Origin of the sequence: Chryseosolibacter histidinae (genome assembly GCF_018598225.1) — a bacterium.
Classification (GTDB): Bacteria; Bacteroidota; Bacteroidia; order Cytophagales; family Cyclobacteriaceae; genus Chryseosolibacter; species Chryseosolibacter histidini.
Window position 1 is genome coordinate 1 of the sequence record NZ_JAHESF010000045.1, and the last position, 55,754, is coordinate 55,754.

Genomic DNA, 55,754 nt, shown 5'->3' on the forward strand with positions numbered 1-55,754 from the left:
TTTTCAATGCGCGGTTCTCCCCGTGCACGGCATCCGTGAGCTTGCGCGACAGGTCACCGTTTGCCACGGCTGTGGTCACCTCGGCGATGTTCCGCACCTGCGAGGTGAGGTTGGAGGCCATCTTGTTCACGGAGTCGGTGAGGTCTTTCCAGGTGCCACCCACGCCCTGTACATCGGCCTGTCCGCCGAGCTTACCTTCGGAGCCTACTTCACGGGCCACGCGGGTTACTTCAGAGCCAAATGAGTTGAGCTGGTCCACCATGGTATTGATGGTGTTCTTCAATTCGAGGATCTCGCCGCGCACATCCACCGTGATCTTGCGCGACAGGTCTCCGTTTGCCACGGCGGTAGTTACTTCTGCAATGTTTCGCACCTGGTTCGTGAGGTTGGAGGCCATCTGGTTCACCGAGTCGGTGAGGCCTTTCCAAACACCACCCACGCCGATCACCGTTGCCTGTCCGCCGAGCTTACCTTCGGAGCCCACTTCCACGGCCACCCTGGTCACTTCAGAGGCGAACGAGTTGAGCTGGTCCACCATGGTATTGATGGTGTTCTTCAATTCAAGGATCTCGCCTTTTACATCCACCGTGATCTTGCGCGAAAGGTCTCCATTGGCCACGGCTGTTGTCACTTCGGCGATGTTACGCACCTGCGAGGTAAGGTTACCGGCCATTTTGTTTACAGAGTCGGTAAGGTCTTTCCAGGTGCCGCCAACACCAGGTACATCGGCCTGCCCGCCCAGCATCCCTTCGGAGCCTACTTCGCGGGCCACGCGGGTTACTTCAGAGGCGAATGAGTTGAGCTGGTCCACCATGGTATTGATGGTATCTTTCAGTTCGAGGATCTCGCCTTTCACATCCATGGTGATCTTGCGCGAGAGGTCTCCTTTTGCCACGGCAGTTGTTACCTGAGCAATGTTCCGTACCTGGCCGGTGAGGTTGGAGGCCATCTGGTTTACGGAATCGGTAAGGTCTTTCCATACACCGCCCACACCTTTTACAGTAGCCTGTCCACCGAGCTTACCTTCAGAGCCTACTTCCCTGGCCACGCGGGTCACTTCAGAGGCAAATGAGTTAAGCTGGTCCACCATGGTGTTGATGGTATCTTTCAGTTCGAGGATCTCGCCTTTTACATCCACGGTGATCTTGCGCGACAGGTCGCCCCGCGCCATGGCGGTTGTTACCTGGGCGATATTGCGCACCTGGCCGGTGAGGTTGGAGGCCATCTGGTTCACAGAATCAGTAAGGTCTTTCCATACACCACCCACGCCTTTTACAGTAGCCTGTCCACCGAGCTTACCTTCGGAGCCTACTTCGCGGGCCACCCGTGTTACTTCGGCAGAGAATGAGTTGAGCTGGTCCACCATGGTGTTGATGGTGTTCTTCAGCTCGAGGATCTCGCCTTTTACGTCTACGGTGATCTTCTTGGATAAGTCGCCTTTTGCCACCGCGGTTGTTACCTCTGCGATGTTACGTACCTGGCCGGTAAGGTTGGAGGCCATCTGGTTTACAGAGTCGGTGAGGTCTTTCCAGGTTCCGGCCACACCTTTCACCTGCGCCTGTCCGCCGAGCTTACCTTCGGTACCCACTTCGAGCGCCACCCGGGTTACTTCAGAAGAGAATGAGTTGAGCTGGTCCACCATGGTGTTGATGGTATTCTTCAGCTCGAGGATCTCGCCTTTTACGTCTACGGTGATCTTCTTTGACAAGTCGCCTTTTGCCACCGCGGTTGTTACCTCCGCGATGTTACGTACCTGGGCCGTCAGGTTGCTACCCATCTGGTTTACGGAGTCCGTAAGGTCTTTCCATACACCGGCCACACCTTTTACTTTCGCCTGGCCACCGAGCTTACCTTCGGAGCCCACCTCACGTGCCACCCGCGTTACTTCCATGGAGAACAGGTTCAGCTGCTTCACCATGTCGTTCACCTCCTTGGCGATCTGTGCAAACTCTCCCTGCAGGGTATGAGCACCAATTTCAAGGGGCATCTCCTGCGAAAGGTTTCCTTTGGCCACGGAGCTGATCACGCGCGCAATCTCGATGGTAGGGTGCACGAGATCGGAAATAAGTCCGTTGATGGAATCGACACCGGTGCCCCATGAGCCTTTTGAGCTGGGCACTTCGATGCGCTGGTTCAGCTTACCCTGCTTGCCGATGATCTGGCCCGCCCGTGTAAACTCCCCCATCATCTTTTCGTTGAGGGTGATAATTTCGTTAAGGGTGTCGCAGATCTTTCCGCTCAGGCCCACCTGGTCGAAAGGCATCCGAACGGAGAAATTCCCTGCCTTGACTTCGGTCAGTACCCGGAGCAATTCACGGTTGTCGAGCATGCCCGACAAGTCGTAAGGACTTACCTGAACACTGGGATATACAACATTTGGTTTCTTCTTTTTTACGGTGGGTTTTTCCGGCGCAATGGTTGCTGCTTTATGAGAGCCATTGCCGCTTCCTACTTTTTCTACAACAGAGGATGAGCGACCAGTTTTTTTTCTCATAGTGGGTAGATTGTACTTTTTAAAAATAAGAAGATTAGTGTTAAGGTAAATGTGTTCCTGCCGGTTAAAAGAATGCCGTGGAGCTTTTGGTGAAAAAAGTCTACAGGATGTCTAAGAACCACAGAAAAAAAGCAGGTAAAAAAATCATGCCAACGCCTGCTACCGAATACGTCTGTGTTGAAATCATTTTCAAAAACACTGCACCATAACAGAGGCGAAGCACGGATGGTTTCATTCACTGATTTGGTAGCTGATCTTTGGAGGTTGGTTTCAGGTTTAAAGTTTAAAGTTTGAAGTTTAAGGTTTCAGGTTTAAAGTTGTCGGGTGGCCGGTCAGACTGATGTAAATTTCCTTATTCGGTGCTTGATTCAGAAATTTGAAACTTACACGAAATTGCGTGGCGATGGGCCGGTGGAGGTGAGGGTTGACAAAGCGGATGCCTGTGATGGGGCAAGCAACTGCAGTGAAGCGGTTATTATTCTGATTTTTTATTAATATTGGATTAAAATAATCTCAATAGCTATGGCAAAAGGACAAGATGCCCGGAAGGAAACCAAGAAAAAACCCGCCAAGACCTTGAAGGAAAAAAGAGCTGAGAAGCGCGACAAGAAGGCCGGCAAGAATTGATTTTCTTCGAATATTTCAGCGTACCGGAGTGTGCGCTGAAATATTACCTCAAAAGAAAACCCGGGCATGCCGGGTTTTAATTTTTTTATGAAGGTCTTGTATGGTTTACATTCCAAGTGACTGGTTCTCGGTCGATGCCAGCTCCAGTATCCGCTCGTATTCTCCTGCTGAAAGATCGTTGAAGAAATAGTGAACAGGATCTACCTGCACGCCGTTGATGTGCACTTCGTAGTGCAGGTGAGGGGCGGTAGACATACCTGTGTTGCCTACATAACCCACAAGGTCGCCGCGTTTGATATTTTGCCCGGGCCGTACGGCAAACTCGTGCATGTGCGCATAGCGTGAGCGATATCCGAAGCCGTGATCGATCTCCACCATTTTCCCGTATCCGCTGAACTTCACATCAACAACCACAACCTTGCCATCTGCCGTAGCATAGATGGGTGTGCCGATGGGGGCGGCGAAATCGATGCCCGAGTGCATTTTCTTTACTTTGTAAATGGGGTGTACCCTGAAGCCGAAGCCTGACGCCAGCGCGATGAGCTGTTTATTGGCGATGGGCTGGATGGCGGGAATGGCCGCGAAAAGTTTCTCTTTGTTCTCCGCCAGCTGCACTACTTCGTCCTGCGATTTGGATTCGATGTAGAGCTTTCTTCTGAGCTTATCCACCTTTTCGTGCAGGCCCACCACGAGGTCGGTATGGGTGATGCCTTTTTTGCGGATGTCGGCATAACGGTCAGCACCGCCTACCCCGGCATCGCGCACCGATTTTTCAATGGGCTGGGCGCCCAGCACAACCCTGTAGATGTTATCATCGCGGTGCTCGACATTGTTGAGGATCGTACTCAACATTTCCACATCTTTATTGAGCTTGTCGTAATAGAACTCGAGCTCTTTCACTTCATTTTTCAGGATCAGCTCCTTGGGAGATTCGAAATAACTGCTGTAGAGGAACAGGAGACCGATGGCCATGATCAGCGTCAATGACAGTATACCAAGCCCATTGAGGATCACATCACTTTTCCTGGTCCTGATCCGCTCGTACTTACAGGTTTCGGTGTCGTAGTAGTACTTGATTCTTGCCATAGGATGTCACTTAAAAAAATTATGCGTTTTGAGGCCTGAAGGCCTGGATCACATTTTCGTTACACACTATATAAGGCCCCTCCAGCAAATCGATACAGTAGGGGATGGCTGGAAAAACGGCATCCAGACATTGCCTGATAGCTTTGGGCTTGCCAGGTAAATTTACTATTAATGTTTTATTCCTGATCCCCGCAGTCTGCCTCGAAAGTATGGCTGTAGGCACGTATGTAAGACTTTTTGCTCTCATGAGCTCTCCGAAACCAGGTAACATCTTGTCGCATACCGCCTCTGTGGCCTCCGGAGTGACATCTCTCTTTGCCGGGCCCGTGCCACCTGATGTAATGATCAGGCAACACCCTTTTTGGTCTGCCATACTGATCATTGTTTCCTCAATGAGGTGCTGCTCATCAGGTATCACGGCATATTCCTTCTCCCAGGCACTTTTGAGATACTCCGTTATGGTCGCTGCAATTGTTATACCCGGTGTATCTTCATAGATACCTTTGCTGGCCCTGTCTGAAACGTTGATGATGCCTATTCTTATTACCATGCCTTGCCTATTAATGCCGTAAACGGATTGCGGGTAACAGTATACCGGAAACCGTTATGGTTTTTTACTTATTGAAGGGCCTGAATTGTATTTTTTCTGAACGTCCTTTTTTAAATACCTGTCTGCCTTTGTTTATTCCTTTCCTCAATTCTTTCTGCGCATCCACAGGCAACATCACAATTTCTTTGCATTCCACAGAGCAACATCCGTTGTATTGCGCGGCACATTCGCTGCATTGAATGAAGAGCAGGTGGCATCCGTCATTCTTGCAATTGGTGTGGTCATCGCAGGGTTTGCCGCACTGATGGCACACTGCGATGATGTCATTCGTGATGCGTTCTCCCAAACGTTCGTCGAACACGAAGTTTTTCCCGATGAACTTATTTTCAATGCCTTCTGCTTTCACCTCCTGTGCATATTTGATAATGCCACCGTTGAGTTGAAAAACATTTTCAAATCCCAGGTGCTTCATCCATGCGCTTGCTTTTTCGCAACGGATGCCCCCTGTGCAGTACATCAGCAGTTTTTTGTCTTTCTGTGTTTTCATCAGGTCTTCAACCACCTGAAGCTCTTCTCTGAACGTATCAACATCAGGACATATTGCGCCTTTAAAATGGCCCACCTCGCTTTCGTAGTGATTGCGCATGTCCACAATGATGGTGTCAGGATCGTCTGCCAGCCTGTTGAACTCTGCTGCGTTGACGTGGGTTCCGGTATCGGTCACGTCGAAGGAGCTGTCGTCGAGACCATCGGCCACGATCTTTTTTCGCACCAGGATCTTCAGCTTGAAAAACGACCGTCCGTCGTCCTGTACGGCGATGTTCAGTCGCACGCCGTTAAGAAAACCAATGCTATATAAATGATCGCGGAAAATATCCTTATTCTGCTCCGGCACGCTGATCTGCGCGTTAATGCCTTCTGCGGCCACGTAGATGCGGCCCAGCACCCCCAGTTTATCAAAGTTCAAATAAAGCTCGTCCCGGAAGGTTTCAGGCGATGCAATGTGATGGTATTTGTAAAAGGAAATGGTGACCCTTTTTTCTTCGGCCGACCGCATCTTCTCCTTGAGAACGCGGCCTTCAATACGGTTGTGCAATGGCATAAAGCGCTGATTAATTGCAGGTTAATCGAGTTCTTTAACGTGTAAAAGCCTCCAAGATACGAAATAGATATGAGATGGGAGTCCCGATAGCTATCGGGATGAGATCTGAGACCCCGCTACCGGCCGCCGGTTTTACTGGCGCGCTCGTAATTGTCCCCGCAGTAGCTTGTTATACTCTGGACAGGTAAGCATGCCGTGCTCGTCGCAGTAGGGGCAGGTCTTGTATTCATCGCCGAAGGCACCTTTGCGGATGATGACGTGGTCGCCTTTGCATACAGGGCAGCTCACTTTTCCGGAAGGCCCGCAGTCGATGTCGTAATTAGCAGAGAGCACATCGCCGGCTTTCTGCGCTTCTTTGGTTCTCTCTTTTACAAATTCCGTTTCAGCCAGCTTGAGGTATTCGGTAGCCTCCTGATAATGTTGTCCTGTGGTTCCCTTCAGCTGAATGTACTTGTTCAGCCAGTCGATGCTCTGCTTGTATTTGTTGAGGTGATAAGAGTTCTTGCCGAAGTAGAAGGTGAGATCTGACGGAACGCTTTTAATGTTCTCCAGCACGTACCTGAATTTTTCATCGGCGAGTGTGTACTCCGAATGATCCATGAAGTAGACACCGGAATCGAGGTGACGCATCAGCTCCGAACGTTTGCGTTGCTCCTCCTGCCGCAGGTATTCACGGGTGCGCTCATCCTGTTGCTGTGCCACGGCGGACAACGTACCCGCCAGGCTTACAATGATCATCAAAAATGTCTGTACGGTCTTCATGCAAATCGTTCTTTCGGTATGTTCAGCCATGCCAGCGCAGCACCATGGAATATATCACTTACCGTGCCGGCATCGAGGTTCATCTCTTCAATAAATTTTCCAACTTCCAGATCGCCCAGGGGAAACGGATAGTCCGTTCCGAGGGTAATGTGTTTCGATCCCACCAGCTTCAGCACATACTCCAGCATCAGCGGGTCGTGGGTGATGCTGTCTACCCAGAATTTCTTCAGGTAGGTTTTGGGACTCACGTTGTTGTCAATGGCTACCAGGTCGGGGCGGCAGTCAAATCCATGCTGTATTCTGCCCAGGGTTGGAAGAAATGATCCTCCTGCGTGGGCAAAATTTACTCTTAATCCGGGAAGTCTTTCAAATATTCCGCCAAAAATCATCGAGCAAATGGCACGCGATGTTTCCGCCGGCATGCTTACCAGCCACGGCAGCCAGTACCGCTGCATCTGCTTTTCGCCCATCATGTTCCAGGGATGCACCAATACGGCCATTCCCAGACGCTCACAGGCCTCGAAAACGGGAAAGAACCTTTCTTCATTCAGGTTCAGATCGTTGATATTAGAGCCAATTTGAACGCCCTGAAGACCTATTTCCCTGCACCGCTCGAGCTCCTGTATGGCAAGCTCGCTGTCTTGCATAGGCAGGGTGCCCAGCCCGAGGTAGTGCCTGGGATATTTCGCCACCAGGTCGGCAATATGGTCGTTGAGGAATTTTGAAAGCTCCAGGCAGTCCAGCGGCCGTGCCCAGTAAGAGAACATCACAGGAATGGTACACACCACCTGCACCTGTGTGTTGAACTTCTCATATTCCCTGATGCGCAACTCCGCATTCCACGAATTCTCCTTGATCTCGCGGAAGAACTGGTTGCCGCGCATCATCTTGGCAAACCCCTTCCGGTGATGCTGCAGGTAGATGAAGTCACCGTACCCGAACTTCTCGCTCCAGTTGGGTAATTTTTTGGGAATAATATGGGTATGGGAATCGATTTTCAGCACTGCCAGGAAATCAATCCCGCAATATCGAAGTTTTTCAGGAGCAAGCAAATCCCGAAAATAGCCAGCTTTATAAGAACTTTTATTTGTAAATAACGGCCGTGGAAAATGAGCAAAACCAGTTTTTAGAAGAATTCAGCTCAGGTGATATCCTTCGGTTTTTTCTCGAGCTGTCGTCAGAGGTTGTCTGGGTAAGGAATTTCAGCACCGGTAAAATTTCATTGTTCGCCTCCGCCAACATCAGAAATAAGTACGCGATACCTGACGGTGATCTTCCGGGTTTCTGGGAAGAGAATCTCCATGCCGATGACCGTGAATATGCAGTGCAGAGCTTCAGGCAGGCATCGCTGAAAAAAGATGTATCCTATTTTGAGCATGAGTACAGGTTTCACGGGGCAAACAGGGAGGTTTATTATATCCGCGATAAGATGAAGTTGATCCGTAACGATCATGGCGTGGTGACCACGGCCATCGGCATCTGGAGCGATATAACCCATGAACGCGCGCGGGAGCATGCACTGGAACAGGCGTTCAAGGATGAATATATTTTGAATAAAGAGCTTGCGGCACGCAAGGACCAACTGTTGCGTACAGAAGAGGAGCTGCGCCAGATCAATCAGCAGCTTTCCAGCAGCCTCGAGGATCTTTCAGAGCGCGAGTTTATTCTGAACCAGTCGCAGCACCTCGCAAAAATAGGGCGGTGGGAATACGATTTTGGCGCCAAACGTCTATTGTGGTCTGATGAGGTTTACAGCATTTATGGCGTCAGCAAGTCCATCGATCTGAATGATTTCGAGCAGGTTCTAAGATTGTATGAAGAGCGCAGCAGGGATATCGTAAACCACACGCTTGAACAAATGTTGTCGGGGCAGGGATTGCCCTTCGACATTACGACGCAGATCGTTACACCGCTCGGTTATAAGAAATGGGTGCGCATCACGGGTTATCCGGGTTTTGAAAAACAGCAGCTGACACGCGTGATCGGGCTGAGCTACGATATTACTTTTTTTAAAGAGGCGGAGTCGCGGCTGCGGGCCGGCGAAGAGAAATTCTCGAAGGCATTCAATAACAATCCTGATCCGATGGTGATCATCCGTGAAGAGGACCTGGTGGTGGTCGATGTCAATGAAAAGGCTTTTCGTGTGCTGGGTTATACGCGGCAGGAAGTGGTAGGCAACGTGTTTTTTGAATTTGATTTTTTTGTTGATCCCGCAGATCGTATAAACTCGCTGAGCGACCATTATACCTCGGGCAATGAGCTCGAATGTCTATGGCGGAAGAAGGGAGGGCAGGTGATACAGGTGCAGATCTCGAGCAGCCGTGTGGAGATCGAGGGAAGAAAGTATTTTATTTCCGTTATTAAAGACATATCAGACCGCAAGGCCGCCGAAGAGAAATTCAGGAAAGCTTTTGATCTCAGTCCTGATCTCAAGGTTATTGTGCGGGCCGCAGACCTGGTTGTTGTCGATGTTAACAGTAAGCTGACGGTGGTAACGGGATACAGCAAAGAAGAAGTGCTTGGCAGATCCATACAGGACCTGGACTGGAACGGTGAGCCCGGTGATCTCCCGACTGAAATTTTCAACGGGCAGGGTGCGCTGGATTACGACGTCGTGCTAAAACGCAAAAACGGTGAGTTGTTCAATGCCACCGTGGCTTCGAGCCAGTTCTGGATTTCAGGGGAGAAGCACATCATTACCATTATCCGCGACATCACAGAAAAAAAATCGGCTGAAGAAAAGATCCGCATCAGCGAGGCTAACCTGAAGGCTACCATTAACAACACAAGCGTGATGGTGTGGTCTGTAGACAGGGAGTTCAGGTACATTATGATGAACGAACCTTTTAAAACACATATTCAAACCATGTATGGCTACCCGGTTTCTTCCGGAGACAGGGTTATGATCGAAAGTACCGACGAGACCATGCTTGCGCTTCAGCACCAGTGGTCGCAACGTTATAAGCGGGCTTTGAGCGGAGAAACGTTCAGGCTGGGCGAAGAGCGATTTGACCGCTGGCTGGATTATTCTCTCAGTCCCATCATTGAGAATGGAAAAGTGATCGGCGTTTCTGTCTTCGCGGAAGATGTCACGGAACGGATCATGCAGGAAAAGGAGCTGGCTCAGGCCAACAAAACCATTGCGGAATACAAGCTGATCGCATTACGCTCGGTGATGAACCCGCATTTCGTTTTTAATGCGCTCAACTCCATCCAGTTCTTCATAGCCAAGAATGACCGGCTGAACGCGATCAATTATCTGTCTACCTTTTCGAAGCTCATCAGGGGTGTTTTGAACACTTCCATCAACAACAAGATCAAACTCAGCGAGGAGCTGGAGCTGCTGAGGCATTATACCGATCTCGAGCTGGTGCGTTTTGATAACAGGTTCGAGTTCAGGCTTACGGTCGACCCTTCGCTTGATCCGGACAGCATCGAGATCCCTTCCCTGCTGATCCAACCTTATGTGGAAAATGCGATCCTGCACGGACTTTACAACAAGACCACTACAGGCACTTTAAAGATATCGGTATACGGCGTAGACGACGAGGCTATTGTCTTCGAGATCGAAGACGATGGCATTGGCCGGAAGGCAGCGCGTGAAATACGGCAGCAAAACTTTCCAGGCCACCGGTCTTTGGGCTCTGCGCTTACGGAGGAGCGGTTGAACCTGATCAATAAAAAAAATGAGATCTCGCTTGAAATTGAAGACCTGTTTGATGCGGGCCGGCCTTGTGGTACAAAAGTGAAAATCTGGGTCAGGATGTAATAAAATGATCGTTTTGAGAAAATTAAATTTAATCGGGTCAATTTAATTTGCTGCATGCTGAAAGGTGTGATCATCGACGATGAATCGAAGAGCCGCGAAAGTCTGCAGATACTGTTGCAGGATTTCTGCAAGAATGTAGAGATCAAAGCGCTATGCCAGAACGTTTCAGAGGGTCTCCAGGCCATCAGCGAGCACAGGCCAGACGTGGTATTTCTCGATATTCAGATGCAGCGTGAAACAGGTTTCGATCTGCTGAACCGTTTGAAGAATATTGATTTTGAAGTGATATTCACTACCGCATATTCTGAATATGCTATCAAGGCATTTAAATTTTCGGCCATTGATTACCTGCTGAAACCCATCGATATCGAGGAGCTCGCCAGGGCGTTGGAAAAGGTAGAGAAGAAGGTTAATGGAAACATGTCGTTACGGCTCGAACAGCTCATTCAGAACCTGAAACCCGCCGTTTCGCCGCAATATAAGCTTGCGCTTCCCGCCAGCGATGGACTTGTTTTTGTAAAGATCGATGACATACTCTACTGCGAGGCAAGCAGTAATTACACGAACATCCACACCGGCGACGGAAAGAAACACATTGTGAGCCGTACGCTGAAGGAGTATGACGACCTGTTGGGCGACCATAATTTTTTTCGCATCCATAACTCTTACCTGATCAATATGAACGCTATCAAAAAGTACGTCAGGGGCGATGGTGGTTATGTGATCATGAACAATGACGTATCGCTTGACGTCTCAAAACGTAAGAAAGAAGCGTTCCTGGGCCGGCTGGGTCATTGAGCCACTATCAGGTCCCGCTATCACGCTTAAACTTCCCGTCCGTTCAATACTTCCTGCCAGTCACTCATCCATTCTGGAGTACTTTCCAAAAGCGCAGTATCCTTGTGCCAAGATTTTGGAACATGGATGATCGCAGGGATGATATATTTTCTTCTGTTCTTTCAATAGAGGCCATTACACAAAAATTGCCATCGCTTTTTGCCGATTCGATCATCCTCAACCTGGATTTCAAGATCACCCACATTCCGCAGCGATTGACCGATGCGCTTGGATTTGAGGCACAGCAGTTAAACGGAAAAAGTATCAACGTGCTTTCTTATCAGCGCGATCTGGTATCGCTACTGCGATCATCGCTTTTATCAGGTTTTTTTGAATACCAGGTTGTTACCCTGGGCAACAGCATGAGCGAGCCGGTGCGCGTTGAGATCGCTGGCTTTTATCTCGGGTTGATCAGCGACATCAACGGTTTTATCATCCTCCAGGTGAGAAGTGCAGCGCGTGCGGTTACCCGGCAGGAGTGTATAGGTGTTGCCCGTGACGGCTGGCCCAGCGGCCCGGTTACTCAATAATTCATACCGTGTAATCATTTGCGATTTAAAGGCATGGCGGCGGCCCGTACGTTTGATGCCAGAAACCGAATCCTTTCTATTCATGAAGAAGACCATATTAGTTGTAGACGATTTTGCTAGCATACGTGACTTTGTATGCGAGACGCTGCAGAAAAAAGGTTATGATACACTGGGTGCATCTGACGGTAACAATGCTTATAAGCTGCTCACAAGCCGCCCGGACATCGACCTTGTGTTAACCGATTACAACATGCCCGACTGCACGGGATTCGAGTTGTTGAAAAGGATCAAATCCACGCCAGCCGTTGCTCAGGTGCCGGTCATTTTCCTGACCACTGAAAGTAGTCCTGAGAAAATGAAGGCGGCCAAGGAAGCCGGCCTGAGCGCATGGATCAAAAAGCCGTATCGCGCAGACAGCTTTTTTACCCAGATAGACAACGTGATCAACAATGGATAACAATCAGAAAAGGTTTATAGCGGATGCGCTTGACCTGCTGAACGACCTTGACGAAGGGCTCATGCAGCTTGAAACCAATCCGAAGGCATCGGCGCCGCTGGAGCAGGTTTTCAGGACAATGCATACGATCAAGGGCGGTGCCAACATGTTTGGCTTTGCGCCGATCGGTGAAATGGCGCATCAGCTTGAGGCCCTTTTCGACCTGGTTCGCCAGGGTAAAATGCAGGTGACCGATGCGCTCATCAGCGTAACCCTGCAGGCCTTTGATAAAGTACGCGACCTGCTGAAGGAGAAAGAAGAGAGCAAGATCAACAATGCTGCCGCACTGAAGGATCACCTGAACGCGGCGGCGGAGCTCGTGGTGCAGCATGCGCAGGCAGATGCGGGTATGGAGGCCGTTGGCACCACCCGGAAAGACGAGCTTGCCACGTACTTTATCCGGGTTACGCCTACGGTACCGGTAACCGGTGATGGCAATCATCAACTGGTCTTTATCATGCTCGACCTGGAGGCGCTCGGCACAGCCCATACCAGGGCCTTTCAAAAAGAGAACAACGAGATCCTGCACTGGCATCAGTTCCTTGCCACCACTACATCTCCCGCAGAGATCGAGAGCTTCTTCCTGTTTGTAGACCATGAATGTAAATACGAGGTCACGCGGCTGTCGCCCGGTAATATTCTTGAGGACGAGGCTTTTCTGCAGTGTACCACGGCATTCAATGAGAACAGGATCTCCTGGCAGGAGCTGATGGATGCAGCGGGCGCATCGGCCGAAAAGCTTAAAGCAAGAGAAACAGAAGAACTCGGGATCGATGATCAGAACGCTTCTGTCGCGAAAAAGAAAAGTGTGAATGACGCGATCATCAAAGTAAGCAAGCGAAAGATCGATGATCTGCTCAACTGGATCAGCGAGCTTATTATCCTGCAGGCGCAACTGGTGAACGTATCTGAAGCCAGCAATAATGTGGCGCTGAATGGCGTATCCGAGCAGCTCGAGATGATCACCAACCGGCTGCGTGACACATCGCTCGAGATCGGGCTTGTGCCGATCGAAACGCTGGTAACAAAGTTCAAACGCCTGGTGCGCGACCTGTCTAAATCGCTGAATAAGAAAGTCAATTTCCTCAGTGAGGGCGCAGACACCGAGATGGACAAGGATGTTATCGAAATGATGGCCGAGCCGATGATCCACCTCATCCGCAATGCGATCGATCATGGCATCGGTTTGCCTGGCGAACGCAAGGCTTCGGGCAAAAGCGAGTATGGAACCGTTAAGCTCAAGGCTTTTAATTCAAGCACGTACGTGAACATCATCATCAGCGATGATGGGAAGGGAATCGATAAGGATGCGGTGTTACGCAAGGCCATCGAAAAAGGGTTGACATCTGCCGATGCCCAGCTCACGGACGAAGAGATCCTGAACCTGATCTTTCACCCCGGGTTGTCTACCGCGGCGAAAGTATCGGATGTATCAGGACGGGGCGTGGGAATGGATGCAGTGAAGCAGAAGATCTACGAGCTTCGTGGCAGCATATCCATTAAAAGCGAAAAGGGCAAGGGCACTTCCTTTCATATCAAACTTCCGTTATCAAGGTCGATCATCGAAGGCATGCTGGTAAGTGTTGCGGAGACACGGTATGTGGTGCCGTTGAATGCCATCGAGCGCATTGACCGCATTCCTTATGAAGCGCTTGACAGACAGGACAAGGTGAATAAAACCGTGGTTGTGAACGAGCAGCCGCTGCCTGTGCTCTCGATCCGGAAACAATTTCACCATGAAGAGAATCCGCCCAAGACCACGGATATCATTTCGGTGCTGGTGAACGGTATGCGTAAAGGAATCGCGGTAGACCGGATTGAGGGAAAAATGCAAACCGTGCTCAAGCCACTGGGCGACGCATATCAAAAACAGGATTTTATATCGGGCAGCACAATACTGGGCAATGGAAAGCTCGCACTTGTGCTTGACCCCTCACGTCTATTCAGCTTTAATCACATGTAACAATGAAAAGGGAAAATGAATCGCAGGCCTATCTGACCTTTGCCCTGGGCGCGGAGAAATTCGCCATCACGGTGGAGAGTGTCCAGGAGATCGTAGAGCTTGATCAGGTCACCAAAGTTCCGAACGCGCCGGAGTACATGCTGGGCATCATCAATCTGCGTGGCAAAGTGCTGCCGTTGCTCGATACACGGCTCAAGCTGGGGCTCCCCAAAACGGAGATCACCAAAAAAAGCAGGATCATGGTGCTTGACATCGAAGCAGGCGACGACAAAAATGTTCAGATCGGCGCGTTGGTCGACGTCGCTAAAGAGGTGATCCAGCTTCAGCCGGAAGAGATCCAGGAGGCGCCGGATTTCGAGAACTACAAAACGCAGGCGCCGATCACCGGCCTTGTGAACAACCAGGGCGACATCACCATGATCATGGATATTGCCCGGATCTTCAACACCTCTGAGATCCTCCACCTGGAGCAATCAGTTATTTAATTAGTATTTAACCCTACTCCCCACATTAGCAATGAAAAATTTAACCATACGCGCCAAGCTCATAGCATCCTTTACCGTGCTGCTGATACTGATGGGTATTATCTTTTTGATATCCTACATGCGCATCAGCGATATGAACGATAAGCTTAATGAGATCACGGATATCAGTGCCGTGCAGCTGCAGCTCATCGGCGACATAGAAGTAAACCTTACGGAGATCAGCCGTGATCAGAAGAAACTCATTCAGGCTGAAGACGAGCAAAGCATGAACGTGCTGAAACGTTCCATCGAGAGTTTTACAACAGAATTGAATGCTTCCATCGCTGAGCTGGAAAAAGTAAGCGACGAGGCGACCCTGGTAAAGATCAAAGAGCTTAAGGCCAGGATCGGCGATTTTTTGAATGCCAATCAGAACGTGGTGCAACTGGCGCTGGAGAACTCGGAGATCAAGGCAACGATCCTGTCGGGCAATGAGGCAAATGTTGAGTTCACCAAGGTCAAATCCACACTTGACGAGCTGGCTGCAAAGTTATCATCAGGCGGCGCAAAAGACCTGCTGGATAAAGTTTACCAGATGAGAGGTCTGGTGGTAGACCTGAAGAACACCGAAAGTGCTTTGATAGCGGCAGAGACGGAAGAAGCCAATAAAGCCGTTATTCAAAAGGCCGGAGAGATCGAGAACAGGATCGAGCTGCTGAGCACTACTATCGGCGGCAGCCTGACGGGCGAGAGCAAGGCGCTGTTTGACCGGTACCAGATGCAATACAGCAACTTCTACAACCTGCATTTGCAGGTTAGAGACCTGGGGCAACGCAATACCAATACAAAGGCGGAAGCGCTCTCTGAAGGTGAGGTTGAAAAGCTTGACGATGCGTCTGACGCGGTGCTGAATGAGATCGAGGCCAGCATCGAAGGCAAGCTTGCCCAGGACAGGATCATCACCGATGATATGTATGCAAGCGCTATCCGCACCATGGTCATTATCATTATTGCAGGTGTTGTGATCGGGTTCCTGGTTGCGGTCTGGTTGCTGCGGGATATTACGGCATCGCTGAACGTTGCCAAGAACACGATCCGCAAAGTTGCAAAAGGAGACTTCTCCGCCGATGTGGGCATAGAGAAGCAGGACGAGATCGGCGATATGCTCAGGGAGCTTCAGTTCATGCTTGAAAAACTGAGGAGCAGCGTGGAAGTTGCCAAGCTGGTATCGCAGGGTGACCTTACCATCGATTTCCAGGCGATCAAGAACAAAGGCGGTGACCTTGACGATGCACTGGAGGCAATGGTGAAAAACCTCCGTGAGATCGCAGCCACGATCTTCAACGGCGCCGAGAATGTTTCTTCCGCCAGCCAGCAGGTTGCGGCCGCCTCGCAGCAGATGTCGCAAGGTGCCCAGGAACAGGCCAGTGCCTCCGAGGAAGTTTCTTCTTCCATGGAGCAAATGGTAGCCAATATCCAGCAGAACACTGATAACTCACGCGAAACAGAGAAAATCGCCAACAAGGCGGCCAAAGACATACAGGTAAGCAGTGAATCGGTTTCTGAAACCGTGGATGCTATCACCAATATCGCTGAAAAGATCGCGATCATAGAAGAGATCGCCTCCAAAACGGATCTGCTTGCGCTGAACGCTGCCGTGGAAGCCGCGCGCGCAGGCGAGCACGGAAAAGGATTCGCCGTGGTGGCGGCTGAAGTTCGCAAGCTGGCGGAGCGCAGCCAGAAGGCAGCATCGGAGATCACAGAAATATCGGCCAAAACGGTAAAAGCGGCGCAACAATCCAAAGAGTTGCTGCTGAATACACTGCCGGATATCAACAAGACGGCGCAGCTGGTGCAGGAGATCGCGGCCGCAAGCGTTGAGCAGAATACCGGCGCAGAGCAGGTGAACGGTGCCATCCAACAGCTTTCTCAGGTTACACAAGGCAATGCCTCTGCCGCAGAAGAGATGTCGTCTAACGCGGAAGAGCTCAACGGACAGGCTGAAGAGCTTAAAGCTGCCGTCAGCTACTTCAAGCTGGAGAACGGTGTTATCGCCAAATCGAAATCAGGAAGATCGTCTTCCATCCGCAAGCAGGCAAAACCGGCATCGAAAGTGCCCGCCCTCCATACACACTCCAATGGTAACGGAAAGGGCGTTGATCTGAACCTGGAAGATGGTCCTTCGGATAGTGAATTCACTGAGTTCTGATACAGGATGTGCTAAGAAAGTTGGTTTAAGGGTCAGAAAGTGTTCCTGTGAAGAGAAGGTTGGGGGAGAGGTCACAGGACACTTTCTTAAAACAGAAAGTAACATGAGAGCAGCAATATATGTGACTTTGATTTTCGCCGCATGCGCTTCGGCAGGCCATGCGCAAAACAATAACAGGGATGCCAGAAAGATCACCGTAAATGAGTTCTTAGAAATAATTTCCGCTCACCCCGATATTGCGAAAGACGCTGCACGCACGGATGCCGCACAGGCAGAAGTCGACGTGGCGAAAATTATGCCTGATCCTTCCCTGACGTTGGGAAATCTTTCAGGTGATATAAGCGGGATCAATATGCCGCACCAGTGGTTCGTAGGACTGGATTATACCATTGAGGCTGGCGGCAAGCGCAGGCACCGGGTGCTCTATGCGAAAGCGCTGGTAGACCAGGCCAAAGCGCAGCATGAGCTGTTTGCCGCTGAATTTAAACGTGATGGCCTTTTGCTGTATCAGCGTTGCTGGATGCTGGAGAGACAACTTGACGAGCTGGAGCAATATGATAGTTTGCTGAGCGTCACCCGTGTTGATGACAGCCTGCAGGTATTCAAGCGCAGGATCGATAAAAGTGAAAATGGGCTGAAGCTGGATGCGCTTCGCCGGCGTTACAATGAAAGCCTCGAACGACTGAATGACCTTGTGGCGCATGTGGTTGGCAACGGTTGGGTACTGCCTTTCGAAGCGGTGTGGACTGAAAGTGACGGGCCGCTCGTGAAGATGGGAGAAGAGCACCCGGTAATGAAGCTGAATAGAGTTGAGACAAGACTTGCCGCCGAGGAATTGCTCGTGTCGGAAAGCAATCGTGTGCCGGATATCTCGTTTTCACTGGGCAATAGTTTTATCACACGGGCTACAAACCCTGAAGCACCGTCGCCCCGGTACAATGCTATTACGGCAACGCTTTCTATTCCCTTGAAATTATCTAACATCCGGGGTGCGGAAAAGAAACGTGATAGCTACAAGATGGAGCAGGCCGCTCATGACGAGGCCTCTGCGGCGGAAATGCTGCAGCAGGAATTTGAGGTAGCTACCGACGATGTCGATCATATCAGCAGGGAGCTGAGAAGCATTGCCGGACTGATTGCCATGGAAAGACAATTTATAAAAACTATACCGGCAAACGAGGCCCTGATGCTCATGAATGAGTGGCGGCAGCTGAATGCTTATTGCGCCTTGCGCTGGGAAAAATTCGATCAGCTGGCGCAGAAGAAAGCGGAGCTTTACTTTTTGACCGGCGGTCGTTTGAATAATACACATTCATTAACAGGTTCCCCCAGGTAAGATGACCGAGCAAACCAATACATCCATCGAATCGTCCCTTTTTATAAAAATGGATGACGAGAGCTTTTTGCGGCTGAGCTCTTATGTTACACGGGAATACGGGATCAAGCTTCCTAAGAGCAAGCTGTCGATGCTGGAGAGCAGGCTGAACAAAAAAGTGAAGAGCCTCGGTATGACAAGTTATAAGCAGTTCCTGGAATACCTTTTCAGCGAAGAAGGAAAACAGGCGGAGCTGTTTCATGTGATCGACCTCATTACTACCAATAAAACGGATTTCTTTCGCGAACCTGATCACTTTAAATTCCTGTCAGGTAATTTCTTGCCTGATTGGGTGCAGCACGAGCAAGGGCGGCAACTGCGGATATGGTCTGCCGGGTGCTCTACGGGCGAGGAGCCCTATACATTGCTGATGGTGATGGAAGAATTCAGGCGGCGGTATCCACAGTTGAATTACAGCATCCACGCGAGCGACGTTTCCATGCGCGTGATCCAATCTGCTTTTCAGGGCATTTTCACCATGGATAAAATTGGCGTTGTGCCCCCTGAGATGAAGCGGAATTATTTTTTGAGAAGCAAACTTCAGCCTGACCTTGTAAGGGTGAAACCTGAATACAGGAAAAAGATATCGTATAAACGTATCAATCTGGTGGACGAGTCTTTTGGGTTGAACTGCTTTGATTACGACATCATTTTTTGCCGTAACGTGCTGATCTATTTTGATAAGGCAACGCAGGAGCGGATCATCCGGAAATTCGCGTCGCATCTCAGCCGGGGCGGCCTGCTTTTTATCGGGCATAGCGAGTCGATGATGGGAATGGACGTTCCGTTCAGGCAACTCAAGCCCACCATCTACCAGCTGCAATAAATATCAGTGCTGCTTTTCACCTGGGCATGAACGCATAACCGGAGCGACGAATGAAGAAGGCGATTAAGGTGCTGATCATTGACGATTCTGCATTGGTTCGGCAGACGCTTGCGGAGATCGTGGGTAACGATCCGCAGCTTGAGGTGATCGGTAAAGCTGCAGATCCATTTTTTGCGGCGCGTCACATACGCAATGAGGTGCCTGATGTGATCACGCTTGACATTGAAATGCCGCGCATGGATGGCCTGACGTTTCTCAGAACGTTGATGGCCCGGTATCCGGTGCCGGTGGTGATCATCTCCAGCCTGACACAACATGGCAGCCACCTGGCGTTGCGTGCCCTTGAGCTGGGTGCCATTGAAATTGTAGCGAAATCCGAGATCAAAAATACGCGCGAGCATCTCGAAGAAACCCGGATCCGTATTGTGGATGCGATCAAGGCAGCCTATATGGCCCCGGTGAGGCGCAATAGCCTCGCCGTTGCTCCCGAAGCGCAGAAAACGGTGTCAAAGCCCATACGGCGCAATGGTAAATTGCCTGCCTACAAGACCACCGACAAAGTGATCGCTGTTGGCGCATCTACGGGCGGCACCGAGGCGCTCCGGTATTTTCTGCAGCAGATGCCTGCCGATGCACCCGGGATCCTCATCACCCAACACATGCCTGCCGGATTCACCAAGTCATTTGCCGACCAGGTAAATACCCTGTGTGAGATCACCGTGAAGGAGGCACTCGATGGCGAACGGGTCATGCGCGGTCATGCCTACATCGCTCCCGGCGGAAGGCACATGGAGCTTGTCAGAAGCGGCGCCAAATATTTTATCAAAATACGCGATGGCGCGCTGGTGAACCGTCACAGGCCATCGGTGGATGTGCTTTTCAATTCTGTTGCCCACCACGCAGGACAGAACGCGCTCGGGATCATCATGACAGGCATGGGGCGTGATGGCGCCGAGGGGCTCTTGAAAATGAAAGAAGCCGGTGCCCGAACCATTGCACAGGACGAAAAATCAAGCGTGGTATTCGGTATGCCCAAGGAAGCGATCCGGATAGGAGGGGCAGACCAGGTGCTGCACCTCTATGATATGCCCATGAAGGTGCGGGCATTTTTTTAAGTGGATATCTCATGCGGTGCGTCGCGCCAAGCTTTCGGCATGCAGCAAAAAAAGAGGCCGTCTTCCGACAGCCTCCCTTAACTTTTAACTTTAAACTTTAAATTTTAAACTTCGAACCTGGTTAGACTTTCCCCAGCGTCCAACCCTGCCTGTACTCACGTTTTACGAACTGGTTGGCTTCGTCGAAGTTGGTGATCTTCATGTTCGCGCCATCCCAGAGCAGCTTGATGTTGCGGCCCGGGTAATCGTACTGCGGAGCAGGGTTCGGGTTGCTTTCCGTAGGCTTCACTTCGCGTGGCTTGCGGATGTCGTGGGCGCGGATGGCCAGGTTGCCCATCAGTACCGTTTCGGTCAGCGGTCCCGCGATCTCGAAGGGTGAGCTCACTTCCATTTTTCCGTAGCCCGCGAGGCATGCTTCCACCCACTGTGCATAGTGGCCTTCTGCGCTGCCGGGAACACGTTTAATGGTCTGCGGCACATTCACTTCCTGGTTTTTAGTGGTCGGCAACAGGGAAGGAAGCATGCCGTACGTGCCGCACATCATCTTTCCTTTTGTACCGATGAAGAGAACGCCGTTGCCACCGTCTCCCATTTTTTCATTCGGACCCAGCTCTTCAGGACGCTCAGGCTGAATGCCGCCGTCCATCCAATGCATTTTTACCGGGGGCTTTCCATCGCGGGCCGGGAAGGTCAGGATCACATAAGAAGAAGGAGGGCAGCTGTCAGGGAAGTAGCCGCGTTTGAATTCATCCACGTACACGCTTCCAACGCTGGCGGTAACATCGGTAGGATACTTTAATCCCAGCACACGGAAAGGTGGCTCAATGATGTGACAGCCCATATCGCCCAGCGCACCGGTTCCATAATCCCACCAGCCACGCCAGTTGAAGGGAACAAGCTTGTCAACGAATTCTTTGTACGGAGCAGTGCCGAGCCAGAGGTCCCAGTCGAGCTCTTTGGGCACCTGTGCTTTTTGTGTAGACCATTCGATGCCTTGCGGCCACACGGGGCGGTTGGTCCAGCAATAGACCGTGTGTACATCGCCGAGCAGGCCTGCGTTGTACCACTCCACGAGCTGACGTACACCGTCGCCCGAAGAGCCCTGGTTGCCCATCTGTGTTACCACCTTGTATTTTTTGGCGGCTTCTGTGAGCATACGCGCTTCATAGATGTCGTGGGTCAGTGGCTTTTGCACATACACGTGTTTTCCGAGCTGCATCGCCGCCATGGCCTGTACGGCGTGGTTATGGTCAGGTGTGGATACGGAAACGGCATCGATGTGCTTGTGCTCCTTGTCGAGCATGGTACGGAAATCCTTGAAGTATTTCGCCTTGGGAAAAGCGGCCACAGATTTGGCGGCACGGCGGTCGTCGACATCGCAGAGGTAGGCGATCTCCGCTTTACCGCTCTTCGCGAAGGCGGCAATATCGCTTTCACCTTTTCCTCCCGCGCCGATACCGGCAACATACAGCTTATCGCTGGGCGCAACGTAACCATTTCCCAATACAAAGCGGGGCACGATGGTGAACGCTGCGGCTGCCATGCCTGCATTTTTTATGAACTGTCTCCTCGATGAGTTTTCTGCCTGTGGCGGAGTGTTTTTCTTCAATGGCATTACGTTAAAGGATTTATGGTTTAACAAATATTTTAAGTTTCGTCTCAGGAATTGAATTTCACAGAGATCTCAAGGGTGCGGTCGTCATACTTCACGCCGTACTGGTCAAGCACTTCCTGCGGAACACCGTCCCACTGGTTGGGTTTGTTGCCGGCGTAGCCCAGGTCTGCGATGCCCATCTTGCTGCTGAAGAAACCACACGCTGTGAGGTCTCGCATGGTGTTGAAGAACGCCACGCCTGCAGCCATTTCAGGTTTTGCCTTTTCAGGATATGCGATCTCATCCACCATCTCGATCTGCTGCTGCGATGAGCACGAAGCAAAATCGGAGTTGTAGCGGCGCATGCACTGCAGGTCGAGCCACTTGATGCCACCCCGCAGCGGGATCTGGTAGTTGGGCCTGTCTTTGGCCATGAACTCGATGAAGTCGGGTACACCCGCGTCGGTTGCGCTTCCGGATGTCTCGTCTTTCGGGATGATGATGTCGGCCAGCACAGAAATGGTTTTCATCTCATGTGCATCGAAGAATTTTTCGCTTGCCAGCTTCTGCTCGCGCACAAGCTCCTGCGCGTTGCGGTCTATGGTGAACGCTGCCGGTGTCTCTGCCGCCGCAGTCTCTTTAGGCTCGCACGATTGTGTTTGTAATAAAACGCCTGCCCCGGCGGTACCCAGGGCCAGTGTCTTTAAATATTTTCTTCTATCCATACTCTGCTAAGTTTCAGGTTACAAGTTTCAAGTTTCAAGTTTGTAGGACTGTTCCTCAACTTTAAACTTTGAACATTAAACTTTAAATTTTAAAGATTCTGCTTTTTGATCTCGTCGATGATGTACTCGGAGGCACGCATCGAAAGGGCCAGGATCGTCCACGTCGGATTTTTGTCAGCCTGTGAAACGAAGGGACCACCATCCACCACGAATACGTTCTTGCAGTCGTGAGCCTGGTTGAATTTGTTCAGCACCGATTGCTTCGGATCGTCGCCCATGCGGGTTGTTCCCACTTCGTGGATGATCCTTCCGGGTGCTTCAAGACCCCAGTTGTTTTCAGCGGAGCTCTTGCCATAAGTCACCACGCCGCCCATCTTGTCGATGATCTCGGCAAAGGTTTCCTTCATGTGCTTGGCTTGTTTGATCTCGTAGTCGCTCCATTTGTAATGGAAACGCAGCACGGGGATGCCGTATTTGTCAACGGTGGTAGGATCGATCTCGCAATAGTTTTCTTTGCGCGCAATGGCTTCGCCACGTCCGGCCATGCCAAAGGTAGCGCCGTAGAAGTAACGATAGTCATCCTTGAGCGAAGCACCGTAACCGCCGGCTGCTTTCGTCTGGCCGTCGCGTCCGGGATACTTTCCGTTGGTGTTGTGCATGCCGAAGCCGAAACCGTATCCGGGCATACCCATACCTCCGCCATATTCGATGTGATAACCGCGGGGGAAGTCGAGCTTTTTGTTGTCGAGCCACCACGGGGTGTATACGTGCATGCCACCCACGCCGTCTTCGTTGTAACGCTTGCGCCCTACGAGCTTCGGAAGGATACCGCCCATAGAGGCACCGGTAGAATCGTGGAGGTATTTACCAACCACATCGCTTGAGTTAGCCAGTCCGTTGGGATGGCGTGCTGATTTTGAGTTCAGCAACAACCTGGCCGATTCGCAGGCGCTGGCGGCGAGCACCACCACTTTGGCGTTCACAACATATTCCTGCATGTCGTCTTTGCTCACGTACGAGATACCGGTTGCCAGTCCCTTTTCATCCGTCAGCACTTCGCGCGCCATGGCATTGGCAATAACATCTACGTTGCCTGTGGCCATCGCGGGTTTTACCAGTACCGATGAGGACGAGAAGTCGCCATACACGGTACAGCCGCGGTTACACTGCGAGCAGAAGAAGCACGCGCCCCTGTCTTTGTTGTTCTCCAGCGGGCGGGTGAGAATAGAAAGCCGTGAAGGAATCACAGGGATGCCGATAGAAGTGGCAGCTTCCTTGATAAAAAGCTCGTGCAGCCTCGGCTTCGGCGGAGGAAGGAAAATGCTGTCAGGGTCGTTCGGCAGATTTTCTTTCGATCCGAAAACACCGATGAGCCTGTCTACCTTGTCGTAGTAAGGCGCAACATCGTCATAGCTGATGGGCCAGTCATCGCCCAGGCCGTCAACGCTGCGGTGTTTGAAGTCCTTGGGACCAAAACGAAGAGAGATCCTGCCCCAGTGATTGGTACGACCGCCCAGCATGCGTGAGCGGAACCAGTCGAACCGCGTTCCGTCTTTTTGGGTGTAGGGCTCGCCTTCGAGCTCCCAGCCACCATAGGCGGCGTCGAAATCTCCGAAGTGCCTCAGCGGTGTGCTGGCGCCTCTCCTGGGAGATTCATATGGCCATTTCAGTTGTGTAACATTTTTGGCAGGATCGTACATCGGTCCTGCTTCGAGCAAAAGCACTTTTATTCCGGCGTTGGCCAGGGTATAGGCCGCCATTCCGCCACCTGCTCCTGACCCCACAATACATACGTCGTAGGACTTCGATGACTTTTTGATTTGAAAATCTGGCATAGGTATTAAGATATGATGTGCTAAATGTAACCGTTTAAACGATAAATAGAAATCGGTAATTATCTGAGTGGTAATGAATTTTAACTAACAGGCGTACGGGTAAAACAGCCATCCGCCTGATAAAAAAAATCCCTGCTCCGGTTGCCCGGAACAGGGATGTGTTCGCATTACCCCTAATCGTTCATGTTAATCCCATCCAGGATTGTTATGTCCTGTCAGGCTGGGATTGTTCCTGTAATCCGCTGCAGGTAAAGGAAGCAGAAGATGCTTGGCCTGCAGGGTAGCGCCGTTCAACGTAGCCCCAACGAAATCCACAAAAGAATGTGTGTTGGTCGATGCATTGTACACGTATACTTTGCGAATGCGGATCATGTCGAACCAGGTCTGGCCTTCGTAGCTGAGCTCGTGCCAGCGCTCTCTCCATACCAGCTCACGGAAAGATGTTTGATTCAATGTGCCGATATCAGGTGTGGTAAGCCCCGCGCGGTCGCGGATAGCCTTCAGCGCATTGTATGCGGCAGCGTTGGGAGCTCCTCCTACTTCGTTCTGCGCTTCGGCGTACATCAGCAGCACGTCTGCGTAGCGGAGCAACGGATAGTTGAGGCCTGAGTTTCCGGTTCCGGGTAAACCTGGCGGCGGTGCACCGTTGGCCGGGGTGTCGAAGTGTTTGTACACATAGAACCTGTTCAGTGTGATCGGCGCGCCCACACCACCATCGAGGAAGTATTGTTTGAAATAAAATCCTTTCTCCTGTGTTCTGGCGTCGCCTGCTTCATAGGAAGCGAGGAAGTTGGTTGTCGGCACCGTGGTTCCCACTTCACCGGAGGCGGTGATGTTGGTGTTGTTGGGCAGGAAGTACGTCTGGTAGTTGGCATTGGCAACACCCGCAGCATACTGGATCATGAAGAGATGCTCCAAAGAGTTTTCCTTGGTGGGGTCATGCAGATCGTTATAGCTCGTGAACAGACCTACCTTCGTAGGGTTTGCTGTAGCATAATCGATCACTTCCTTAGCCTTGTCTGCGGCCTTCTGGTAATAGGCAGCGCCTTTTTTCAGCGGCTCGCCGGCCATGGTGAGGTAAACTTTTGCCAGCAGGGCTTTTACCGCCATTTGCGAGGCGAGGCCCGAAGCATCGGTTACCGCGAATCCGGCCTGCTCAGCATCCAGCAGATCTGATTCAATGGTTGCGTATACCGTTTCTGCCGATGCGCGCGGTGCGTTCACGTTAGGATCGTTCCAGGAGAGGATCGGTTTGGTGATCAGGGGAACATCACCCCAAAGCCTTACCAGCCAGAAGTAATGGAACGCGCGCTGAAACTTGGCGTGACCCACCCACTTCTTGGCATTGGCTTCCGTAATGCCGGGCGTGCCGGGGATTTTTTCAATGGCCAGGTTAGCGTTGGCAATACCATCATACAACTGTCTCCACCACTGTGAGAGGTGCAGGTTGTCGCCGGTATACGTGTAGCTGTACAGGTTGTTCAGATCTGAGTTCTGTCCAGTCTCGGTTTCGGCGGTTCCGCTCAGCGCATCCAGCATCTGGAAATTGGCCGAGAAGATGCCGGTACCATCGCCGTGAAACCTCAGATTCTCATAGATGCCGTAAACTGCAGCCTCGGCATCTTCAGGTACCGCGAAAAATGTTTCAGGAGCGATGTTGGAAGGATCTTCTTCTTTGAGGAAATCGGAACATCCCGCGCCTGCGATCAACACTCCGCAAAGCAGGAGCTTGCTTATATTTTTAGTCGTGAATTTCATCTTGTCAATCATTTTTAATTGAACCATTACAATCCTAAGCTCAGACCGAACATGTAGGTAGTCGGCTTCGGATAATCAAAAAATGTTTGTCCCTGTGCAAACGGGTTGGTATAGGTAGAAACTTCAGGATCGTTTCCGCTGAACTTGGTCGAGAGGAAGAAGTTCTGTGCAGAAACATATACCCTTGCACGGCTGAGGCGCAGTCTTTCCGTCAGTGAGCTGGAGAGCGTATAACCGATCACCAGGTTTCTGCCGCGGATGAATGAACCGTCTTCGATCCAGTGTGTGTCCACGTTTGAAACATAACCGGCTTTTGAATCGCGAACAGCGGCGATGTCTGTATTCTGGTGCTCTGGAGTCCAGGCATTCAATACAGACCTGTAGCTGTTGGCAAGACCTGTGCGGTCTTCGCCTGAGTGTTTGGTCATGTTCAGCAGGTCGTTGCCGTAAGAGTACTGGATGTCCAGTGTAATGTCGAAGGCTTTGTAACGGATGTTGTTGATGAACGAGCCGTAAGAATCCGGGTTACCGTTTCCGATGATCATGCGGTCGGCATCGTTGATGGCGTAGTCACCATTTACATCCAGGTATTTCACGTCGCCGGGCAGCAGGGGCTTGCCAGTACCGCGATAAGTGTTTGCTGATTTATTGTACTCGGCGAGTTGGGCGGCATCCTCAGCGCTGGTGCTCCAGGTGCCAAGTCTCACAAGGCCCCAGAAGGAGCCAACGGGTTTGCCTTCCATGATCACACCGGTCTGGTTGGTGAAGTTGGGGTTACCCACACCGAAGATCGGCGCAGGGTTGGCCAGCTTCAACACTTTGTTCCTGTTCATGGCGATGTTGAAGGTGGTTCTCCATGAGAAGTCATCGTTCGAGAAGTTCTCTGTGTTCAGGGTGAACTCAAGACCTTTGTTCTCCATGCTTCCTACGTTGCGTGTAATGGTCTCGTAACCGGAAGTAACAGGGAGGGGAGCAGACAACAGCATGTCCGTTGTTTTTCTGTAATAAACATCCGCCTCGATGGAAATGCGGTCGTTGAACAATCCCAGCTCGACGCCGATATCAGACTGGGCTGTTTTTTCCCACTGCAGGTCGGGGTTACCCAGCCTGTTGGTTGCCACACCCGATACACGCGAATTGTTGATAACACCTGTAACCACCCTCAGGGTAGGCAGGGCAGAGTAGGTTGTGATCTCGGAGTTACCAGTGAGGCCGTAGCTGGTGCGGAGCTTCAGGTTGGAAACCACGCTGCTGCCTTTGAGGAAAGGTTCTTCAGAAACACGCCATGCCAGCGCTGCTGACGGGAAGAACGCGTACTTGTTGGATTCACCGAATTTCGAAGATCCGTCCATACGTCCTGTTACCGTCACCAGGTACTTGTCCATCAGACCGTAGTTGATCCTGCCGAAGTAAGAGTTGAACGCAAACCTTGTGCGGCCTGAGCTCACCGGAGGAGAGTCAACTGCAAAATCCTGGGCGCCGCCAATGTTGTTGGTACCGAAGAAGTCAGAGATGAAGTTCCTGGAGCTGGCCTGGAAGAAGTAGATGTTCGTTTCCTGTGCCGACTGACCGACCATGGCCGTGAGCGAATGGATGGTAGCGAAGCGTTTATTATAGGTCAGGTAGTTTTCGAACGACCAGAAGGTTTCGCGGTCGCTGCGTACACGGGCAGTACCCCTGTCGTTAGCCGGGTTCACGTAAGTAGGCGTCTGCGGCGCAGGACGGCCATTGTAACGCTTGCGCTCACGTTCCAGGAGGTTGACACCTACTGTCGAGCGGAACTCGAGTCCTTCGGCAAGTTTGATGTTGGCGTACATGTTGCCCATGGTGGTGCGGCTGATCAGGTCATACGTGTTGTTGAGCATCTGGTCTACCGGGTTCTGGCCACCTTCTATCGAAGCAGAGTAGTTCTTGTTGTGTGAGAATACGCCGTTGGGGTAACGAACGGGCAGGATCGGAAGCGCTTCCGTGATCATGCGCACCGAGTTGAGACCACCGGTGCCGAAATCAACAATGTTCTCCTGCTGGTTGTTGTAACCCAGGGTGCCACCGATCTTCAACCATGGCTTCACCTGGCTGTCCATCACGAAACGGCCTGAGTAACGTTTCAGGTAAGAGTTCAGGAGAAGGCCGTTGTCATCTCTGTAGCCGAGATACACACCGTAGCTGTTCTCGTTGTTGCCTCCGGTTACGGAGAGCTGGTGGTTCTGCGAGAGCTTGTTCTGGGTTGATTCTTTCAACCAGTCTGTGTCATACAGCGGATTGCCATTGGCATCGAACAATGAATAGGTTCCGATGTCGGTGAGGGCGGCACGTGCCAACTGGGGATTTTGTCTTCCTGAAGAGTGTGTATTGGTCACGGAATTCCATCCGGCAGGGTCGTATACTTTCAGGTTGTCCCAGCCCAGCTGTTCCACTTCCAGGAACTCGCGCGCATTCAGCATCTCTACCCTGTTGGGGCCGATGGTGGGCACGCTCATTTGCATGTCATAGGTCACTTTGCCACCGGCGTTGCTGCCTCTCTTGGTGGTGATCATGATCACACCGTTGGCACCACGGGCACCGTAGATCGCCGTAGACGACGCATCTTTCAGCACTTCGATGGAAGCGATGTCTGCAGGGTTGATGTTATCGATGGCGTTGTTGAGTGAATAGGATCCGTCGGTCTGTGTTCCCACAGGCATGATCACACCATCCACCACATACAACGGGTTGTTGGACGTGCTGATGGAGCTGAAGCCCCGGATCCGCACGTTTGACTGACCACCGGGACGGCCTGAGTTAACGCTTACCGAAACGCCGGCGATCCTTCCCGCCAGCGCCTGCGTAACCGAAGGCAGCTGACGTTCCTGGATCTCTTCAGCCTTCACAGTTCCCACAGAACCGGTGAGGTCTGATTTTTTCTGCGTACCATAACCGATCACTACAACCTCTGACAGGGTGGTGATGTCGGCGCTCATCTGCACGTTCAGCACCGACTGGTTGTTGACGGGTACGTCTTGTGAAACATAACCGATGAAGCTGAACACCAGCACCGATTCCCCGGAGGGCACCGCCAGGGAGAAGTTGCCGTCAGCATCGGTAACCGTACCGATGGTTGTTCCTTTCACCAGGATGTTCACACCGGGCAGTGAGATGCCATCCTGGTCTTTCACAGTACCCCTTACGTTGAAGTCGGGTACGGCGCTCCAGAAAAGCTCATCCGTGGTGTTATCGTTCGGAAGGATGTGATAGAAGCTTCCACCCGAGTCGGCGAGCGGCACCATTCTGTATGAATCTGCCGGCGGGATGAGCGTGATGTGGTTCTTCTTGATCTTGTAAGAGATGTAGGTGCCTTCCAGGATCTGGCTCAACACGGCGTTGATGTCCCGGTCTTTGATAGACAAGGTTATTGTTTTGTTGACAGCGCGCAGGCGGTTGTCATTAACAACAAAATTGTAACGGGTCTGTCGTTCGATCTGCCGAAGGGCATCTTTGATGGATGCGCCATTCAGATTCAGTTCGATCAGCGGGGCGCTCTGGCTTCCCTTGTGCGCAGCCGCTACGGGCAGCACTGGCTCGCACAAGAGTACGATAAGCAAGCTGATAGCAAACACCCGGCTTGCGGTGTGCCAGTGTTTCCCTTTAGCATGTGTGTAAAAAATTGACATAGATTGATTGTTTAGGTGTAAACTGTTTTGGATTTATGATTTCACTTCAGGTTTTATTTTTATTCATAGATGATGATCTGGTCGTTCTCCTTTCTGTAGTTGAGCCGCGACGATAGCTGGATCATTTCAAGGATCTCCTCGATCGGTTCCTGCTCGATGGTCATGGTCAGATGTTCGCGGCGGGCAATGGTGTCGTCAATGATGATGTCTACATGGTAGCGGTTCTCCAGCTTGAGAATGATGTCTCCCAGCAGGGCGTTGTCGAAGATGATCTTGTCTTCTTTCCAGGCGGAGTAGTCGGTGGGATCTACTTTTGCGAACACAACCTTCTGCTGCTCTTTCTTGAGCGTGATCTGGTCGCCCGGAGCCATGGCATAGGTGCGCTGTTCGCCCTTGACGGTGAGCACGATCTCGCCTTCTTCAAGGGTGGCATTCTCGTCTTGCGCTTCGTAGGCCTGCACATTGAACCGTGTTCCTTTCACCTGGATGGAAAGGTGTTCTGTTCTGACAATAAAATTCTGCTTGTCTTTTTTGCGCACATCGAAGAAGGCTTCACCCTTCAGCTTCACTTCTCTTTTTGTATCGAACTCGGTGGTATACGCGATGGTGCTGTTGGTGTTGAGCCAAACGGAAGTGCTGTCGGGAAGCAGGAAGTGTACGTTCTTGTCGCCCGAGCTGAAAACAATATTCTCCGTGGTTGCCGAGAATTTTTTCTTGCCCACGATCTTCCAGATGGCAAACAGCGAGAGCGCGAGAATGGAAATGGTTGCCGCCACACGCAGGAAAGTGAAAGGCACAACCTTGCCTGCCCCGCGTACGCCCGGAGTGCCGATCCTGGCGCTGAGGTGTTGCCAGGCCATATCGATCCTTTTGAGGTCGAACTGATTTAAAGTGGTGTGCGCCTGGTGTTTTTCGTTGAGCGCATTGAAATAGGAAACGTGCGCCGGATCCTCATCAAGCCATCGCTGGAGGTCGTCAACATCTTGATCCGTTGCTTTTTTTGCTAAAAAACGGGCAATAAGGTCTTGAATGTGTATAGGATGGTCCATCAGTACCGGGCTTTCGTTGTCAACCCTAATACCGGTTCAGGAGCAATTACCCTTACAGGAAAAAGTGAGATTGTTGTAGAAGTTGCCGGTTGCCAGTTACCGGTTGCCAGTTAGGGCAGCGCAACAACATGCGGAGTCCTTTTGATCGTAAGATTGAATGAGAGATGTGGTTGAAATTTGCTCCGACCCGAACCGGTAACTGGCTATCCGGCAACTGGCAACTGATTTCAGGAGACGAAAAGCACAAGCATCAGAATATAATCTCTCAGCGAGAGCCTGATCTTGTGGAGGGCGCGAGACATCTGGGTCTCGACGGTTTTGGGGGAGATGCTGAGCTTATCAGCGATCTCGTTGTATTTGTAACCTTCAAAGCGACTCATTTCAAAGATGCGCCTGCATTGCTCCGGCAGCTGGTCGAGCGCTTTGTTGAACTCTTCTTCCAGCTCGCCTGCCACAAAAGCTTCGTGGGCGCTGTTATCCTGTAATGCCGATGATTTGTACACACGCGCCAGCAGACCTTTGTATTTGTCTTTTACTTTCTGGTGCTCCAGGTACTTGAAACAACTGTTCTTTACCGCAGTGAAAAGATAAGCTTTAATCGATTGGGTCTCATCCAGTTGCTCCCTGTTCTTCCAGAGCTTGTAAAATACTTCCTGCACGATCTCTTCCGCTTCGTCAATGTCATTCAGGAATTTATTGGCGTAGGCACATAAGTGTGGGTAGACGGCATGAAAAAGCGCATCGAGGCTTTTGACGTCACCTTCTCTTATACTTCTGATGAAATCCGTATTTTCTTCCTTGCGCTTCAAACCAGATGGAGTAACGCATCGAAGTTATTTTTAAATATTGATAATTGGAATTTATAATCGCTAAAAAAATAATGACGTAGATAAGGGGATGACCCCAGCATCATTTTTTGCTCCTTTTGGGAACGGGATCATAACCACTGGTGCCCCAGGGATGGCACCGTGCGATCCGTGTGATTCCTAACCAGGTTCCTTTAAATATGCCCCATTCCTCGATCGCCTCAATAGTATAGTGTGAACATGAAGGCGTGTGCCTGCAGTTAACACCCAGCATGGGAGACAGGAGTACCTGGTAGAGCCTGATGGGTAATATGAATAGTTTTTTTAACAACGAGGTTTGAGTTTCAGGTTTCAAGTTACAAGTTTAAAGTTGAGGGCTTCGTAACTGCACTCCGCCTAACTTTAAACTTTAAATTTTGAACTTTAAACTGAGGGAGGGAGGCTAGGAGTCGATGGAATAACTCATCTCTCCATCCTTTCCATCCATCAGTTGCACGCCTACCTGTTTCAGGTCATCGCGGATCTTGTCAGACAAAGCGTAGTTACGGTCCTGTCTTGCTTTTTTTCGTAACCCGATCAGCACATTCACAACATCATTGAGGAGCTGATCGTTCTGTGCCGCTTCTTCCTGCAGGCCCAGCACGTCTTCCATAAAGCCGATGTAAGTCTTCAGGAAAGTATCAAAAGCCTCGGCGCTGAACTGGTGAGGCTGCAGATTGCCCGATTTCAGGTCGTTGATGCGCGATGCCATCTCAAAGAGCACAGCGAGTGTTCTGGCCGTGTTGAAATCATCGCCCATATTGAGGTAGCACTCGCTTGTCAGCCGTTGAAATTCCTGCTCCACTTCGGCATTTACGGTTTTTGTGCCGGTATGCTTCAGCTGTTTGGCTGTCTTCAGCGCATTGCTCAGCTTTTTATATCCTTTCTCCGCCGCCTGCAACGCTTCGTTCGAGAAGTCAAGCGTGCTGGAGTAATGTGACTGCAACATAAAGAACCGCACGGCAGAGGGAGAGTATCCCTTCTCGAGCAAGGCGTGGTTACCCGAAAAAAGCTCGGCGGGCAGGAACGAGTTGCCCAGCGATTTGCTCATCTTCTGCCCGTTTACCGTGAGCATGTTGGAGTGGATCCAGTATTTCACGGGAGGTTGTCCATTGGCACCGGTGGCTTGCGCGATCTCGCATTCATGGTGTGGGAACTTGAGGTCCATGCCACCGCCGTGGATGTCGAAGGTCTCGCCCAGGTATTTGGTGCTCATCACCGTACATTCAATGTGCCAGCCGGGAAAACCTTCACCCCAGGGTGAGGGCCAGCGCATGATGTGCGATGGAGAAGCTTTTTTCCAGAGCGCAAAATCTATCTTCTCACGTTTTTCATCCTGGCTGTCGAGCTCGCGGCCGCTTTCCATCAGCTCTTCGATCTTCCTGCCTGACAAGATCCCGTAGTGAAATTGCTGGTTGTATTTTTTTACATCGAAATAGACGGAGCCATTCACCTCGTAGGCAAGTCCTTTTTTGATGAGCTTCTCTGTGATGCTGATCTGCTCTACAATATGTCCCGTGGCCGAAGGTTCGATGCTGGGTGGCAGGATATTGAACTGCCTCATCACCTCATGAAAATCTTCCGTGTATTGTTTCACGATCTCCATGGGCTCCAGCTGCTCGAGGCGTGCCTTCTTGGCGATCTTGTCTTCACCATCATCCGCATCGCTCTCCAGGTGGCCTACGTCGGTGATATTTCTCACATACCTCACCTTGTATCCGAGAAACCTGAAGTAACGGGCAATGATATCGAAGGTGAGAAATGTTCTTGTGTTGCCCAGGTGCACCTTGTTGTATACCGTGGGGCCGCAGACATACATGCCCACCTGGCCCTGGTGAAGGGGTTGAAACTGTTCTTTTTTTCCTGTTAGGGAGTTCGTTAGATAGATGGGGTACTGATCGATGAGTGCCATAGGTATTAAGGTGCCAAAGTAAGCATTTATAACGGACATTTCCCTTACCAGGATTCTCGGGGTGTCGGACGGACGCTAATCCGTGTTTGCGCACACGTGAGCAGTCCACCAACCTGCCGGCAATTGAATGCTACCGTGTGTGAAATCGCTTACACGAACGAAACCGTAATCGATTGTGGAAACGTTTACGAAAGATTTTTTGATCGATTTCGCACGAAAGATGTTCAGAATCTTTACATTCGGATTGCATACTGTTCACAATAATATTTTGTATGCAGTGTGTTTTTTAGAACATTATATGTAACCCTTAACCCAAACCGAGTTGTATGATTAGAAAATTTACGAACTACGTCTTAATGGGCGCGATGTGGTTTAGTATGGTCAACTGCGATAACGATGATATCGCAAAACCGCCTAAACCAACCCTGTTGGTAGACCAGACCTCAGGCCTCGTAGGTGACACCGAGTTCACCTTTACCATCACCAAGGTTAATGCAGATGCCATTTCACTGTTGCCGTATGGTCTTCCCGGAGGAGACGGTGGTATTCTTGTGAAAGATTTTACGGATGGTGTGGCAACTGTAAAGTTCAAGTATTCCAAGCCTGGAACTTTTAATGCGATCGTCCGCAGTAACAATCACTCGGATGATGGCGAAAGTGCCAATACCCAATCTGATCCCATTCAGATTGTGATCACCAGCGACGACAATTCTATTACAGAGTTCAAATTTGACAAGATCAGTACAAAAACAGAGATCGATCAGGGGGCGCAGACGATCAAGGTAACCGTTCCGTATGGTACGAACCTTACCAACCTGAAAGCCACCTACACCGCTTCAGGGTTCACAACTGTGCGCGTTGGATCTACCCAGCAAACCAGCGGTACCACTGAAAACAACTTCACGAATCCCGTTGCTTATACCGTGGTAGCCAACAACGGTACAACCAAAAACTACACGGTAACAGTGGTCGTCACCGACGTGGAGAAGAAGAACACCATTGCCTCCGCTACGGCAAAAGCTACCAGCAAGGCTGCTAAAGACAAGGCGTTGCCGGTTTCCATCGATAATGCCAGCGCGAATGCCAGCAGGACCATCGTTGTTTACGACACCATGGGTACGCCCGTGGCCAACTTCGATTCTGTACGCATCGGCTACAAGCTCGACGGTACTTTTGCCAACCTGAAGTACAATGGCAAAAAGCTGAAACAGGACTCCCTGTTCAACCTGAGCGATGGAAACATCGAACAATTCACCGTGCATCCTGAAGACTCTTTGGGTGCTACAGGGGTAGCTACTTACAAAGTGTATGCTACCAGAGCTCCGAAGCTGAAGCTGGCATTCCCTGATCTGAAACCTGCGCCGATCGGCATCAGCAAACCGACCAACTTTGACTACAGCATCAAGGTGTTGAGTGGCACCAACACATCCAGTATTGCCACTACCGCAACGCTCGAGTTGCCGGCTGGGGTTGCTGTTTCAAACATCAAGGTTGTTGGAGGTCCCACGCTGGTGGTAGGTGTTCCCTCGAACGTCAACTACACCATCCCTGTAAAGATCGAGCTGACCGTGGTCGACTCGAACATCGGAGTTACCTACAAAGCGGTATACAATGTGTCCGTAAGCACAGTACAATAACATTAAATCAGCCTATTAATGAAAAATATATATAGAAACTGGATGAGACTCAGCCTCGCAGTTTTCATGACTGCGTTCACCGCAGCACTCTATGCCCAATCAACCGTATCGGGAACTATTACGGATGAGACGGGCGCAGCCTTGCCGGGTGTAAGTCTCCTTGTGAAAGGAACTTCTACCGGTACCAGCACCGATAACGACGGTAAGTATTCGATCAGCGTTCCTTCAGACGCCACGCTCGTGATCTCGTTTATCGGCTACGCCACCCAGGAAGTCGCGGTCGGCTCCAGAAGCACCATTGACGTTGTGCTGCTGCCCGACGTTACCGCCCTTCAGGAAGTTGTTGTTACCGGTTATACAACAGAGAACAGAAGGGAAGTGACCGGTGCGGTGTCAACACTCAAAACAAGAGAGCTCGTTGCCGTTCCCTCCGGTAACATCGAACAGCAGTTGCAGGGTCGTGTGCCCGGCGTAACGGTAATCACCAACGGTCAGCCTGGAACAACCAGCGTTGTGCGTATCCGTGGCTTCGGCGGTTTCGGCGGCAATGACCCGCTGGTGATCGTGGACGGTGTTCCCACTACCAACACCAACTACCTGTCGCCGAATGATATCGAAACCACCACGGTGCTGAAAGACGCAGCGTCTGCTTCCATCTACGGTGCCAGGGCCGCCAACGGTGTGATCGTATACACTACTAAGAAAGGTACAAAAGGCGGTGATGGTAAACTGAAGATCAGCTATGACGGCGTTTTCGGTTTCACCGACCCCGGAAAAGTAGACAACATCCTCAATCCGCAGGAAACTGCAGACTGGACGTGGAAGGCCATCCGTAACACAGCATTCCAGCTTGGAGAAACACCGAAGTTCGATCACCCTCAATACGGAAAAGGAGAAACACCTGTGTTGCCTGATTACCTCGCCGTAGGTCCTAAATCAGGCGTGGTGGGCAGCGTTGACCTGGCCGCTGAAAAAGCGAAGTACAACGTTGATCTTTCCAAAGGTGCCGTTTATCAGGTGATCAAGGCCAACAAAGCCGGAACCAACTGGTGGGATGCCATCACAACACCGGGTATGACCAACCGCCATTCGTTGAGCTTTGCCGGCGGTGGAGACCGCAGCGCATTCTATGCAAGCTTGAGCATGCAGGATCAGGATGGCTATTTCATTCATCAGAACTTCAAACGTTACGCCACCCGTATCAACTCTGCCTTCGATGTTTCCAATAGCGTGAGGGTGGGAGAGAACATTCAGCTGACCTACCTGCAGATCAGGGGCCTCATGGGCGGCGAAGGTGGTCGTGGTGCATCCAACGATGAGAACGATGTGCTCTCAGCCTTCCGTATGCCATCCATTATTCCGATCTATGACGAATACGGTGGTTACGCCGGTACAGCTGCAAAAGGTTTCAATAACCCTCGCAATCCGGTAGCTTCCAGAGATCGCGCTGCCAACAACGGAGGTTACGGTCTTCAGGCACAGGGCAATATTTTCGTGGAAGTAGATCCTGTGAAAAACCTGACCTTGCGCAGCAGCATCGGCGGCGGACTCTTCAGCTCCTACACTTATACGTATAACCCGCCATCGTACGAGAACTCTGAGAACAACTCGTCCTTCACCTATTCTGAATTTGCAAACCAGTTCAGCAACTGGGTGTTCACCAATACGGCGAACTATAAGAACAAGTTCGATGTGCACGGTATAGACCTGCTGGCCGGTGTGGAAGCATTGAATACAGGAAGAGGCAGAAATATCAACGGATCAGGATTGAACCCTTTCAATACAGATCCTAACTACATCAACCTGAACAACACACAGTCATCCGGCAGGGTGTTGAACAGTGGTTACGGCCTTGGTACCAACTTCTTCTCGGTTTTCGGCCGCCTGCAGTATAACTACAACGAGAAGTACATGATCAACGCGCTGATCAGGCGCGACGGTGCTTCGCGTTTCGGTGCCAACAACCGTTATGGTATTTTCCCCGCTTTCTCGGCAGCCTGGAGGATCTCCGAAGAGGATTTCATGAGCGGCCTGTCGTTTATCTCCGACCTGAAGCTCAGGGGCGGCTGGGGACAGATGGGTAACTCCAACAACGTTGACCCCAACAACCAGTACAACCTGTTTGCGCAGAGCCTGGGCCTTTCTGCCTATGATATCGCCGGATCCAACTCGGGTGTTACGGGTGGTATTTACAGAAGCCGTATCGGAAACCCGAATGCAAAATGGGAGACATCAGAAACCACCAACTTCGGTTTTGATGGTTCGTTCCTCGATGGAAAACTGGACGTAGTGTTCGACTGGTGGCAAAAAGATACCAGAGACCTCCTCTACACGCTGGAAACCCCTGCCGTGGTAGGACCTCTGGCAAGCGATCCGGCCGTGAACATTGCTGAAATGCGGAACACCGGTATCGACCTGGAGATCACCTCGCGCGGAACCGTGGCCGGGATCACCTTCGAAGCCAGGGCCTCAGGCTCCTTCCTCCACAATGAGATCAAGTCACTCGCTCCGGGCGTAACTTACTTCGACGCCGGTGGAACGCGGAACGGTAACGCCATCCGCAACCAGATCGGACGTCCTATCTCGTCATTCTTCGGATACAAAGTGCTGGGACTTTTCCAGACACAAGACGAAGTGAACAACGCGCCGGCCCAGGATGGAAAAGGCCTCGGACGTTTCCGCTTTGCTGACATCAATGGCGACAATGTGGTGAACGCCGACGACAGGGTTTACCTGGGCGATCCGGTGCCTGATTTCAACGGTGGTATCAACCTGAAGCTGAACTACAAGAACTTCGAGCTGGAAACATTCCTCGCCGTATTCCTCGGTGTTGAGAACTACAACTTCTCCAAGTGGTTCACAGACTTCTATCCTTCGTTTACCGGTGCCGCCATTGGCAACAACGTGAAGAATTCATGGACACCCGAAAGAGGTGGCAATACCGTGCCGATCTTTGAGAACATCTCCAACTTCAGCACCAACACGCAGCACAACTCATACTACGTGGAAAATGGCAACTACGCCAGGTTAACGAACCTCCAGATCTCCTATATCTTCCCTTCTAACGCTTTGAGCCGTTACGGGTTTGAAAGGGCGAAGATCTACATCCAGGGCACCAACCTGTTCACGTTCTCCGGTTATTCCGGACTTGATCCCGGTGTTGCCGGTACAGCAGATACTACCCTGGGGCTTGATATCGGAACACCTCCGGTTGCCAAAGGTTATAACATCGGTCTGAGCTTGGGATTCTAATTGTGATACATTCAATAGCATTACATACTATGAAAAGAATATATAAAAGAGGGTTTGCAGTTTTAGCGATAGGGGCACTAATGTTTGGTCCTATTGCCTGTAAGGACAGCTTCCTTGAAGTGCCTGCCACCGGACAGCTGAACGAAACCCAGATACAAAGTGCGAAAGGTATCGAGTCGCTCCTGGTAGGTGTGTATTCGGTGCTGAATGGCCGTGGCAATGGATGGCACTCAGGTGCATCGAACTGGATGTGGGGAAGCATGCGCGGCGGCGAGGCCAACAAAGGTACCAACGCCGGTGACTTCAACTCCATGAACCCGGTTGAACGTTATGAGCTGAATGCTACCAACAGCGAAGTGCACGGTAAGTGGCTTGGCGACTACGAAGGTGTTGCGCGGGCAAACTTTGTGCTGGCCAATGTTACCAAGGTGACAGACATGAGTGACGATGACAAGAAACGTGTGACCGGTGAAGCACGTTTTCTGCGTGGTCACTATTACTTCGATCTGAAGAAGAACTTCGGAAACGTTCCTTACATCGATGAGACTGTAAACACGTCTGATAAAAAGGCTATATCCATCAAGAATGATACGGACATCTGGCCGAAGATCGAAGATGACTTCAAATTTGCCTATGAGAACCTGCCCGAAAAGCAGGCCCAGGTAGGAAGGGCGAACAAGTGGGCTGCCGGTGCATACTACGGAAAGGCGTTGCTGTTCCAGAAGAAGTACACGCAGGCACTGGCCGTGTTCAATGAAGTGATCTCCAAAGGACAAACCTCCGACGGAAAGAAATACGCCCTGGTGCCGCGGTTCGAAGATGTGTTCAAAGGTGAGATGGAGAACCATTCCGAATCGGTATTCGCTTTCCAGGCTGCAGCCGGTACCGGTGACATCAACAACACCAACCAGGACCTGGCTATGAACTATCCGTACAATACCGGCCCGTCTGGCCCCGGTGAGTGCTGCGGATTCTTTGCACCCAGCTTCGACCTGGTAGACTCGTACAGAACCAATGGAGGTCTTCCATACCTGAACAATGAGTGGCGGTCCAATGCCGCGTTGAGACTGGTGACCGACCAGGGCATTCAGAGCAGTGCTACCTTCCAGCCAGATCAGGGCGCCGTCGATCCTCGCCTCGACCTGACCATCGGCAGAAGGTATTTCCAGTTCCTCGACTGGATGCCGCACCCTGGCTTCGACTGGATCCGCGACCAGAGCTATGCTGGCCCCTACACCCAGAAAAAGTACTCTTACCGTAAGTCCGATAAAGGAAAGTACCAGGACGGTAGCTCATGGACCCCCGGTTATCATGCCATTAATTTTATGATCATCCGTTTTGCCGATGTATTGCTGATGGCCGCAGAATGTGAGATCGAGGCCGGAAGCGTACCGAAAGGTGTTGAATACATCAACATGGTTCGCACAAGGGCCGCAAACCCTGGCAGCTTCCTGAAAGGTAAGCTCCTCGGATTTACCGACGGTGATCCGAAGAAACCGATTCTTGATTTCAATCAGAATGCTGCGAACTACGACATCGCAACCTATGGTGCGTTAACACAAAGTGAGGCGCGGAGCGCATTGCGCATGGAGCGTAAGCTCGAGCTGGCCCTCGAAGGCCACCGGTTCTATGACCTGGTTCGCTGGGGCATCGATGACACGGAGCTCAACAGCTACCTCGTATACGAAGCCTCGAAAATCGCCAGCCATTTCGGTGGACCGCAGGCAGTCTATGGACCGGAAGACGACCTCCTGCCCATCCCTCAGCGTCAGCGCGACCTGATGGGACCCGAGATCCTGGCCCAGAATCCCGGATTTTAATTTTGGTTTAATTAGGATTGGAAAACAAGCCGCATGTAAGTGCGGCTTGTTTATTTTTGTCAAAACGCGATCATGAGAACCCACTACCTTTTTTTTATAGCGATCCTTTTTTTGCCATGGGGATGCCGGAATACTACGGATGAAAAAACGCTGTTCAGGCTCGTAGACAAAGCGCACCATGGCATCACCTTCCAGAATACCATCTCAGAGAACGACTCGCTCAACATCCTCACGCTGGAGTACATCTACAATGGAGGAGGTGTGGCTGCAGGCGATTTTAACAATGACGGCCGGTGCGATCTTTTCTTCACCGGTAACATGGTGCCCAGCAAACTTTATATCAACAGGGGCGATCTTAAATTCGAAGACGTTTCTGAAAAAGCAGGTATCCTGCCCTCTGACAAGTGGCGGTCGGGCGTGGCTGTGGCCGATGTGAACGGCGATGGACTTCTCGATATTTATGTGTGTGCCACCATCAAACCCGATTCCTCATTGCGCGCCAACACACTTTTTATCAACCAGGGTATCGGTGCCGACGGCATCCCCATGTTCAAGGACCAGGCGCAGCAATATGGCGTGGCCTTCGGGGGGCATAGCTCCGGCGCAGCTTTTCTTGACTACGACAACGACGGAGACCTCGATCTTTACATCCTCACCAATACCATCCAGAAAGGTATTCCCACCTCCTATCGCGCCAAGCTGAATGACGGCACCTCGGTGAACACCGATCGCCTGCTGCGGAACAATGGCAATGAAACTTTCACCGATGTTTCGAAGAATGCCGGTATCGTGCACGAGGGATATGGCCTCGGCCTGGCCATCGCCGATATCAACCAGGATGGCTGGCAGGATATTTATGTCAGCAACGATTACATCACCAACGACCTGCTCTACCTCAACAACCGGAACGGCACCTTCACCAACGCCATCGATCAGTGTATCAGGCATCAGTCGCAGTTCTCCATGGGCAACGACATCGCAGACATCAACAACGATGGCCTGCCCGACATCATTACACTCGACATGCTTCCGGAAGGCAACCTGAGAAGGAAAACCGTGATCAGTGGCACCAACTATACATCGTACATCAACAACAGGCAGTTCGGCTACTCGCACCAGTACATTCGCAATATGCTGCAGCTCAACAACGGCAATGGCTCCTTCAGCGAGATCGGCCAGCTGGCAGGCATTCACCAGACGGAATGGAGCTGGTCGCCACTGTTAGCAGACTTCGACAATGACGGCTTCAGGGATGTGATCATCACCAATGGTTTCCCGAGGGATATCACCGATAAGGATTTTGGAAATTTCAGGAGCGGCCCGGGAGGAAACATTGCCAGCATCGAGTTTCTGCTCGACTCGATCCCCGTTGTAAAAATATCCAACTACGCTTTTAGAAATAATGGCGACCTCACGTTTAAGGACGTTACCCAGGCGTGGGGTATGCACCAGCCCGCTTTCTCCAACGGCGCGGCGTTTGCGGATTTTGATGAAGACGGAGACCTCGATTATGTTGTCAACAACATTAACGGAGATGTGCTCTTCTACGAGAACGAACTTTATGCCAGTGCTGAAGCAGTGCGCAAAGATCATTACCTGCGGGTGAAGCTTGCAGGGGAGAAGGGGAATGTGATGGGGCTGGGTGCCAAGATCACGCTGCGTTATCATGGAAAGCTTCAATATCACGATCATTCTGTTTATCGCGGATATCTTTCGGCAGTGGAACCTGTCGCTCACTTCGGTCTTGATTCCGTCACCACCGTTGATACCGTGCTTGTGCAATGGCCCGATGGCAAAAGCAACCTGCTGAAAAATGTAAAGGCAGACCAGGTGCTCATCGTTAAACATGCCGAGGCGGGAGAAACCGTGATGCCGGAAAAAGCGCCGAATGCTCCGCTGATGAAAGAGGTTGCCGTTGAAACAGGAATAAAATACGTACACACGGAAGACGACAAGATCGACTTCAATGTTCAACGAACCATTCCCCATAAATTTTCCCAGGCGGGACCAGGTATAGCGGTAGGTGACGTCACGAACGACGGGCTGGAGGATTTTTACATCGGGGGCGCCGCGAACAGGAACGGCACCCTCTTTATCCAGCGACGCGATGGAACTTTTGCTTCGAAGGAGATCAAAAAATCAGCAAGCCAGAAAGAAGAAGATCAGGGATCGCTGTTCTTTGACAGTGATAACGATGGCGATCTTGACCTCTATGTGGTGAGCGGAACTTTTGAATACGCGGTTGACAGCGAGCAGCACCAGGACAGGCTTTACATCAATGACGGCAAAGGGAACTTCACGTTAAACACTGCGGCCCTGCCTGTGACAACCTCGAGCGGATCGTGTGTTCGCGCGGCCGACATCGATGGCGATGGAGACCTTGACCTATTTGTAGGAGGAAGGATCGTGCCGTGGAGGTATCCTTATCCGGCGGAAAGTTATATTCTTGTTAATGAGCAGGGAAAGTTTGTCAATAAAACGGACGAGTTGTGCGCCGGGCTCAAGACAGCAGGTATGATCACCGACGCGTTGTGGACCGATTTTAATAACGATGGTAAGGTCGACCTGATCGTGACCGGTGAGTTTATGCCGGTAACCGCCTACAGGAATGAAGGACCAAAACTGGCAAAGCTCACCGATTCAGGAATGGAACAACGCTCCGGCTGGTGGAACAGCATCGCCGCCGGTGACTTCGACAAGGACGGTGACATGGATTACATTGCCGGCAACCTTGGCCTGAACAATTATTATAAAGCCTCTCCGGCCACGCCCCTGAAAGTATACGCCAAAGATTTCGACGGGAACAATAGTGTGGATGCGGTGCTCACCTGTTACCTGAGATCGGAAGAGGGTGAGATGAAAGAGTACCCTGTGCATTTTTGGGATGAGCTGAACTCACAAAGCCCCAAGTTCAGACGGAAATTTAATTATTATAAACGGTACGGCCGTGCCACGATCGACCAGGTGTTGACAGGCGATGAATTGAAAGACGCCCTCGTGATGGAAACGAACTACACAGCATCATCCTACATCGAGAACCTCGGCGGCGGAAAGTTCACGGTTACGCCACTTCCAATGATCGCACAGATCGCTCCTGTGAATGGTATCGTTACTGCCGATGTGAATGACGACGGTAACCTCGACGTGCTGATGACGGGCAATGATTACGGCAACGAAGTGTTTACCGGCCGTCACGATGCCTTTACGGGATTGATCCTGGTGGGCAATGGCGCTGGCAAGTTTACACCGGTGGCTCCGGCAGCGGGTGGTTTTATTGTTCCCAGGGATGGCAAAGCGCTGGCCAGGCTTTCTTCAGCCAAAGGTGAGCTTTTTATCGCCACGCAAAACCAGGACACCGCCAAGGTCTACGCTTGTGTAAAGCGACCCAAGGCAAAAGAATTTTCGCCTGAGCCCAATGATGCGTGGGCTGAGCTGATCTATAACAACGGTGCGAAACAAAAAGTAGAGTTTTATTACGGCGCCGGATACCTGGCTCAATCTACCCGCAGGATCCCCGTGCCACAAGCCGTCACCCAGATCGTTGTTCACGATGCAAAAGGAACTACAAGAACAGTAGGCGCTGACTCGTTATGATCAGCGCTTACTGGTCTTTTTGGCAACGCTTTTCTTTTTAACGGGCACATCGAAGAGCTCGCCCGCGGGCACAAACACCGGTTCGGGTATGGCGGTGCCGCAATGTTTGTTGAGCTGCCCGATCAGGTATTTGCACAATTCGGGAGAGTGGAGCTCCTCATGCTGGTGCATAAAAAAGTAAACCTTTTCCATTCCTTCATCCATCCATTTTTTGATACGCCGCACCCAGTCGTCCACGCGCGTATAGTCAGTGGGATGGAGGCCGTTGCCTACAAACCTGATAAAGGCCTGAGGCGTGGTAAGCCGCATGTGTACACAATCGCGCCTGCCTGAAGCATCCGTGATGACAGCACCGGCCTCATACTTCTCCAGCATGTTGAATACTTTTTCGAAGGATTCCGGATCGGAGAACCAGTCTGTGTGACGAAGCTCAACGAACAACCTGAGATCTCTCGGCAGCGACTGTATAAAAGCTTCAAGCGTGTCTATCGTTTGCGGACCCATGCCGGGGTGGGGCATCAGGAACACGGGACCGAGGTTCTCACCGAAGCCGGCAATGCCCGCAAGAAAACGGTCCACGAGCTGCTGAACATCTTTTAACCGCCTGAGGTGAGTGATCTGGTCTGTGAACTTGGGGCAGAACTGAAAATCTTTACCAACCTTGTTCCTCCAGGCAATGGTCTGGCTTTCTGTGGGCATGCGGTAAAATGTTGCGTTCAACTCGATGCAGCTGAAATGCCGGGCGTAGTGCGAGAGGAAATCGGCCTCTTTTGTACCCTTCGGATAGATCTTGCCTACCCAGTCTTTTCGCCCCCACTTGGCGCAGCCCACATAGACCTTTGTTTTTTGGTCGTTGTGTTTGCTTCGGCTGAGCAACGCCGTGGTTTCAGCGCGGTCCGGCGGCAGCCTGAAATCTATACCGGCAAGTTCCTCGGGTGTAACTTTTCCAAATTCCATACCCTGAAATATACGAAATTCATGTTGTGACGGATTTGGGTGTGCGGCGATTTAGAAATTGATGATGATGCCGATGTAAAATGTACGCAATGAAAAAAGATAAGCGTCGCGTTTTGAATAATCGTAGTTGTAAGTATAGTCTCTCACATTTTTCATGTTGAAGATATTACCGCAGGAGGCGAATGCCACGGCTGACGATTTTTGTGTCAGCGCAAAGATCTTGGATACACTTACATCGATGGTGTTGTATGCCGGCAACCTGGCCGGGTCCTGGGCAGCGGTGGGTTCGTAAACCTGCAGGTCGTCGCGGAATGTTGTGGCCGTAACCGGATAATAGTAGCTGCCCTGGCGGAACAGGAATACCGTTGTGATGGTCCACGTGCCCTGGATCTTGTATTCAACATTGCCCCTGATGAAATAGTGAATGTTGTAAGGCGATGGTTGAGATTCTCCGGATTGCGTTGCAATGGCATCGAGACTCGTCAGCGAAAGCTGCACCCGGAGGCTGTTGCTGATCTTGTACCGTGTAAAAACTTCGGCCCCTTTTATATCGGTGGTAACACCTTGCACGAAGCTTCTTTTGTAAAAAGTTGAAAAGTTTGCTTCCAGGGAAGACGTTGTATAATTGACATCGGCGCTGTACTGAAAGCTTCTGATCAGAGAAGACCCGCTTCTCGCGCCCTGCGGCAGTTGATATTTGTGATACCGGCCGGCCGAGACATTCACGGTGAGGTTTTCGCTGGCTTTATAGTGAATGTTGCCCTGGAGACTCACATAATCCTTCAGATTTTCAATGGCTATATTTTTCCTGATGCCTGCTCCGGCAATCCACCGGCTGCCCAGAAAGCGCTTGTAGTATGCATACACCTCCGGATTGCTCACGTGGTCTGCGCCGGCAGCCTGTACCACCGGGTGTTCTTTACCCGCCGCAAAAGCATAACGGGGAAAAGTGCCCGTAAAATCAGACGACTTGTGATCGTAGCTGATGCCCGCCTTCCATTCGGCCGCATGGCCAGACCGGTGAATGTTAAAGGAAGAGAAAAGATCGTGAAGCGCGAGGTCGATATCGGTGGTGCCGTACACATAGTCTGCCTGTGAAAAACTGAGTCCCTGGTTGAAGCTTAGCTCCGTGTTGCCGATGCGTTTACGGATATTGCCCACGGTGAAATTCCGCACTTTCTGCTGATCGAAGACTCCGTCGTAAGTAGGCTGAGCCTGGTGAAACCGGTACGATTCATACAACGAATAGTTGAACACCTTCACAACCGTATTATCACTTAACCTGCCATAATAGTGCAGGCCCAGGTCTCCCGATGAGAACGATTCCAGGTTTTTCAACGCGCGTGCGTTCATGGAACGGAGCAGGGCAGAAGGATGATAGTTGCCAAAAACGGTGAGCGATGATCTTTCGTTAAGTTTCCGCGTCGAATAAAATCCCGTGCTGGCGAGTGTCAATGCTATGGAGCTTGTGGGCCGCGCCGGAATATTTTCGTCGGTCTGCAAAGCGATGAGGCCGGAAGTGCTGTTGCCGTATTCCAGTGGCGGGTTGCCAGCGTAGACCTGCACGTTGTTGATCAGCGCGGTATTAAAAATACTGAAGGTGCCGATGCCGTTCAGCTGTGAATAGCGTACCGCATCGTTGATGGGAACGTTGTTCAGAAAGATCCCGGTCTCCGCAGGACTTCCTCCCCGCAGGCTGATGTTGGCCGATTCGTCTGTGGTGGTGGCCGATGGCATGGAGTTCACCGCCAGGATCGGGTCAGCCTTTGCGCTCGGATTGGTGTAGATGTCCAGCTTCCTGATCTTCCGGATGGTGAACTCTTCAGCAATGATGCGCTCGGCCTTGATCTCCACGGCGTCTATATCCCTGGGCAGTGCTGTCATCTTTATCGTCACCGTACAACCCTCAAGCGCGGCTACCGGCACGATCTCATCGGCATATCCGATAAAAGTCACAATGAGCGTATCTTCAGCAGCAGCGCTCAGCTCAAACGATCCGTTGCCATCCGACACTGTACCTTGTGAAGGATCGGCCAGGCTGCGTATACCGGCCCCGGTAAGGAGCTCGCCGGTATACGCTTCCACTACTTTTCCCTTCACCATACAGGACTGACCCATACAGACCGTGGCACATGCCATTACAAATATCAGAATAGAGCCTTGCCGCATGGTTATTGTGGTGACGTGCTTTTCATAACCCTGGGCAGCAGCACCGACTTCACCCACTGGTAATCAGGTTCAGCGCTGAGTGCCTTCTTGTAAACTTCAATCGCCTTGGCATTCTGGTTATTTTTTTCATAAGCCTTTCCCAGGAAGGCCAGCGTGTCGATGTAGAACCAGTTGTCCTTGCCTTTGTCTGGTGCCGACTCGTATAATGCTACCGCTTTTTCATAGGCAGTGATCGCTTCTTTCAGGTCGCCGCCCCACGTTTCAGGTGTGAAGAACTTGGCGTTGGCATGAAGCTTCCACACCAGTGGAGATGCGGGCGAACGTTTCAGGGCCTGGTCCATCAGGCTCTCACTTTTGGCCCCGAGGAACATTCCTTTCATAGGGCTATACGACATCCGCATTCCGTACAGCGCGGCGAGCAATGCCCGGGGCTCGCCACTGTTCTTGTTTCTGTCGATGAGTGTTTCAAGGTTCGCTTCGGTCTCCTCGACATAATCGTCAAAGAGGTCTTCATCACGGTCGCGCTGGGTGGCAGTGAGCAGTCCGAACTGGGCGAGCGTGAGCTCATACAACAGCTTGGTATTCTCCGGGGCAGCTTCGGATCTTACTTTTCTATCGGCCACGATTTTTTTCCACCGGGCCTTGGTTGTTTCCACGTCACGGCTGCCGAGATAAGCGCTATACGTTTCTGCATCCGGGCCAGCATTTTCTGTTTGTGGAAAATAACCCGTCAGGCAGACCAGGAGGCTGATGATGATGGCTTTCATGTTATTCTGTTTTTTTCAGGTTCATCTCGAAGAACTTCGACCATGTTGTACCGTCGGCGGAGAACTCACCGATCTCGTTCCAGATCTTTTTAGCGGGATCGATCACGATCGTGTAGCGCGACTTGCCACGGGTAGGAATATCGAAGCCCCACTGGAATTTGTTCTCGCCGGTCACATTGAACCAGGCATCAGTGCTTCGTCCGTCTTTCAGGTAACTTTTGAATTTGTACTGGCCCGACTGCTGATCGTACGAAAGCACTGCGAGTGCGTGATGAACAACGATCTCCTGTCCGGAGGCATTCGTTGCTTTGCCAATGCCTTCCACCAGCATGACGGTGCCCTCGAGCTTCGATTCTATTTTTTCGTCAACGGAAGACTTCTTCGGCTCTCCCGGCCCCATCTGCATCCATCCTTCGCCCTGCCAGCGGCCGACCCATCCGGCAACTACTTTCATCTTCTCTTTGTTCACGGGTTCGGCTGGCGCCTGGGCAAGAAGGTTCGCGCAGCTCAGGGCTGCGAGTAACGTTAAGGTCATGGTAAGTTTTTTCATAGTGTAAACTGGTTTATTTTATAAACTAAAAGCCTAAAAAAATTATTTGTTGATGTATTGCTTGAGTGTGTTCACATACTCTTCAAAAGCCTTGATCCCTTTTTTGGTCACTTTGCACGTGGTTAATGGTTTTTTACCCTTGAACGATTTTTCAACATTGATATACCCTGCCTCCGAAAGTTTGTCGAGCTGTACGCTTAGGTTGCCGGCGGTGCTGTTCGTTTTTTCCTTGAGAAAGGTGAACTCTGCGCTTTCAACACTGATGAGCAGCGACATCACCGCAAGCCGAAGCTGTGAATGTAATAATGGATCAAGATCTTTGAACATCGATGCCTACGCTTTCCTGTTTTGCAACATATAACCGGGTATCAGGTAACCGCAGACAATGCCCGTTGCACCTACCAGCGGTTGCAACGCATGGGGTGTCAGGAAACCGATGATACCAAAGATCCATAACGCCACACCGCCGAACATCAATGGCCTGAAGCGGATGATCAGGCCCGACGTGAACGTAGGGATCACACTGATGGTGACGATCAACGGGTTCAGCTGATGATTGAGCTTGTAACCGAATCCTATCAATGTAAAAATGCAAACCCCGAAGCAGATCCACAACCACATGCTGATCTGATCGAAATGCGTTCTTCTGCGCGAGGCTTTGCCCCGTTTGTATCCCACATAAAAGGAGATGATCCATGCAGGGATGGTGATCAGCCAGACAATATAAGGACGAGGATACCCGATCTTCGCCAGCGTATACATGCCGAGGTTGGCAGATACCACCACCCAGCCCCACAGCAGGAAGTGAAACGCATTCTGTTGGATGTTGCCCTTGGCCTCCCTGATCATGTCGGTGATCAGATCGAGGCTCTCCTGGGCGCTGAGGTTTTCCGTTCCGGGTTTCATATGCGGTTATTAACGAGGTAAATATAAACTGGTTTACATTATAAACCAAAATATTTTGAACGGTAAGCCGGCTTTCGCAAAAAAGCGGCATATTCAGGCATAACCTGAACCTCATGAGACCTACAACGATTTCGTTCCTGTTCTGCTTGCTGCTGCTCCCCTTCGCAGCCATGGCACAAACCAACCCGAGTGATGAAAGGATCAAACGGCTCAAAGCCGAAGCGATCGCCGAAGTGGAGAAACAACAAACCCTTGCCCAGCAGATCAACGACATGCTCTTCAGTTTTTCGGAGCTGGGCTTCCAGGAATATGAAACGTTCCGGTACCTGACGGAGCTTCTGGAAAAAAATGGTTTTACCATAAAGAAGGGGGTAGCCAATGTACCCACCGCCTGGATCGCCACCTGGGGATCGGGCAAACCGGTGATCGCGCTCGGATCGGATGTTGACTGCATTCCCAAGGCTTCGCAGAAACCAGGCGTTGCCTATGCCGACCCCATTGTAGTGGGTGCTCCCGGCCACGGTGAAGGCCATAACTCCGGGCAGGCGCTGAATATTGTGACTGCGCTGGTGATGAAGAAGATCATGGAGCGTGAGAAGATCCCCGGTACATTGATGCTTTGGCCAGGTGTTGCCGAAGAGCTGGTGGGAACAAAAGCTTTTTATGTGCGCGAGGGATATTTCAAAGACGTGGATGCCTGCATCTTCACACACGTTGCCAACAATCTTTCCGTGGGTTATGGCGATGCGGGATACACCGGCCTTGTATCGGCGAAATTTACATTTGAAGGTCAGGCCGCCCATGCCGCCGGCGCACCATGGAGGGGAAGAAGCGCGCTCGATGCCGTGGAGCTCATGAACATCGGATGGAATTACCGCCGCGAGCACCTCGAGCTCACACAACGGTCACACTATGTGATCTCCGATGGCGGCGACCAGCCCAACGTGGTGCCTTCCAAAGCTTCGGTCTGGTATTACTTCCGTGAACGCACGTATCCTGACATCAAGAAGCTGTTCGACCTTGGTGTAAAGATCGCGGAAGGTGCATCGATGATGACCGATACAAAGTTTACCTATGAGATACTGGGCTCTGCCTGGCCGGGGCACTTCAACAAGCCCATCGCCGTGGCCATGTATGAGAACATCCGCCAGATCGGGTTGCCAGCATGGACGGAAGCAGACCAGCTGTTAGCCAAAGCCACACAGATAGAGATGAAATCCAACAAGATCGAGGGGCTGTCTGTAAAGCTGGATTCCATCGGGCTGCCGGCAGACGTGAAACCGGTGATGATGGGAGGCCGGCAGATGCTGGCCATGGGCGGAGGCTCTGATGATATTGCGGATATTTCGTGGTCACTGCCTACCGTAGTGCTGCGGTATCCTTCCAATATCCCCAATTTGCCGGGGCATCACTGGTCCAATGCCATCTCCATGGCCACGCCGATCGCGCACAAAGGCATCATCGCAGGTGCGAAGGCCGAGGCAACCACACTGATCGATCTGCTGCTGAAGCCCGAGCTGATCCAGGAGGCCTGGAAATATTACAGGACAGAGCAGACCAAAGACATCCAGTACACGCCGCTGGTGGGCCCTAAAGACATCCCGGCAGTATATCTGAACAAAGACATCATAGGCCAGTATAAGCCGCAGCTTCAGAAGTATTATTACAATCCTGCGAAGTATAAAACGTACCTGGAACAGCTGGGCATTGCGTATCCCACCGTTCGCGACGACCAGAAAAAAGCGATTGCCGAGCTGAAAAAATGAACTTAAGTGCTGCCTGATCTTGTAAGTATTGGAAAAGCGTGGCTTTTTTGAATGAAAATTGAACAGGCATGTTTACAGGCATCATTGAGACCATAGGAGAAGTATCCAGCTTCAGGGACGAGGGCACCAATCGCCATTTTAAGATCGTCAGCACCATCAGCAGCGCCCTCAAGGTTGATCAGAGCATCTCGCACAACGGTGTATGTCTCACCGTCACCGCTATTGAAGGCGATGCGCATTGGGTGACGGCCATCGATGAGACCCTTCAGCGATCCAACCTGGGGAACCTGGTCAAGGGCAGCAAGGTGAACCTCGAGCGCTGCATGCTGAACAACGGAAGGTTTGACGGTCACATCGTACAGGGCCACGTAGATCAGACAGGTATTGTGAGATCTGTAAAGGAAGTGGGCGGAAGCTGGCTCTTTACGTTTGAATATGACCCGGCTGCCGGCAACGTTACCGTTGAGAAAGGTTCCATCGCGGTGAATGGCATCAGCCTCACTTGTTTCGATTCTAATGACGGCGCGTTTACAGTAGCCATTATTCCCTACACGTTTGAGCATACCAATTTCCACCAGTTGAAGCCGGGTGATACGGTGAACCTTGAGTTTGATATTATCGGAAAGTATGTGAAGCGGTTACTGCGGGCTTCCTGAAGGTGAAGCCTGTTTTTTTCTGTTGTCGTATATTTTTTTAAGCCACCGGTAAAACCAGAAGCTGGCCATTGCTGACAACATACCCACCAGTGCACCCACCAGGATATCGCCAGGGTAGTGCACTCCAAGGTAGATGCGGGAGTAGGTGACCAGGGCAGCCCATAGAAAGAGCATGACGATCCACTTCCTTGTTTTGCCGAAGAGCAGGAACAGGAAGTTGGCCACGCCGAAAGTATTGGCTGCGTGGCTGGACGCAAAGCCGAACTTCCCGCCTTTGTAGCCATTCACGATGTGTACGAGCGATTGCAGCGCGGGCTCATGCGAAGGACGGAACCTGGCGAAATAGGGCTTCATCAGCGTGCTGGTGACCTGGTCGGCCAGCACAATGGTGAGCACGAGTCCAATCAATACCAGCCAGCCTTTTTTCTGATGATCTTTGAAGATCAGGTACAACAGGAAAAGATGCAGCGGCAGCCAAGACAGGGTTTCTGTAATGAACAGCATGATCGGGTCCAGCCACGGCGTGTGGAAGCCGTTAAGGTACAGGAAGATCTCCCGGTCTAATTCCAATAGCTGATCGATCATCACTTTACACGCTGCGGTGTTTTTCGTTTTCGAGCTGGATCCAGTCCATCGCTTCGTTCAGGGTCGAAAAGTTTTCCTGCCGTACGCCCAGCTTGAGCAGGTTCTCATGAATGCCTTTAAGATACTGTTTGACGGCAGCATCATTCGTGCCGGATTTGATCGTAGCGATCCGCTTCAAGCCGTATTGCGCTGCTTCAGGCATAATTTCCCTGAACATCCATTGCTGGTCTTCCGGTGCAATATGTCCCTGGTCGGAAATATCGGCAATATAATTGGGTGTGCTGTATGCCTTTACAAATTCCAGGCACTTGAGAAAAGCGCTCCGGTACTGTTCGCCAGACACCGGCCCGTACCATTTGGCGCCGATGGCATTGATGGTGGCGTCGAAGAAGATCTTGGCATAAGGTTCTTCGTAAAGGATCTGCTGCTGCACGTTCTGTGGCTGTCCCAGAAAGACCGTAAAAGTAGTATGCCTGTTGATCTCGCTTTCCACCTCCACGTTGCCGCCCAAAGCTTCGGCCTGAAGTTTTACCAGGTACAGTCCCAGCCCTTTGCCTTCGGTGTGATGATGGAAACGTTTGTACAGCTTGAACAGGTTGTTGTTGTGTTTTTTAAGATCAATACCCAGGCCGTTGTCTTTCACACGGATCAGGTAATTCTCATCGATGGCTGATGATATTTCTATTTCGGACCTGCTGGCCGGCGTGCGGTATTTGATGGCGTTGCTGATCAGGTTGTACAGAATGCTGTGCACCATGGGACGCACAGAATAGATCTCAGGGCAGGCGTGGAAATCTGTTTTGATAACGATCTGGTAAGCGTCAATGTCTTTTTTAAATCCATGAAGGATCTCTTCCACCTCCGTCTTGAGGTTTATGCGCTGACGGATGTGAAAAATATCCTGGCGGATATCGATGATCTTGCTGAGGTCTGAGATGATGCCGTCGAGGCGTTTGACGGAAGTAACAAAGTGGGTGTAGATCTCCGCGTTCTCTGCCGTCAGGCTCTCCCGGTCCACGAGACTCAGCAGTCCCAGCAGGCTGGCAACCGGTCCGCGCAAGTTATGAGACACGGTATACGAAAATTGCCTGAGCTCGTTGTTGTGTTTGATCAGCTCGTTGTTGGTGGCGGAGAGATCGCGGTTGGTATCAACGAGCTCGCTCGACAGATTTTGATTTTGCTGCAGCAGCATTTCTTTCTGCTCGGCGATGAGATCGTACGCTTCCTTCAGCCGGTACTGGCTCAGGTTCAGGTTCTCGGTCTGCGCGACGATCTCCTGGTTCTGTGCTTCGATCTCGGAATTTTTTTCTGCTTGTGCTACATTCATCTTGTGCAGCTCTTCGATGAGCAGTGAAGCTTTTTCTTCACTGGATTCAGAGGTCCATTTCAGGAAGAAGACCGCACCCATCATGATGCCGTAAGTGATCACGATCACCACGTTGGTGAAAGCATAGTTGGTTTCGTTCAGCGCATCTTCGCCATAGAGTGCGCCGAGGCTCCGGTATGGAACATTAAAAAGCTCATGAAGCGGATCGAAGGCCAGCAGGATTAAAAGGCTGGCCGCCGAGGTAAGGAAGAGAAATTTTTTCTCGCGGAAAGAGAAAAATATCGCCGGAAAAACGCAGCTCGCCAGCATCAGGAACCGGAACGTGAAATAATCGAGCTCCTCCTGGGTTTTGTAATAGATATTTTTGGAATACAGCGATACCGACAGGGTGATGACCGGCACCAATAGGGTAAGCCAGATGCGGCTGATGGTGGAGATGTTAAAATGATTTAACGCAATGCTCGAAAGACATATAACAGCGGCAACAGGAATTGCTGCCGTGACCATGCTCCACCCAAACCACCAGTAATAGGCGATAAAGAGCACCATGCCCAATCCAAATAAAATTAAGCTGACGAGATTCGAAAGCAGAATACTTCTTCTTTGTGAAGCACTGTTGGCAAAATGAACACCGGAATTAGCAAGCTTTCGCAGTAAAGTCATTCGGAGGGATGGCGAATACAACTTCAATTTAAGTTCAAAAATAGTCAATTAATGGCAATAAGATTATCATTGCAACATGAAGTTTACACAACAGCCTCATGCGTTGATGATGATCAGGCCGGCATCTTTCGGCCCCAATAGTCAAACATCAGCCACCAACACATTTCAGCAAAACCCCGGTCGTCAAACAGCGGATGCAACAGCCAGATCACAGGCGGAATTTGATCGCATGGTGGAAGTCCTTTCCGCACATGAGATAGCCGTGCATGTTTTTGACGATACAGCATCACCTGCAAAGCCTGACGCGGTCTTTCCCAACAACTGGATCTCCCTGCACGAAGACGGAACGGTGGTATTATATCCGATGATGGCAGAGAACCGGCGCACGGAAAGAAGCGCTGATATTGTAGATCAACTGAAGCGCGATTTTGTTGTGCGCCGTGTCATCGATCTGTCGGAAGCGGAGAAGCACGGTAGTTACCTGGAAGGTACCGGGAGCGTTGTTTTTGATCATGCGAACAAAATCGCTTATGCCTGCCGCTCACCCAGAACCGATGAGGCGCTTGTAAAACGATTGTGTGACGAGTTGGGCTACAAGCCTGTTATTTTCAATGCTGTTGATGAGAACAACATCGCTGTTTATCACACCAACGTGATGATGTGTATAGGAGCGAAGTTTGCGGTGATCTGCCTTGACGCGGTTAAAGATGAAAATGACCAGGATGTTTTGCTTGAAAGTTTTTCGGCTGCCGAAAAGAAAGTGATCGCCATCAGCTTTGCACAAATGCGGGCGTTTGCAGGCAATATGATCGAAGTGTTCACGCATGACCATGAGCCGGTGGTATTGTTGTCAGAAACTGCCTTTCAGTCCTTGTTGCCAGGGCAGGTAAATGCCATCAGCCAGTTTGCGGAGATGTTGCCCCTGCAGATCAATACCATCGAAAACGTGGGCGGGGGCAGCGTCAGGTGTATGGTTGCGGGGATCCATTTACCGAGACAAAATCAACTTTAACCTATTGAATTGCGCCCGAAAAAATCGTAAATAGTATCCTAGAAAACCCCTTGTCTATCTGGTTATGGAAAAATTTGATCTTGTTGTGATCGGCGCAGGCCCCTCTGGCTATGCTGCGGCGATGCGTGCGCTTGATTTTAAAAAGAAAACGCTGTTGGTGGAAAAAAACAAGGTAGGTGGTGCCGGCGTCACGAACGGGGCATTGTCTTCCAAAACCTGGTGGGAGCTCTCGCGTGAAGCTGCCTCTTTCCGCAAGAACCTTAAAAGATTCAATATTCAGGCACCGAGTTTCAATTACAGGGAGATCCAGGAAGAAGTCCGGAAAGCCATCGACGAACGGAAAGGTATGCTGGAAGACCACATGCGCCAGATGCAGGATTCACGTCATGCGCATCTGCTTGCTTTTAAAAAAGGCACGGCGCGGCTGCTGAGTCAGAACGAGATCGAAATTGTGAATGGAAGTAAGATCGAGCGGGTATGGACGGACCAGGTTATTCTGGCAACAGGAAGCCGTCCGCGG

The 55,754-nt window shown here is 51.1% G+C and carries 41 protein-coding genes; 18 read left to right on the forward strand and 23 right to left on the reverse strand.

Going from position 1 to position 55,754, the window contains the following annotated elements; all coding sequences use genetic code 11:
* The 6 genes from KK083_RS27375 to KK083_RS27400 all read right to left on the reverse strand — a co-directional run.
* A partial coding sequence (locus KK083_RS27375; RefSeq protein ID WP_254169330.1) for a HAMP domain-containing protein occupies positions 1-2,494 on the reverse strand: 2,494 nt, incomplete at its 3' end.
* Positions 2,495-3,226: 732 nt separating this feature from the next.
* Positions 3,227-4,207, reverse strand: a complete 981-nt coding sequence (locus KK083_RS27380) for a M23 family metallopeptidase (RefSeq protein WP_254169331.1) — start codon at positions 4,205-4,207, stop codon at positions 3,227-3,229.
* Between the two features lie 19 nt (positions 4,208-4,226).
* Positions 4,227-4,757: a molybdopterin adenylyltransferase gene (mog, locus tag KK083_RS27385; RefSeq protein WP_254169332.1), complete on the reverse strand. Its 531-nt coding sequence runs from the start codon at positions 4,755-4,757 to the stop codon at positions 4,227-4,229.
* A 64-nt stretch (positions 4,758-4,821) separates the two neighbouring features.
* Positions 4,822-5,859, reverse strand: a complete 1,038-nt coding sequence (gene trhO / locus KK083_RS27390; protein WP_254169333.1) for an oxygen-dependent tRNA uridine(34) hydroxylase TrhO — start codon at positions 5,857-5,859, stop codon at positions 4,822-4,824.
* Between the two features lie 132 nt (positions 5,860-5,991).
* The gene (locus KK083_RS27395) at positions 5,992-6,621 is read right to left on the reverse strand and encodes a hypothetical protein (protein ID WP_254169334.1); all 630 of its coding nucleotides are present in this window, start codon (positions 6,619-6,621) and stop codon (positions 5,992-5,994) included.
* Complete coding sequence (locus KK083_RS27400) at positions 6,618-7,625, reverse strand: amidohydrolase family protein (protein ID WP_254169335.1); 1,008 nt, start codon at positions 7,623-7,625, stop codon at positions 6,618-6,620. Before KK083_RS27400 ends, KK083_RS27395 begins: the two co-directional genes overlap by 4 nt.
* 98 nt (positions 7,626-7,723) lie before the next feature.
* Here KK083_RS27400 and KK083_RS27405 point away from each other — a divergent pair, with 98 nt between their 5' ends.
* The 10 genes from KK083_RS27405 (at position 7,724) to KK083_RS27450 (ending at position 20,205) form a co-directional block, all read left to right on the forward strand.
* Complete coding sequence (locus KK083_RS27405) at positions 7,724-10,390, forward strand: PAS domain S-box protein (protein WP_254169336.1); 2,667 nt, start codon at positions 7,724-7,726, stop codon at positions 10,388-10,390.
* A 54-nt stretch (positions 10,391-10,444) separates the two neighbouring features.
* Positions 10,445-11,188 carry a LytR/AlgR family response regulator transcription factor gene (locus KK083_RS27410; RefSeq protein WP_254169337.1) on the forward strand — a complete coding sequence of 248 codons (744 nt, stop codon included), beginning with the start codon at positions 10,445-10,447 and terminating at the stop codon, positions 11,186-11,188.
* A gap of 122 nt (positions 11,189-11,310) precedes the next feature.
* A complete protein-coding gene (locus KK083_RS27415; protein ID WP_254169338.1) occupies positions 11,311-11,757 on the forward strand; it encodes a hypothetical protein in 447 nt (148 codons plus the stop codon).
* An 82-nt stretch (positions 11,758-11,839) separates the two neighbouring features.
* A complete protein-coding gene (locus tag KK083_RS27420) occupies positions 11,840-12,214 on the forward strand; it encodes a response regulator (protein ID WP_254169339.1) in 375 nt (124 codons plus the stop codon).
* Positions 12,207-14,216, forward strand: coding sequence for a chemotaxis protein CheA (locus KK083_RS27425; protein WP_254169340.1), 2,010 nt, complete (start codon positions 12,207-12,209; stop codon positions 14,214-14,216). Before KK083_RS27420 ends, KK083_RS27425 begins: the two co-directional genes overlap by 8 nt.
* A gap of 2 nt (positions 14,217-14,218) precedes the next feature.
* A complete protein-coding gene (locus KK083_RS27430; protein WP_254169341.1) occupies positions 14,219-14,701 on the forward strand; it encodes a chemotaxis protein CheW in 483 nt (160 codons plus the stop codon).
* A 31-nt stretch (positions 14,702-14,732) separates the two neighbouring features.
* Entirely contained in the window at positions 14,733-16,889 is a 2,157-nt protein-coding gene (locus KK083_RS27435) for a HAMP domain-containing methyl-accepting chemotaxis protein (RefSeq protein WP_254169342.1), read from the forward strand.
* Between the two features lie 103 nt (positions 16,890-16,992).
* A complete protein-coding gene (locus tag KK083_RS27440) occupies positions 16,993-18,225 on the forward strand; it encodes a TolC family protein (protein WP_254169343.1) in 1,233 nt (410 codons plus the stop codon).
* A gap of 1 nt (position 18,226) precedes the next feature.
* Positions 18,227-19,090, forward strand: coding sequence for a CheR family methyltransferase (locus KK083_RS27445; RefSeq protein WP_254169344.1), 864 nt, complete (start codon positions 18,227-18,229; stop codon positions 19,088-19,090).
* Between the two features lie 50 nt (positions 19,091-19,140).
* Entirely contained in the window at positions 19,141-20,205 is a 1,065-nt protein-coding gene (locus KK083_RS27450; RefSeq protein WP_254169345.1) for a protein-glutamate methylesterase/protein-glutamine glutaminase, read from the forward strand.
* Between the two features lie 121 nt (positions 20,206-20,326).
* On the opposite strand, the gene KK083_RS27455 is transcribed toward KK083_RS27450, so the two are convergent.
* The 9 genes from KK083_RS27455 to cysS all read right to left on the reverse strand — a co-directional run bounded on the left by KK083_RS27455 (position 20,327) and on the right by cysS (position 33,573).
* On the reverse strand, positions 20,327-21,820 hold the full coding sequence (locus KK083_RS27455) for a Gfo/Idh/MocA family protein (RefSeq protein WP_254169346.1): 1,494 nt from the start codon (positions 21,818-21,820) through the stop codon (positions 20,327-20,329).
* Positions 21,821-21,864: 44 nt separating this feature from the next.
* The gene (locus KK083_RS27460; protein ID WP_254169347.1) at positions 21,865-22,524 is read right to left on the reverse strand and encodes a gluconate 2-dehydrogenase subunit 3 family protein; all 660 of its coding nucleotides are present in this window, start codon (positions 22,522-22,524) and stop codon (positions 21,865-21,867) included.
* Positions 22,525-22,613: 89 nt separating this feature from the next.
* Positions 22,614-24,359: a GMC family oxidoreductase gene (locus tag KK083_RS27465; protein WP_254169348.1), complete on the reverse strand. Its 1,746-nt coding sequence runs from the start codon at positions 24,357-24,359 to the stop codon at positions 22,614-22,616.
* 186 nt (positions 24,360-24,545) lie between these two features.
* Positions 24,546-26,117, reverse strand: coding sequence for a RagB/SusD family nutrient uptake outer membrane protein (locus KK083_RS27470; protein WP_254169349.1), 1,572 nt, complete (start codon positions 26,115-26,117; stop codon positions 24,546-24,548).
* A 26-nt stretch (positions 26,118-26,143) separates the two neighbouring features.
* Entirely contained in the window at positions 26,144-29,767 is a 3,624-nt protein-coding gene (locus KK083_RS27475; RefSeq protein ID WP_254169350.1) for a SusC/RagA family TonB-linked outer membrane protein, read from the reverse strand.
* A gap of 59 nt (positions 29,768-29,826) precedes the next feature.
* Positions 29,827-30,816: a FecR family protein gene (locus tag KK083_RS27480; RefSeq protein ID WP_254169351.1), complete on the reverse strand. Its 990-nt coding sequence runs from the start codon at positions 30,814-30,816 to the stop codon at positions 29,827-29,829.
* Positions 30,817-31,043: 227 nt separating this feature from the next.
* Positions 31,044-31,625, reverse strand: a complete 582-nt coding sequence (locus KK083_RS27485) for an RNA polymerase sigma-70 factor (protein WP_254169352.1) — start codon at positions 31,623-31,625, stop codon at positions 31,044-31,046.
* 100 nt (positions 31,626-31,725) lie between these two features.
* Positions 31,726-31,977 (reverse strand): membrane protein insertion efficiency factor YidD, encoded by a 252-nt coding sequence (yidD, locus tag KK083_RS27490; RefSeq protein WP_317195253.1) that lies wholly within the window; start codon positions 31,975-31,977, stop codon positions 31,726-31,728.
* A gap of 87 nt (positions 31,978-32,064) precedes the next feature.
* Positions 32,065-33,573: a cysteine--tRNA ligase gene (gene cysS, locus KK083_RS27495; protein WP_254169353.1), complete on the reverse strand. Its 1,509-nt coding sequence runs from the start codon at positions 33,571-33,573 to the stop codon at positions 32,065-32,067.
* Between the two features lie 326 nt (positions 33,574-33,899).
* Between cysS and KK083_RS27500 the strand changes: the two genes are divergently transcribed.
* The 4 genes from KK083_RS27500 (at position 33,900) to KK083_RS27515 (ending at position 43,876) form a co-directional block, all read left to right on the forward strand.
* Complete coding sequence (locus KK083_RS27500) at positions 33,900-35,210, forward strand: SGBP N-terminal domain-containing protein (protein ID WP_254169354.1); 1,311 nt, start codon at positions 33,900-33,902, stop codon at positions 35,208-35,210.
* Positions 35,211-35,228: 18 nt separating this feature from the next.
* Complete coding sequence (locus KK083_RS27505; RefSeq protein ID WP_254169355.1) at positions 35,229-38,462, forward strand: SusC/RagA family TonB-linked outer membrane protein; 3,234 nt, start codon at positions 35,229-35,231, stop codon at positions 38,460-38,462.
* A gap of 29 nt (positions 38,463-38,491) precedes the next feature.
* Positions 38,492-40,282, forward strand: a complete 1,791-nt coding sequence (locus tag KK083_RS27510; protein ID WP_254169356.1) for a RagB/SusD family nutrient uptake outer membrane protein — start codon at positions 38,492-38,494, stop codon at positions 40,280-40,282.
* 72 nt (positions 40,283-40,354) lie between these two features.
* Entirely contained in the window at positions 40,355-43,876 is a 3,522-nt protein-coding gene (locus KK083_RS27515; RefSeq protein ID WP_254169357.1) for a VCBS repeat-containing protein, read from the forward strand.
* On the opposite strand, the gene KK083_RS27520 is transcribed toward KK083_RS27515, so the two are convergent.
* From KK083_RS27520 to KK083_RS27545, 6 genes are read right to left on the reverse strand one after another with little or no spacing between them, the layout of a single operon-like run.
* A complete protein-coding gene (locus KK083_RS27520; protein WP_254169358.1) occupies positions 43,877-44,833 on the reverse strand; it encodes a DUF72 domain-containing protein in 957 nt (318 codons plus the stop codon).
* A 51-nt stretch (positions 44,834-44,884) separates the two neighbouring features.
* Positions 44,885-46,951 carry a TonB-dependent receptor gene (locus tag KK083_RS27525; protein ID WP_254169359.1) on the reverse strand — a complete coding sequence of 689 codons (2,067 nt, stop codon included), beginning with the start codon at positions 46,949-46,951 and terminating at the stop codon, positions 44,885-44,887.
* A gap of 53 nt (positions 46,952-47,004) precedes the next feature.
* Complete coding sequence (locus KK083_RS27530) at positions 47,005-47,769, reverse strand: tetratricopeptide repeat protein (RefSeq protein ID WP_254169360.1); 765 nt, start codon at positions 47,767-47,769, stop codon at positions 47,005-47,007.
* A 1-nt stretch (position 47,770) separates the two neighbouring features.
* Positions 47,771-48,319 carry a DUF1579 domain-containing protein gene (locus KK083_RS27535; protein ID WP_254169361.1) on the reverse strand — a complete coding sequence of 183 codons (549 nt, stop codon included), beginning with the start codon at positions 48,317-48,319 and terminating at the stop codon, positions 47,771-47,773.
* Positions 48,320-48,361: 42 nt separating this feature from the next.
* Entirely contained in the window at positions 48,362-48,646 is a 285-nt protein-coding gene (locus KK083_RS27540; RefSeq protein ID WP_254169362.1) for a winged helix-turn-helix domain-containing protein, read from the reverse strand.
* Positions 48,647-48,652: 6 nt separating this feature from the next.
* Positions 48,653-49,225 carry a hypothetical protein gene (locus KK083_RS27545; protein ID WP_254169363.1) on the reverse strand — a complete coding sequence of 191 codons (573 nt, stop codon included), beginning with the start codon at positions 49,223-49,225 and terminating at the stop codon, positions 48,653-48,655.
* Positions 49,226-49,338: 113 nt separating this feature from the next.
* On the opposite strand from KK083_RS27545, the gene KK083_RS27550 reads away from it, so the two are divergent.
* Together KK083_RS27550 and KK083_RS27555 are read left to right on the forward strand one after the other, a co-directional pair.
* Complete coding sequence (locus tag KK083_RS27550) at positions 49,339-50,991, forward strand: amidohydrolase (RefSeq protein WP_254169364.1); 1,653 nt, start codon at positions 49,339-49,341, stop codon at positions 50,989-50,991.
* A gap of 68 nt (positions 50,992-51,059) precedes the next feature.
* Positions 51,060-51,647 (forward strand): riboflavin synthase, encoded by a 588-nt coding sequence (locus tag KK083_RS27555; protein WP_254169365.1) that lies wholly within the window; start codon positions 51,060-51,062, stop codon positions 51,645-51,647.
* On the opposite strand, the gene KK083_RS27560 is transcribed toward KK083_RS27555, so the two are convergent.
* Both KK083_RS27560 and KK083_RS27565 read right to left on the reverse strand, forming a co-directional pair.
* On the reverse strand, positions 51,630-52,232 hold the full coding sequence (locus tag KK083_RS27560) for a phosphatase PAP2 family protein (RefSeq protein WP_254169366.1): 603 nt from the start codon (positions 52,230-52,232) through the stop codon (positions 51,630-51,632). The genes KK083_RS27555 and KK083_RS27560 overlap by 18 nt on opposite strands.
* A 4-nt stretch (positions 52,233-52,236) precedes the next feature.
* A complete protein-coding gene (locus KK083_RS27565) occupies positions 52,237-54,108 on the reverse strand; it encodes a sensor histidine kinase (protein WP_254169367.1) in 1,872 nt (623 codons plus the stop codon).
* 190 nt (positions 54,109-54,298) lie between these two features.
* Between KK083_RS27565 and ctlX the strand changes: the two genes are divergently transcribed.
* Both ctlX and KK083_RS27575 read left to right on the forward strand, forming a co-directional pair.
* The gene (gene ctlX, locus KK083_RS27570; protein ID WP_254169368.1) at positions 54,299-55,234 is read left to right on the forward strand and encodes a citrulline utilization hydrolase CtlX; all 936 of its coding nucleotides are present in this window, start codon (positions 54,299-54,301) and stop codon (positions 55,232-55,234) included.
* 64 nt (positions 55,235-55,298) lie between these two features.
* Positions 55,299-55,754 (forward strand): FAD-dependent oxidoreductase (locus KK083_RS27575; RefSeq protein WP_254169369.1); only part of this gene is annotated, 456 nt, incomplete at its 3' end.

Excerpts from the sequence above, each read along its gene's own strand:
- KK083_RS27380 (WP_254169331.1), bottom strand. The coding sequence starts at position 4,207 with ATGGCAAGAATCAAGTACTACTACGACACCGAAACCTGTAAGTACGAG.
- mog (WP_254169332.1), bottom strand. The coding sequence starts at position 4,757 with ATGGTAATAAGAATAGGCATCATCAACGTTTCAGACAGGGCCAGCAAA.
- trhO (WP_254169333.1), bottom strand. The coding sequence starts at position 5,859 with ATGCCATTGCACAACCGTATTGAAGGCCGCGTTCTCAAGGAGAAGATG.
- KK083_RS27395 (WP_254169334.1), bottom strand. The coding sequence starts at position 6,621 with ATGAAGACCGTACAGACATTTTTGATGATCATTGTAAGCCTGGCGGGT.
- KK083_RS27410 (WP_254169337.1), top strand. The coding sequence starts at position 10,445 with ATGCTGAAAGGTGTGATCATCGACGATGAATCGAAGAGCCGCGAAAGT.
- KK083_RS27415 (WP_254169338.1), top strand. The coding sequence starts at position 11,311 with ATGGATGATCGCAGGGATGATATATTTTCTTCTGTTCTTTCAATAGAG.
- KK083_RS27420 (WP_254169339.1), top strand. The coding sequence starts at position 11,840 with ATGAAGAAGACCATATTAGTTGTAGACGATTTTGCTAGCATACGTGAC.
- KK083_RS27425 (WP_254169340.1), top strand. The coding sequence starts at position 12,207 with ATGGATAACAATCAGAAAAGGTTTATAGCGGATGCGCTTGACCTGCTG.
- KK083_RS27430 (WP_254169341.1), top strand. The coding sequence starts at position 14,219 with ATGAAAAGGGAAAATGAATCGCAGGCCTATCTGACCTTTGCCCTGGGC.
- KK083_RS27435 (WP_254169342.1), top strand. The coding sequence starts at position 14,733 with ATGAAAAATTTAACCATACGCGCCAAGCTCATAGCATCCTTTACCGTG.
- KK083_RS27440 (WP_254169343.1), top strand. The coding sequence starts at position 16,993 with ATGAGAGCAGCAATATATGTGACTTTGATTTTCGCCGCATGCGCTTCG.
- KK083_RS27445 (WP_254169344.1), top strand. The coding sequence starts at position 18,227 with ATGACCGAGCAAACCAATACATCCATCGAATCGTCCCTTTTTATAAAA.
- KK083_RS27450 (WP_254169345.1), top strand. The coding sequence starts at position 19,141 with ATGAAGAAGGCGATTAAGGTGCTGATCATTGACGATTCTGCATTGGTT.
- KK083_RS27455 (WP_254169346.1), bottom strand. The coding sequence starts at position 21,820 with ATGCCATTGAAGAAAAACACTCCGCCACAGGCAGAAAACTCATCGAGG.
- KK083_RS27460 (WP_254169347.1), bottom strand. The coding sequence starts at position 22,524 with ATGGATAGAAGAAAATATTTAAAGACACTGGCCCTGGGTACCGCCGGG.
- KK083_RS27465 (WP_254169348.1), bottom strand. The coding sequence starts at position 24,359 with ATGCCAGATTTTCAAATCAAAAAGTCATCGAAGTCCTACGACGTATGT.
- KK083_RS27470 (WP_254169349.1), bottom strand. The coding sequence starts at position 26,117 with ATGAAATTCACGACTAAAAATATAAGCAAGCTCCTGCTTTGCGGAGTG.
- KK083_RS27475 (WP_254169350.1), bottom strand. The coding sequence starts at position 29,767 with ATGTCAATTTTTTACACACATGCTAAAGGGAAACACTGGCACACCGCA.
- KK083_RS27480 (WP_254169351.1), bottom strand. The coding sequence starts at position 30,816 with ATGGACCATCCTATACACATTCAAGACCTTATTGCCCGTTTTTTAGCA.
- cysS (WP_254169353.1), bottom strand. The coding sequence starts at position 33,573 with ATGGCACTCATCGATCAGTACCCCATCTATCTAACGAACTCCCTAACA.
- KK083_RS27500 (WP_254169354.1), top strand. The coding sequence starts at position 33,900 with ATGATTAGAAAATTTACGAACTACGTCTTAATGGGCGCGATGTGGTTT.
- KK083_RS27505 (WP_254169355.1), top strand. The coding sequence starts at position 35,229 with ATGAAAAATATATATAGAAACTGGATGAGACTCAGCCTCGCAGTTTTC.
- KK083_RS27510 (WP_254169356.1), top strand. The coding sequence starts at position 38,492 with ATGAAAAGAATATATAAAAGAGGGTTTGCAGTTTTAGCGATAGGGGCA.
- KK083_RS27515 (WP_254169357.1), top strand. The coding sequence starts at position 40,355 with ATGAGAACCCACTACCTTTTTTTTATAGCGATCCTTTTTTTGCCATGG.
- KK083_RS27520 (WP_254169358.1), bottom strand. The coding sequence starts at position 44,833 with ATGGAATTTGGAAAAGTTACACCCGAGGAACTTGCCGGTATAGATTTC.
- KK083_RS27525 (WP_254169359.1), bottom strand. The coding sequence starts at position 46,951 with ATGGGTCAGTCCTGTATGGTGAAGGGAAAAGTAGTGGAAGCGTATACC.
- KK083_RS27530 (WP_254169360.1), bottom strand. The coding sequence starts at position 47,769 with ATGAAAGCCATCATCATCAGCCTCCTGGTCTGCCTGACGGGTTATTTT.
- KK083_RS27535 (WP_254169361.1), bottom strand. The coding sequence starts at position 48,319 with ATGAAAAAACTTACCATGACCTTAACGTTACTCGCAGCCCTGAGCTGC.
- KK083_RS27540 (WP_254169362.1), bottom strand. The coding sequence starts at position 48,646 with ATGTTCAAAGATCTTGATCCATTATTACATTCACAGCTTCGGCTTGCG.
- KK083_RS27545 (WP_254169363.1), bottom strand. The coding sequence starts at position 49,225 with ATGAAACCCGGAACGGAAAACCTCAGCGCCCAGGAGAGCCTCGATCTG.
- KK083_RS27550 (WP_254169364.1), top strand. The coding sequence starts at position 49,339 with ATGAGACCTACAACGATTTCGTTCCTGTTCTGCTTGCTGCTGCTCCCC.
- KK083_RS27555 (WP_254169365.1), top strand. The coding sequence starts at position 51,060 with ATGTTTACAGGCATCATTGAGACCATAGGAGAAGTATCCAGCTTCAGG.
- KK083_RS27560 (WP_254169366.1), bottom strand. The coding sequence starts at position 52,232 with ATGATCGATCAGCTATTGGAATTAGACCGGGAGATCTTCCTGTACCTT.
- KK083_RS27565 (WP_254169367.1), bottom strand. The coding sequence starts at position 54,108 with ATGGTGCTCTTTATCGCCTATTACTGGTGGTTTGGGTGGAGCATGGTC.
- ctlX (WP_254169368.1), top strand. The coding sequence starts at position 54,299 with ATGAAGTTTACACAACAGCCTCATGCGTTGATGATGATCAGGCCGGCA.